The sequence below is a fragment of the Roseateles sp. genome, from assembly GCF_965262435.1.
GTDB lineage: Bacteria > Pseudomonadota > Gammaproteobacteria > Burkholderiales > Burkholderiaceae_C > Paucibacter_A.
Map to the genome: position 1 here is coordinate 4,622,536 of NZ_OZ253537.1, position 56,897 is coordinate 4,679,432.

At 64.5% G+C, this 56,897-nt stretch carries 51 protein-coding genes and 6 tRNA genes (2 of these 57 only partly in view); 27 read left to right on the forward strand and 30 right to left on the reverse strand.

Annotation, left to right across the window (positions count from 1 at the left end; all coding sequences use genetic code 11):
- The 3 genes from ACQY39_RS19845 to ACQY39_RS19855 all read left to right on the forward strand — a co-directional run.
- Positions 1–201, forward strand: partial view of an EAL and HDOD domain-containing protein gene (locus ACQY39_RS19845; protein WP_428509177.1) — the end only. 984 nt of this gene lie to the left of the window's left edge; 201 of the gene's 1,185 nt are visible here — the last part of the coding sequence; its start codon lies off the left edge, out of view; the stop codon is at positions 199–201.
- A 38-nt stretch (positions 202–239) separates the two neighbouring features.
- Entirely contained in the window at positions 240–3,749 is a 3,510-nt protein-coding gene (locus tag ACQY39_RS19850) for a PAS domain S-box protein (protein WP_428509179.1), read from the forward strand.
- 101 nt (positions 3,750–3,850) lie between these two features.
- Positions 3,851–4,459 (forward strand): response regulator, encoded by a 609-nt coding sequence (locus ACQY39_RS19855; RefSeq protein WP_263568796.1) that lies wholly within the window; start codon positions 3,851–3,853, stop codon positions 4,457–4,459.
- On the opposite strand, the gene ACQY39_RS19860 is transcribed toward ACQY39_RS19855, so the two are convergent.
- Positions 4,438–6,030: a sensor histidine kinase gene (locus ACQY39_RS19860; RefSeq protein ID WP_428509181.1), complete on the reverse strand. Its 1,593-nt coding sequence runs from the start codon at positions 6,028–6,030 to the stop codon at positions 4,438–4,440. The two genes, ACQY39_RS19855 and ACQY39_RS19860, sit on opposite strands and share 22 nt — an antisense overlap.
- A gap of 384 nt (positions 6,031–6,414) precedes the next feature.
- Between ACQY39_RS19860 and ACQY39_RS19865 the strand changes: the two genes are divergently transcribed.
- Genes ACQY39_RS19865 through ACQY39_RS19875 form a run of 3 tightly spaced genes read left to right on the forward strand, consistent with a single transcriptional unit; the run spans position 6,415 to position 10,990 of the window.
- Entirely contained in the window at positions 6,415–6,822 is a 408-nt protein-coding gene (locus ACQY39_RS19865) for an Hpt domain-containing protein (RefSeq protein WP_428509183.1), read from the forward strand.
- Positions 6,819–9,092: a putative bifunctional diguanylate cyclase/phosphodiesterase gene (locus ACQY39_RS19870; protein WP_428509185.1), complete on the forward strand. Its 2,274-nt coding sequence runs from the start codon at positions 6,819–6,821 to the stop codon at positions 9,090–9,092. The genes ACQY39_RS19865 and ACQY39_RS19870 overlap by 4 nt, the downstream gene beginning before the upstream one ends.
- A complete protein-coding gene (locus tag ACQY39_RS19875) occupies positions 9,092–10,990 on the forward strand; it encodes a diguanylate cyclase domain-containing protein (RefSeq protein WP_428509187.1) in 1,899 nt (632 codons plus the stop codon). Before ACQY39_RS19870 ends, ACQY39_RS19875 begins: the two co-directional genes overlap by 1 nt.
- Positions 10,991–11,125: 135 nt before the next feature.
- Here ACQY39_RS19875 and ACQY39_RS19880 read toward each other — a convergent pair whose 3' ends face one another.
- From ACQY39_RS19880 to ACQY39_RS19965, 18 genes are all read right to left on the reverse strand, one after another.
- The gene (locus tag ACQY39_RS19880; RefSeq protein ID WP_428509189.1) at positions 11,126–12,472 is read right to left on the reverse strand and encodes a methyl-accepting chemotaxis protein; all 1,347 of its coding nucleotides are present in this window, start codon (positions 12,470–12,472) and stop codon (positions 11,126–11,128) included.
- A gap of 106 nt (positions 12,473–12,578) precedes the next feature.
- A complete protein-coding gene (locus tag ACQY39_RS19885) occupies positions 12,579–13,292 on the reverse strand; it encodes an RNA polymerase sigma factor FliA (protein ID WP_263520633.1) in 714 nt (237 codons plus the stop codon).
- Between the two features lie 18 nt (positions 13,293–13,310).
- Entirely contained in the window at positions 13,311–14,135 is an 825-nt protein-coding gene (locus ACQY39_RS19890; protein WP_428509192.1) for a MinD/ParA family ATP-binding protein, read from the reverse strand.
- Between the two features lie 35 nt (positions 14,136–14,170).
- Positions 14,171–15,868, reverse strand: coding sequence for a flagellar biosynthesis protein FlhF (gene flhF, locus ACQY39_RS19895; protein WP_428509194.1), 1,698 nt, complete (start codon positions 15,866–15,868; stop codon positions 14,171–14,173).
- Positions 15,869–15,971: 103 nt separating this feature from the next.
- Positions 15,972–18,071, reverse strand: a complete 2,100-nt coding sequence (flhA, locus tag ACQY39_RS19900; RefSeq protein WP_428509196.1) for a flagellar biosynthesis protein FlhA — start codon at positions 18,069–18,071, stop codon at positions 15,972–15,974.
- A complete protein-coding gene (gene flhB / locus ACQY39_RS19905; RefSeq protein ID WP_428509198.1) occupies positions 18,068–19,252 on the reverse strand; it encodes a flagellar biosynthesis protein FlhB in 1,185 nt (394 codons plus the stop codon). Before flhB ends, flhA begins: the two co-directional genes overlap by 4 nt.
- An 854-nt stretch (positions 19,253–20,106) precedes the next feature.
- A complete protein-coding gene (locus ACQY39_RS19910) occupies positions 20,107–20,742 on the reverse strand; it encodes a protein phosphatase CheZ (protein ID WP_263563342.1) in 636 nt (211 codons plus the stop codon).
- Between the two features lie 16 nt (positions 20,743–20,758).
- Entirely contained in the window at positions 20,759–21,151 is a 393-nt protein-coding gene (gene cheY, locus ACQY39_RS19915) for a chemotaxis response regulator CheY (RefSeq protein WP_102769803.1), read from the reverse strand.
- 27 nt (positions 21,152–21,178) lie between these two features.
- Entirely contained in the window at positions 21,179–22,138 is a 960-nt protein-coding gene (gene motB, locus ACQY39_RS19920) for a flagellar motor protein MotB (RefSeq protein WP_428509201.1), read from the reverse strand.
- A gap of 360 nt (positions 22,139–22,498) precedes the next feature.
- On the reverse strand, positions 22,499–23,356 hold the full coding sequence (gene motA / locus ACQY39_RS19925) for a flagellar motor stator protein MotA (protein ID WP_428509203.1): 858 nt from the start codon (positions 23,354–23,356) through the stop codon (positions 22,499–22,501).
- A gap of 123 nt (positions 23,357–23,479) precedes the next feature.
- Positions 23,480–24,217, reverse strand: a complete 738-nt coding sequence (locus ACQY39_RS19930) for a class I SAM-dependent methyltransferase (protein ID WP_428509205.1) — start codon at positions 24,215–24,217, stop codon at positions 23,480–23,482.
- A 47-nt stretch (positions 24,218–24,264) separates the two neighbouring features.
- Entirely contained in the window at positions 24,265–24,801 is a 537-nt protein-coding gene (flhC, locus tag ACQY39_RS19935) for a flagellar transcriptional regulator FlhC (protein WP_263520531.1), read from the reverse strand.
- Positions 24,802–24,957: 156 nt separating this feature from the next.
- Positions 24,958–25,281, reverse strand: a complete 324-nt coding sequence (flhD, locus tag ACQY39_RS19940) for a flagellar transcriptional regulator FlhD (protein ID WP_263520530.1) — start codon at positions 25,279–25,281, stop codon at positions 24,958–24,960.
- A gap of 232 nt (positions 25,282–25,513) precedes the next feature.
- Positions 25,514–26,839 (reverse strand): flagellin lysine-N-methylase, encoded by a 1,326-nt coding sequence (gene fliB / locus ACQY39_RS19945; protein ID WP_428509207.1) that lies wholly within the window; start codon positions 26,837–26,839, stop codon positions 25,514–25,516.
- Between the two features lie 132 nt (positions 26,840–26,971).
- Positions 26,972–28,009 (reverse strand): glycosyltransferase, encoded by a 1,038-nt coding sequence (locus ACQY39_RS19950; RefSeq protein ID WP_428509209.1) that lies wholly within the window; start codon positions 28,007–28,009, stop codon positions 26,972–26,974.
- Between the two features lie 17 nt (positions 28,010–28,026).
- A complete protein-coding gene (gene flhC, locus ACQY39_RS19955) occupies positions 28,027–28,563 on the reverse strand; it encodes a flagellar transcriptional regulator FlhC (protein WP_263520531.1) in 537 nt (178 codons plus the stop codon).
- 157 nt (positions 28,564–28,720) lie between these two features.
- Positions 28,721–29,044, reverse strand: a complete 324-nt coding sequence (gene flhD / locus ACQY39_RS19960; RefSeq protein ID WP_428509211.1) for a flagellar transcriptional regulator FlhD — start codon at positions 29,042–29,044, stop codon at positions 28,721–28,723.
- A gap of 261 nt (positions 29,045–29,305) precedes the next feature.
- Positions 29,306–29,797, reverse strand: coding sequence for a tetratricopeptide repeat protein (locus ACQY39_RS19965; RefSeq protein WP_428509213.1), 492 nt, complete (start codon positions 29,795–29,797; stop codon positions 29,306–29,308).
- A gap of 848 nt (positions 29,798–30,645) precedes the next feature.
- Here ACQY39_RS19965 and ACQY39_RS19970 point away from each other — a divergent pair.
- From ACQY39_RS19970 to ACQY39_RS20005, 8 genes are all read left to right on the forward strand, one after another.
- Positions 30,646–31,485, forward strand: a complete 840-nt coding sequence (locus ACQY39_RS19970; RefSeq protein WP_428509215.1) for a flagellin — start codon at positions 30,646–30,648, stop codon at positions 31,483–31,485.
- Positions 31,486–31,881: 396 nt separating this feature from the next.
- Positions 31,882–32,727 (forward strand): flagellin, encoded by an 846-nt coding sequence (locus ACQY39_RS19975; RefSeq protein WP_428509217.1) that lies wholly within the window; start codon positions 31,882–31,884, stop codon positions 32,725–32,727.
- A gap of 315 nt (positions 32,728–33,042) precedes the next feature.
- Complete coding sequence (locus ACQY39_RS19980; RefSeq protein WP_428509219.1) at positions 33,043–33,891, forward strand: flagellin; 849 nt, start codon at positions 33,043–33,045, stop codon at positions 33,889–33,891.
- 180 nt (positions 33,892–34,071) lie between these two features.
- Positions 34,072–35,502, forward strand: a complete 1,431-nt coding sequence (gene fliD / locus ACQY39_RS19985) for a flagellar filament capping protein FliD (protein WP_428509221.1) — start codon at positions 34,072–34,074, stop codon at positions 35,500–35,502.
- A 300-nt stretch (positions 35,503–35,802) separates the two neighbouring features.
- A complete protein-coding gene (gene fliS, locus ACQY39_RS19990; protein WP_428509223.1) occupies positions 35,803–36,183 on the forward strand; it encodes a flagellar export chaperone FliS in 381 nt (126 codons plus the stop codon).
- A gap of 53 nt (positions 36,184–36,236) precedes the next feature.
- Positions 36,237–36,536, forward strand: a complete 300-nt coding sequence (locus ACQY39_RS19995; RefSeq protein ID WP_263520523.1) for a flagellar protein FliT — start codon at positions 36,237–36,239, stop codon at positions 36,534–36,536.
- A 61-nt stretch (positions 36,537–36,597) separates the two neighbouring features.
- Positions 36,598–37,374, forward strand: coding sequence for a flagellar brake protein (locus tag ACQY39_RS20000; protein WP_428509225.1), 777 nt, complete (start codon positions 36,598–36,600; stop codon positions 37,372–37,374).
- Positions 37,371–37,922: a pilus assembly FimT family protein gene (locus ACQY39_RS20005; RefSeq protein WP_428509227.1), complete on the forward strand. Its 552-nt coding sequence runs from the start codon at positions 37,371–37,373 to the stop codon at positions 37,920–37,922. Before ACQY39_RS20000 ends, ACQY39_RS20005 begins: the two co-directional genes overlap by 4 nt.
- Positions 37,923–38,000: 78 nt before the next feature.
- On the opposite strand, the gene fliE is transcribed toward ACQY39_RS20005, so the two are convergent.
- Positions 38,001–38,324: a flagellar hook-basal body complex protein FliE gene (fliE, locus tag ACQY39_RS20010; RefSeq protein WP_263565059.1), complete on the reverse strand. Its 324-nt coding sequence runs from the start codon at positions 38,322–38,324 to the stop codon at positions 38,001–38,003.
- Positions 38,325–38,591: 267 nt separating this feature from the next.
- Here fliE and fliF point away from each other — a divergent pair, with 267 nt between their 5' ends.
- From fliF to fliR, 13 genes are all read left to right on the forward strand, one after another.
- Positions 38,592–40,277, forward strand: a complete 1,686-nt coding sequence (fliF, locus tag ACQY39_RS20015) for a flagellar basal-body MS-ring/collar protein FliF (protein WP_428509230.1) — start codon at positions 38,592–38,594, stop codon at positions 40,275–40,277.
- Between the two features lie 54 nt (positions 40,278–40,331).
- On the forward strand, positions 40,332–41,327 hold the full coding sequence (gene fliG, locus ACQY39_RS20020; RefSeq protein ID WP_263520518.1) for a flagellar motor switch protein FliG: 996 nt from the start codon (positions 40,332–40,334) through the stop codon (positions 41,325–41,327).
- Between the two features lie 12 nt (positions 41,328–41,339).
- A complete protein-coding gene (locus tag ACQY39_RS20025) occupies positions 41,340–42,158 on the forward strand; it encodes a FliH/SctL family protein (protein WP_428509232.1) in 819 nt (272 codons plus the stop codon).
- The gene (fliI, locus tag ACQY39_RS20030; protein WP_428509234.1) at positions 42,158–43,630 is read left to right on the forward strand and encodes a flagellar protein export ATPase FliI; all 1,473 of its coding nucleotides are present in this window, start codon (positions 42,158–42,160) and stop codon (positions 43,628–43,630) included. The genes ACQY39_RS20025 and fliI overlap by 1 nt, the downstream gene beginning before the upstream one ends.
- A gap of 59 nt (positions 43,631–43,689) precedes the next feature.
- Positions 43,690–44,163, forward strand: coding sequence for a flagellar export protein FliJ (fliJ, locus tag ACQY39_RS20035; RefSeq protein ID WP_428509236.1), 474 nt, complete (start codon positions 43,690–43,692; stop codon positions 44,161–44,163).
- Between the two features lie 31 nt (positions 44,164–44,194).
- Positions 44,195–45,682, forward strand: coding sequence for a flagellar hook-length control protein FliK (locus ACQY39_RS20040; RefSeq protein WP_428509238.1), 1,488 nt, complete (start codon positions 44,195–44,197; stop codon positions 45,680–45,682).
- Positions 45,683–45,852: 170 nt separating this feature from the next.
- Entirely contained in the window at positions 45,853–46,452 is a 600-nt protein-coding gene (locus ACQY39_RS20045; RefSeq protein ID WP_428509240.1) for a flagellar basal body-associated FliL family protein, read from the forward strand.
- A 31-nt stretch (positions 46,453–46,483) separates the two neighbouring features.
- Positions 46,484–47,488: a flagellar motor switch protein FliM gene (gene fliM / locus ACQY39_RS20050; RefSeq protein ID WP_263520512.1), complete on the forward strand. Its 1,005-nt coding sequence runs from the start codon at positions 46,484–46,486 to the stop codon at positions 47,486–47,488.
- The gene (gene fliN, locus ACQY39_RS20055) at positions 47,478–47,915 is read left to right on the forward strand and encodes a flagellar motor switch protein FliN (RefSeq protein WP_428509243.1); all 438 of its coding nucleotides are present in this window, start codon (positions 47,478–47,480) and stop codon (positions 47,913–47,915) included. Before fliM ends, fliN begins: the two co-directional genes overlap by 11 nt.
- Before the next feature lie 66 nt (positions 47,916–47,981).
- Positions 47,982–48,374, forward strand: coding sequence for a FliO/MopB family protein (locus tag ACQY39_RS20060; RefSeq protein ID WP_428509245.1), 393 nt, complete (start codon positions 47,982–47,984; stop codon positions 48,372–48,374).
- Complete coding sequence (gene fliP, locus ACQY39_RS20065; RefSeq protein ID WP_428509247.1) at positions 48,364–49,128, forward strand: flagellar type III secretion system pore protein FliP; 765 nt, start codon at positions 48,364–48,366, stop codon at positions 49,126–49,128. Before ACQY39_RS20060 ends, fliP begins: the two co-directional genes overlap by 11 nt.
- 17 nt (positions 49,129–49,145) lie before the next feature.
- Positions 49,146–49,415, forward strand: a complete 270-nt coding sequence (gene fliQ / locus ACQY39_RS20070) for a flagellar biosynthesis protein FliQ (RefSeq protein ID WP_428509249.1) — start codon at positions 49,146–49,148, stop codon at positions 49,413–49,415.
- Positions 49,415–50,179 (forward strand): flagellar biosynthetic protein FliR, encoded by a 765-nt coding sequence (fliR, locus tag ACQY39_RS20075; RefSeq protein WP_428509251.1) that lies wholly within the window; start codon positions 49,415–49,417, stop codon positions 50,177–50,179. The genes fliQ and fliR overlap by 1 nt, the downstream gene beginning before the upstream one ends.
- A 16-nt stretch (positions 50,180–50,195) precedes the next feature.
- Here fliR and ACQY39_RS20080 read toward each other — a convergent pair.
- The 10 genes from ACQY39_RS20080 to tig form a co-directional block, all read right to left on the reverse strand.
- Positions 50,196–50,282 (reverse strand) — tRNA-Leu (locus ACQY39_RS20080).
- Positions 50,283–50,381: 99 nt separating this feature from the next.
- A tRNA-Gly gene (locus ACQY39_RS20085) sits at positions 50,382–50,457 on the reverse strand.
- A 58-nt stretch (positions 50,458–50,515) separates the two neighbouring features.
- Positions 50,516–50,591 (reverse strand) — tRNA-Gly (locus ACQY39_RS20090).
- Positions 50,592–50,978: 387 nt separating this feature from the next.
- A tRNA-Gly gene (locus tag ACQY39_RS20095) sits at positions 50,979–51,054 on the reverse strand.
- Positions 51,055–51,071: 17 nt separating this feature from the next.
- Positions 51,072–51,145, reverse strand: a tRNA-Cys gene (locus tag ACQY39_RS20100).
- A 114-nt stretch (positions 51,146–51,259) separates the two neighbouring features.
- Positions 51,260–51,335 (reverse strand) — tRNA-Gly (locus tag ACQY39_RS20105).
- A gap of 138 nt (positions 51,336–51,473) precedes the next feature.
- Positions 51,474–53,882 carry an endopeptidase La gene (lon, locus tag ACQY39_RS20110; protein ID WP_428509253.1) on the reverse strand — a complete coding sequence of 803 codons (2,409 nt, stop codon included), beginning with the start codon at positions 53,880–53,882 and terminating at the stop codon, positions 51,474–51,476.
- 110 nt (positions 53,883–53,992) lie between these two features.
- Positions 53,993–55,261 carry an ATP-dependent Clp protease ATP-binding subunit ClpX gene (clpX, locus tag ACQY39_RS20115; protein WP_428509255.1) on the reverse strand — a complete coding sequence of 423 codons (1,269 nt, stop codon included), beginning with the start codon at positions 55,259–55,261 and terminating at the stop codon, positions 53,993–53,995.
- A gap of 131 nt (positions 55,262–55,392) precedes the next feature.
- Positions 55,393–56,001: an ATP-dependent Clp endopeptidase proteolytic subunit ClpP gene (clpP, locus tag ACQY39_RS20120; RefSeq protein ID WP_318013899.1), complete on the reverse strand. Its 609-nt coding sequence runs from the start codon at positions 55,999–56,001 to the stop codon at positions 55,393–55,395.
- Positions 56,002–56,159: 158 nt separating this feature from the next.
- Positions 56,160–56,897, reverse strand: the 3' portion of a protein-coding gene (tig, locus tag ACQY39_RS20125; RefSeq protein WP_428509257.1) for a trigger factor. The gene runs 579 nt beyond the window's last position; 738 of the gene's 1,317 nt are visible here — the last part of the coding sequence; its start codon lies off the right edge, out of view; its stop codon occupies positions 56,160–56,162.

The following is a 56,897-nucleotide window of genomic DNA, read 5'->3' on the forward strand; positions in this document are numbered from 1 at the left end:
TCGATTCCGATGCCCGAGCGCGTGCGTCAGGCCCTGGTCGAAGGCAGCGGCCCTTACCAGCCCTATCTGGAGCTGGTGCACGCGATCGAGAATGAATCGGTCTATGACTTCCGCAGCGCCGCCGAGCAGCTGATGTTGAGTGCCGAGGAGATCAACCAATGCGTGCTGCGGGCCCTGAACAAGGCAGCCCAGCTCGAGTGAACCCGGCCTCCTCCGGGCGGCCCGTAAACTCGGCGCCAATGTCAGCCCAACTCTCTCTCCTGCCCCAAGATCTTGCCGCCCTGCGCGGCGTGTTCGGGCTCATCAGCGACCCCGTCCTGCTGCTCGGCGAGGCGCTGGAAGTGGTGGAAGCCAATCCGAGTGCGCAGAGCCTGTTGGAACAAGCCGCGGGGCTGAGTGGTGGCAAGGGCCTGCACGGCCTGCAGACCAGCCATGGCGGCCGTGTCGGCGACTGGTTGCGCCTGGCCAGCCGGGCCCTGCTAGATGGCCGTCAGGGCCCGCCGCCGACCGGCATCAAGCTGGTCAGCGGCCAAAAAGCGCTGCTGACCCTGGTGGCGCTGGAGCCGCGCGCCGATGATGCGGCGCGCTGGATGCTCCATGCCCGTCCGGAAGATAAACACCGCGGCAAGCCGGCGGCCGGCAAGGCCAGCTCGCCCGAGCCCGCCGCAGAGGGTCAAGTCTTGCCCGGCACACCAGTGCCCAGCCCTGCTGCTGTCCCGGCCCAGCCGGGTGAGGCCGGCGCGCGCGAGCAGCTGCTGCGTGAACAGACCGAACGCGCCCAGACCGAGCTGGCCCAGTGGCTCGACATGAGCCCCCTGCCCATGTGCAGCTTCGACGCGCAGGGCCTGCTGCTCAAAGCCAACAGCGCCTTCAGTGCCCTTTGCCTGCGCCCGCTGAGCACCTTGCACGAGGCCGATGCCGCCATCCAGCAATTGCTGGCTTGGGACCAGGGCCGCCTCAGCGAAGCCCTGACTGCGCAGGACGAAGGGCTGCTGACCCAGGCCACCCTGATCGACCCAGCCGGACGCACGCGCTGGCTGCTCGGCCGGCTGAAGCCCCTGGCCGGCAGCGGCGGCTCAGCACGCCGCTTCCTGGCTGTGCTGGAGGACCGCAGCTCGGAGCAGGAGCGGGATCTCGCCCACCAACAGCTGGACGCCCTGATGGACACCGCCGGCGTTGGCCTGGCGACTTTCCAGCAGGATGCCGGTTGGCTGCGCCCGCGCGCCCCACGCACACCGGCACCGGCGACAGGCAGCCTGGGCCAGACGACGTCCAGCCAGCGCAACTCGCTGGCCAGCCTGCAAGGTGTCGGCCGCGACATCGTCGAGCCGGCCTCGCTTCATGAATTCGAACGGCTGCAAAAAGCACTCAAAAAAGGCGATCGGATCGAAGTTCGCTATGCCGTGCGCCACCCCGAACTGGGCCGACGCTGGCTGCTGACCCGGGTCGAACCGGGCCAGCTCGCCTCGGGCAAGCGGACCACCTCGGTCGTCACCCTGGACGTGACAGCCCAGGCCCAGGCCGAAACCCGCAGCGAGCAACTGCTGCACGAGCTGACCACCATCATGGACAGCGCCAGCCTGGGCCTGGCCTATCTACGCGGTGACCAGCTGGTGCGCTGCAATGGCGGCTTTGAACAGATGCTGGGCCTGCCCGGTCTCCAGCATGCCGGCACGCCGGTGGCGCAGCTGTTTGCGGCCCTGCCCGAACTGGCGCAGCAGGTGCAGGACGCCCTGCCCAAGCTGCAAGCCCAGCAAACCTTCGAGGCCGAATTCCTGCAAGTGGGCAGCGAAGCGGCCCAGCCGCGTTGGCTGTCCCTGAGCCTGCGTCAGGTGCGCGCGGCCACCCCGGCCGGCGAGGCCGACAGCGGCCCGCCGCGCGACAGCGAAACCATTGTGGTCATCAGCGACATCTCGCGCCTCAAGGCGCAGCAGAGCGAGCTGGAGGCCCTGGTGCAGGACCGCGAGCTGATGTTCAGCCTGTCCGATGTCGGCATCGCCATCTTGCGCAAGGGTCGCATCGCCCGTGCCAATGACGCACTGGCCGCCCTGACCGGCTACCGCATCCACGAGCTCGGCGGCCTGGCCCATGAAGCCCTGTTCGAGAGCCCGCAGGATTTCGAGCACCTGAGTGCCGAAGTGCGTGAGGCCTTGCAGCGGCAGGGCCTGTGGCGCGGCGAGCGCCGCGTGCGCCGCCAGGACGGCAGCGTGCTCTGGATGCAAGTCAGCAAGCGCGTGATGCGACCCGGCGCGCCGGATGAGGGCATCATCGCCACCTACGTCAATGTGGACGACCGCTGGCGCGCCCAGCAGTCACTGATGCTGCAGACCGAGCGCGAACGCGCGGTGCTGGACTCGGTGCTGGTCGGCATCGTCACGGTCGGCCGCGGCGGCATCGAATGGATGAACCGGTCTGCGCGGCGCATGTTCGGCGGCGACCTGAGTGAGTTTGCAGGCCACTCCATGAGCATTGTGGCCACGCCGGCGTCTGACCACCCCTTCCGCCAGACCCATTACCTGGACGAAATGACCGAGGGCCAGACCGAGGCCTTCGAGTGCCGCCTGAAAGCACGCGACGGGCGCGAATTCTGGGTGGTCGGCAATGTGGTGGTCACCGGCGCGCGCGGCACCGGCCGCCAGCTGACCTTCGCCCTGCTCGACATCGACCGCCGCCGCCAGGCCGAGGCCCAGACCCTGCAGGCGCAGGCCTCGCTGAGCCGCATCATCGAAGCCGCGCCGCTGGCCATCAGCCTGCATGACGCCAAGACCTTGCGGGTCGAACAGATCAACCAGGCCGCCGCCGCGCTGGCCGGGCGCAGCGAAGAGGAACTGATGGGCGCCAGCCCCGAGGACCTGTTCGGCCCCATGCAGGGCGAGCTGATCCGGCGCGATATGTTGAGCGCCCTGTCCGCCAGCGCCAGCACCGTGCTGCAACGCGAGTACCGGCTCGGCGAGGGCGAGCATGAGCGCGTCTGGGACGCGCGCATCCTGCACCTGGCCGGCACCGGCGACAGCCCGGACGCAATCGACGAAGGCACACCCGAGCAGCTGCTGCTGGTGGCCAGCGATGTGACCGAGCACCGCGCCGCCGAAGAAGCGCGCTTGCAAGCCGCCATCTCGCAGCGCGAGTTGCTGGTGCGCGAGGTGCACCACCGCATCAAGAACAATCTACAAGGCGTGGCCGGCCTGCTGCAGCAGATCGCGGCGCGCCGACCCGAGGTGGCCGGCGTCATCAACGAGGCGGTCGGCCAGGTGCAAGCGATTGCCCAGGTCTACGGCCTTCAAGTCGGCAGCTCCGGGCCGCTGCGCCTGCGCCGGGTGGTGGACGCCATCATCGGCTCGGTGCAGCGCATGAGCGGGCGCCAGATCGCCAGTCACATCGAGGGCGCCACGGCCGAACGCGTCAATGACTGGACCCTGCCCGAAGCGGAATCGATCCCGATCGCCCTGACCCTCAACGAGCTGCTCAGCAATGCGCTCAAGCACAGCCCGGCCGGCGCCGTCAGCTGCACCCTGCACTGCGGGGCTGACAGCGTCAGTGTGGCCATCACCAACCCAGGCCGTCTGCCGCTGGACTTCAGCTTGGCGCAAGTGCCCGGCGGTGTCTCGGGTCTGGGCCTGGTGCGCGCCCTGCTGCCGCGTCGCACCGCACGCCTGAACCTGGAGCAGGAGGGTGAGCTGGTGGTCTGCCGGGTTGAACTGCTGCAGCCGAGCGTCAGCCTGCTGCCGCCCCCGCCCGCAGCCCCGTAGTCACCCCAGGAAGCCCCGTTCGCCGGTTTGGGCGACAATGCCGCCAAACACAAGGTCGGCAGCAGCCGGCCGTATTCCAGCACAGCGGGGGGCCTCCAACGGTGAGCAGCAAGGGCAAGATTCTCGTAGTCGACGATGACCGTCTGGTTCTGGCGACCCTGACCTATGGGCTGGCGCAGGCCGGCTTCGAAGTCATTGACGCAGACAACGGCGACGACGCCATCCTGCTGGCGCGCGAGCACCGCCCCGAGTTGGCCTTGCTCGACATCCGCATGGAAGGCTTGAGCGGCTTCGATGTCGCCGCCTACTTGCGCGAGTACCTGCAGATCCCCTTCATGTTCCTGTCGGCCTTTGCCGACGAGGAAACCGTGGCCAAGGTCAAAGAACTCGGCGCCGTCGCCTACCTGGTCAAGCCCTTGGACATCCACCAGATCGTGCCCGCCGTTGAGGCTGCGTTTGCCCAGCGGCGCCAGAACACGAGCCTGGAAGTCGCACCCAGCGCCCATGCCCGGAGAGATCCTCACCCGGTGCTCGACGATCTGCAGGCCCTGGCCGTGGGCGTGCTGATGCACCGCTACTCGCTGGCGCGCGGCGACGCCCTGGCGCGGCTGCAAAAGCTGAGTGCCAGTGAAGGCAGGTCGGATGTCGAGCAGGCGCGCCTGCTCGTCGAAGCCGTAGAGATGCTGGCTCAGCCGGCCAATGTGAAGTAAAAGCGGGCGCCCTCGCCCACGGCCGACTCGGCCCAGATGTCGCCGCCATGGCGACGCACGATGCGGCGCACCGAGGCCAGGCCAACGCCCGTGCCTTGGAAGTCACTGGCGCTGTGCAGGCGCTGAAAAACGCCGAACAGGCGGTCGGCGAAGCGCATGTCAAAACCGGCGCCGTTGTCGCTGATCCGGTAAGTCCATTGCCCCTCTTCCAGCTGCGCTTCGAAGCGGATCTGGGCCTGCGCGCATTTGCCGCTGTATTTCCAGGCGTTGCCGAGCAGGTTCTCCAGCACCATGCGCAAGAGGGTCGGGTCGCCTTGCGCCACCATACGGGGCTGGATGTGCACGGTCACCGAGCGCTCGGGCGCACTGCGGCGCAGCTCTTCCACCACGAATCCGGCCAGCTGAGACAGGTCGACCGGCTGGCGCGCCAGCGGCTGGGCCGAAAGCTGGGACAGCGACAGCAAGGAATCGATCATGCTGTTCATGCGCGCGGCCGCGCCCATGACCCGGTCCAGGTGGTCATTGCCGATGCGATCCAGCAAGCGACCGTAGTCCTCTTTCAAGATGCGGGCAAAGCCCTCGACCACGCGCAGCGGCGCGCGCAAATCATGGGAGACGGTGTAGCTGAAGGACTCGTGCTCGCCAGCATCACTGGGCGGCGGCAGGGCCGGCGCTGTGACCGGCGGCAAGAGCGCCAGAGCGTAACTGCCGGATGCATCGGTGTAAGCGCGCGGCAAATGTCCACTCAAGCGCTCACAGAGGCCGGCGCTGAACTGGCCCTGGCAGTCTTGCCAGCGCTCGCCAACGCGCGCGCCGGCCGCTGCGGCCTGCGCATTCTGAGCCAGCAGCAGCACCGGTGGCACGACGCTGAGCAACCAGGCCGGGCCAGGCAAGGCCTCCAGCCAGGCCGTGCTCGGCACCGGCGTCGGCAGACCGAGCGGCGCGGCCGGCTCCTGCATGGGCCGGGCGCTGCCGCAATAGCCTTCAAAACAACCCTGGGCATCCCAGCGCGCAAGTCCGTGCAAGAGCCACAAACCGGGCTGCGGCGCGCCGTCCACCGTCTGCACCTGCAGCTCGAACTCCGGAGCCTGCTGGCCAAGCAGCTCGCGCAAGCTGCTGGGTGCAGCGCCCTCGGCGCCATCAAGGGCGCGAAAACGCTCCCAGAGCGCCTGGCAAGTGCTCTGGCCGACCCATTGCGAGCTCAGCGCCTCATGCGGCCCCTGCCAGCGCACGAGATGGTGTTCGGCGTCGGTGGCCCACAGCCAGTCGGTTTGCAGCTGCGCCATCAAGCGGCTGTGCTGCCGCGCCTCGCGCAGGCTGTCGTGCAGGCGCTGGCGCGTCAGTCGCACGCCCACATGCCAACCGAGCCCTGCCACCAGCAAAAACAGCAGACCGGTGCACAACACCGTCAGCAAGCTGATCGTCAAGCTCAGTGAAACAAGCTCCTGAAGCGCCACAAACCAGGCCAGACTCAGCAAGGAGATGCCTGCCAGCACCAGCGCCAGAGTGGCAGCGGCGGCCCGGCGGGGCAGGCGGCGTGTGCTGACACGGGCATCGCTGGAGCTGTTCATGCGAGGCATTGTACGGAGCACGATCGGGCGCTCAGCGCACTCATCAGAAACGAACCGTCAGCTGGCCTCAGACGCTTGGATCAAGACCTTGACGGTGCGGCTACATTCCGACAGTGACTGCCTCAACCACCCTCATTCCAGCCCAACGAACCGCGACGCCGGCCTTGCCGGCGGCGGACCTTGCTGCAGGCAAAATGAAGCCTGTCAGCTCAGCGTCCGGCCGGGCAAGGAAAAACCGCGCCAAGCGCCACAAGAACATTCAAGCTTTGCTCACGCAGCCCCGATATCCTGATCAGGCCCCGCATGCCCGCCCGCTCACACAGGCGTCGGGCGGGCAGCATCCCGTGCTTGCGCATCAAGTCCTGCCGCCATTTGCTTTCTGACATGTCCACGCCGCCCCTTGCCCCCACCGACGCGCAGCCTGCCGCTGCGAGCAACTGCCTGGACCCGCTCGCCCTGGAGCGGCTGCGCGAGCTGGACCCGAGCGGCCAGAACAAGCTGATCGAACGGGTGCTGGCGGCCTATATGAAGTCGCTCGACCGCATGCTGCCCGAGCTCAGCCAGGCGCGCGGCGAGAACCTGGACCTGCAGGTGATTCGCCATATCAGCCATACGCTCAAGTCCTCTTCGGCCAGCCTGGGCGCCATGGCGCTGGCCGAGCGCTGTGCCGAAATCGAGACCCGGGCCAGAAATCAACAGACTGAAGGCATGGAGACCTTGTTGGACGCTATGCTTGACGACATCCAACAAGTGCGCATGGCACTCACCGCCCTCGCCCCGACGACGCCATGAATTCAGCCGGATCGACCATCCACGACGAACTGCCGGAACGCGCCAAGGTGCTGCTCGTCGATGACGACGAGGTCAACCTGCTGATGACGGCAGCAGCCCTGCGCGAGCGGGGCTTCGAGGTCACCGAGTCATCCAGTGGCGAAGCGGCCCTGGAACTGATCGCCCACATGTCACCGGACCTGATCGTGCTCGACGCGATGATGCCCGAGCTGGACGGTTTCGAGACCTGCACCCGCCTGCGCGAATTTCCCGGCTTCGAATCGACCCCGGTGCTGATGCTGACCGGCCTCGACGACGACGCCTCCATCAACCGCGCCTACCAGGTCGGCGCCACCGATTTCTTCGTCAAATCCACCCAGTGGAGCCTGCTGGCCGGCCGCCTGCGCTATCTGCTGCGCAGCTCGCGCACCCGCATCGAACTGGAGCGCAGCAAGGCCCGCTTGGCTCGCGCGCAGGATTTGGCCCGCATGGGCAGCTTCGAATGGCATCTGGGTGGCGGCTTTACCCTGGCTGCGGAAGCCTTGCGGGTGTTCGGCCGCGGGCCGCAGGAGGGGCTCGATTTCATCGGTGTGATGCGCATGATCCCGCATGAGGAGCGGGCCTTGTTCCTGCGCCTGCTGCGCGACGTGATCGCCCACAACTCGGTGCTGGTGACCGACCTGCCAGTGACCCTGCTCGACGGCCGCCAGCGCGTGGTCCACATCGAGGCCGAGCCCGAATTCAACGAGCACGGCAATACCAACGGCTACACCGGCGTGATGCAGGACGTGACCGACCGCCGCCAGGCCGAGGACCGCATCCGCCAGCTCGCTCACTTCGATGCCCTGACCGGCCTGCCCAACCGGCGCCAGCTGATCTGGCGCGTCGAACGCGCCATCGAGCAAGCACGCCGCGGCGGCCATGAAGTCGGCCTGCTGCTGATCGACCTCGACCGTTTCAAGATCATCAACGACACCCTGGGCCATGCCGCCGGCGACGAGTTGCTGATCGAGGTGGGCCGGCGCCTGCGCGCCTGCGTGCGCCACTCGGACCAGGTCATGGAAGGCATGCTGGAGACCATAGGCGGGCGCTCGCACCGCACGCTGGAGGCCGTGGGCCGACTCGGCGGCGACGAGTTCGTCGCCCTGCTGCCCGAGATCACGGACGAACGCGATGCCGAGCGTGTCGCCGAGCGCGTGCTCGAGGCCATGCGTGAGCCCATCTTCATCTCGGGCCAGGAGTGCTTTGTCACCGCCAGCGTGGGCATTGCCATCTACCCGCGCGACGGCCTGACCATGGCCGATCTGCTGCGCAATTCAGACGTGGCCATGTACGCCGTCAAATCGCAGGGCCGCAATGCCGCAGCCCTCTATACGCCGCAACTGGCCGGCCAGGGCCGCGAGAAGCTGGAGCTGGAAAGCGCCCTGCACAAGGCCCTGGAGCGCGGCGAGATCGTGCTGCACTACCAGCCCAAGATCGATGTGCGCGCCGCCCGCATGGTCGGCGCCGAAGCGCTGATGCGCTGGAAGCGCGGCGACAAGCTGGTGCCGCCCAGCGAGTTCATTCCCCTGGCCGAAGAGACCGGCCTGATCGTGCCGCTGTCCGAATGGGCGCTCAAGGAAGCGGCGCGTCAGGCCAAGGTCTGGCAGCTCAATTTCGGATTCTCGGATTCGATTGCCGTCAACCTGCCCAGCCGCATGTTCGAGCGCTCCGATCTGGTCGAGCACATCCATCAATGCGTGAGCGCCTATGGCGTCCCGCACCGGGCGATCCAGCTGGAGATCACCGAAAACAACCTGATGAAGGATCTGCAGAACGTCATCCCGGCCCTGCACCGGCTGAACGAAGTGGGCGTGGAGATCTCCATCGACGACTTCGGCACCGGCTATTCCTCGCTGGCCTACTTGACGACGCTGCCGATCTCCGAAGTCAAGATCGACCGCACCTTTGTGCGCGACCTCGGCATCACGCCGCAGAGCTCGGCCGTGGTCACCGCCATCATCGCCCTGGCCCGAGCCATGGGCCTGCGCGTGATCGCTGAGGGCGTGGAGACCCTGCGCCAGATGGACGTGTTGCATCGCCTGGGTTGCAGCCTGATGCAAGGCTTTTTGTTCAGCAAGCCGCTGCCGCCGGAAGAAATCGAACAGTGGCTGGCACAGACCGTGCTGCCGCGCAAAGCGCCCTGGATCGCCCAGGCCCACAACGAGCTCGACGGCGACTCGGGCGCGGCCGGCAACGGCCTGCCCAATGAAGCCCTGCGACCCCACGGCGGCAAGCTGCCCTTGAAATAATGGACGACTCACGCCGCCCCGCGCCTCTGCCCGCCAACTCGGCTCGCAAGCCCGGCGCCACGCCGCCGGCCCAGATCGCCAAGGCGGCCCTGCTGCGTCTGGCTCAGGCCCAGCTGGAGCCGACGCCCGAGAACTATGCGCGCGCCTTTGCCATGGAGTCTGGGGTCGAGGCAGCCGCGGCGGCTCTGCCTGAGCGGGCCCAGGCCGTGCTTGCCAAGCTGCTGAGCATGGGCGTCAGCAATGCCCAGGTGCGGCTGGAGCTGCAGGTCTGCGTGCGCGAAGGACGCTGGGACGAAGCCCTGCGCGAGCTGGAGCGCTTGCAGCGCAGCGAAGGCCCGGGAGCCCAGGCCGAGGCCATGGCCCAGACCCTGGAACGCCTGGTGCGCGGCCTGGAACGCGGCGGCCGTCAATGGACGGTGGCACGCAAAAAAGACGGCCTGCAGCGGGTGCTGGAAGGCAACCGCAGCGATGGTCAACGCCTGCTCAAGCGCCTGGGTCAGCTGGTCAGCAGCTGGGACAGCGATGTCGCCGACGCCAGCATCGCCACCTCGGAGGAGCCCGGCGGGACACCCAGCCAGTTCTTCGCCGAAGACGATTTCCTGCCCAGCACCCTGGAGACGACCGAGCCTGAAATCAGCGGCAACAAAAGGGACAGCGAAGTCCTGAGTTTCCGCGCCGCAGGTGTTGGCTTGCCCAGCCCATGGCCCGGCATCGAAACCAGCTTGCACAGCACGGTCCAACATGCCCTTAAAAGCCCGGAGCGCTATGCCGACGAGCTGATGGCCGAGCTCGACGTGGCCCACCTCGATTTGCAGGCCGGCGGCCCCACACCCGAGAAAGCGGCACTGATCGAAACCCTGTGCCAGCGCGCGCGCCATCTGCTCGACCACCGCCAGCATCTGTTCGGCGAACTCGGCGAGCTCTGCCGTGAGCTGAGCGCCAGCCTGGTCGACCTGGCCGAGGATGATTCTTGGGCCAAGGGCCAGTGCGAGGCCATGAATGACACCCTGGAGCAGGGCCTGAGCGGCCGCGGCGTGCGCTCGGTGACCGAGATGCTGGGCGGCACACGCGAGCGCCAGCGTGCCCTGCGCGAGGAACGCAGCCGTGCTCGCGATTCGCTCAAGTCCCTGATCCATCAAATGCTGGCCGAGCTCGGTGAGCTGGGCCAGCACACCGACCGCTTCCAGAACAGCGTCGGCCGCTATGCCGAGGTGATCGAAAAGGCCGACTCGCTGGAGAGCCTGACCGGCGTGGTGCGCGAGATGGTGGAGGAAAGCCGCAGCGTGCAGTCTCTGGTCAAGCAGACGCAGGATCGCCTGACCCTGGAGCATGACAAGGCCAGCAGCCTGAGCCGCAAGGTGGCCGAGCTGGAAGGCGAGCTGCAGCGTCTTTCCAATGAAGTGCAGACCGACCAGCTGACCCAAATCGCCAACCGGCGCGGCCTCTTGGCGGCCTTCGCCACCGAGCAGGCCAAGGCCGAGCGCGAAACCGGCGACAACGCCCTGATCGCCTTGGCCCTGCTGGACATCGATAATTTCAAGAAGCTCAACGACACCCTGGGCCATGGTGCCGGTGATGTGGCGCTCAAGTCCCTGGCCGAACGGGTGTCACAGCATCTGCGGCCGGGCGATCTGGTGGCCCGCTACGGCGGCGAGGAATTCGTGCTCATGCTGCCCAGCACACCGGTGGCGGAAGCGCAGGCCGTGCTGCAACGCCTGCAGCGCGCCTTGTCGGCCAGCCTGTTCATGCATGAGGGCAAGGACGTGTTCGTCACCTTCTCGGCCGGCGTGACCCTGTACCGCCCAGGCGAGACCCTGGAAGTGGCCCTGGACCGCGCCGACGTGGCGCTCTACGAGGCCAAGCACACGGGCAAGAACCGCGCCTGCGTCGCACCCTGAGAGTCGCCACAAAATCCTTCTGGCGTCCTTGGCCCAGCTTGCCGTACTGAGCGTGCTGTCTGCACCGGTCCTCCTAGCCAGAACCGCTTCGCTGGCTTTTGCTGGCGACTCTAATGCTCGGAGCGCGCCAAGGGCTCAGAAGCCAAAGGCCAGGCGCAAGCCGCCCCAGTGGCGGCCCTGCACGGTGATCGGCGCCGAGGCCTCCTTCAGCAGCACGAAACGGCCGCCGCCCATGTCGCGGCGATAGGTCTGCAGCAGGAAGGGCCGCTGATTGCGGGCCGAGGCCAGGCCGGTACGGTCGTTGAAGATGCGCCGGTAGCGGCTGTTGGCCGTGTTCCAGACCACATCGCCGGGCCGCTGCGGTTGGCAGTACTTCTTGTTGTGAGTGGCCACATAACCATTGCGATCCACGGCAATGCAGTACACCACCTTGTCGCTGAGCTGCAGCATCGCTTCCTGCACGGCCGGAAAGAGGCGGTCGGCGAGTTCGACAAAGTCACTCAGATGCTGGGCGGGCTCGCTGCCGGCGATCGGGCGATAGCGCTCATCGAAAAGTTGCTGCATAGAGATCTTGCGGCTCTGCAAGGCCTGCTCCAGCAAGTCGGCAATCTGTCCAGCGCCGCGCTGCGCCGCCTCGATGTACAGCGCGTCCTCGACCTTGATGCCCGAGGCCGCGATCTGCTCGATCAGCTCCTCTGACAGCTTCAGGAAACGATTGCTGCACTGCGCGGCACTGTCCAGGCTGATCATGGCCTGCTGGATCTCTTGCTCCAGTTCGAGCGCACGGTCGCCGAGCGATGCGGTGATGCGCTCGCTCTGCTGGGCCGAACTGGCGATGCGGTCGACATCGTGCTCGACATCGGCGAAGGCCTGGTGGATGGCGCTTTTGTGTGCCTGACCGGCATCACTGCGCAGCTCGCGGCTGAACACCTCGATGCGCGCATCAAGTGCCGACAAGGTGCCCATGATGGCCTTGGAGGACGCGTCCACCTTGCCGGCCAGGTCCTTGACCGCATCGGCGACGACGCCAAATCCGCGCCCGGCCTCGCCAGCGCGCTTGGCCTCCACCGAGGCATTGAAGGCGACCAGCCGGGTTTGCAGGGCGATTTTGCTGATGTCTGAGGCCGCGTCGGACACCTCCCGCAAGGTCTGCACAATGCCGCCCACCTCGTTGCCAATGCCGGCCAGCGACTGCCGGGCCCGCAGCACCGCATGGCGGCTTTGCTCGGTGGCTTGGTTGATGCCTTGCTGGGCTTGCTGCACCTGGACCAGTTCGCCGGACAGGGCGCCCATGGCCTCGGCCTGGGTGTTCACCACCTTCTGAGCGTCTTCCAGCACGCCGCGCACTTCGGCGGCATCACGGCCGACATTGGACACCGAGCGCGACAGGCTCTGCACCAGCTGCGTCAGGGCCTGCTCGCCGCCGGCTGCGGTCTGGGGCGATCGCGGCTTGGGGTCTTCACCCGCTTGCGCGCCTGACATGCTTCGCTTCCGTCCGAAAAACATAGGCTCGTTCCCTTTGGCAGTGTTTGCCCGGCTGCCTCGTAGGCTAGCAGCAAAGACCGACGGGCGCCGCTGAAGCAGAGAATTACCAGTCGCGCAGCTTGACGCGCAGGCGGGCGATGGCCTGGCTGTGCAGTTGGCAGACGCGCGATTCGGTCACCTTGAGCACGACCGCGATCTCTTTCAAGTTCATATCGTGCTCGTAGTACATGCTCATCATGTGCTGCTCGCGCTCGGGCAGGTTCTTGATGGCCGCCACCAGGGCCTCGCGCATGCGGTGGTCCTGCAGGCGCAACATGGGGTTGTTGCTGTGGTCGGCGACATGGCGGTCGAGGAAGTCCTCGTCACCCTCGTCGCCCGACATGTCTTCAAGGTAGACCAGCTGGGTGCCGCGCACCTTGCCGAGCAAATCTTGGTATTCGTCCAGCGGGATCTTCATCTCGGCGGCGATCTCGCTCTCGACCGGCGCCCGGCCCAGCTGTTGCTCGAGCTTGCGCACCGCGCCTTCGATCTCGCGCTGCTGACGGCGGGTGCCGCGACTCATCCAGTCACCGCCGCGCAGCTCGTCGAGCATGGCGCCGCGGATGCGCTGGGTGGCAAAGGTTTCGAACTGCACGCCCTGGCCAATGTCGAAGCGCGAGAGCGCATCGGTCAGGCCGATCAGACCGACCTGGATCAGGTCGTCGATTTCGATATTGGCGGGCAGCTTGGCAATCATCTGATGCGCCAGTCGTCGCACCAAGGGGCTGTACTGCTTGATCAGCGAGGAGTTATCGAGGCGGCCTTTGGCGGTATACATCATCAGCTCCTGCGGCAATCAGTAGGTGGCAGCCATGGCCGGGCGGGCAGCGGCCGTCATGCGCACGGGCGGGCGCAGCGGGCTGGCGTTGACCGAGGCTTCCAGTGCGGCTCCTGGCGGGGCGGCCAGCAGCAGCTCACGGGCCAGATGGCGAATCTCGGGCGAGACCGGCGCCGTCGGCGGTGTCTTGGGGTCCAGGCAGGCCCAGTCGCGCAGCACGGCACCGAGAAAACCATCGGCGCAAGAGCTGATCTGCTGGGCAATGCGGTCGGACAGGCGCAGCTGGGGCGAACTGGCCAGCAGCAGGCTGTAAACCATCAGGCCAGCTCGGCTGGCCAACCACTTCATGCCAGCGTAGGCATGGGTGACGCTCATGCTGTCGGTGTCGGCCAGCAGCACCGGGCGCACCTCGCGCAGGGCCACCACGCGGGCCAGCTCAGCGGCGCTGGCGTGCAGCAACACGACATCGGCAAAGGGAGCGGCATCGGTCACCGCTTCCAGGAACTGCGCGGCCGAGCCGTTGGCATTGATGTAGCGCATCGGCAGGCCGCGGGCCGCCAGATAGGACACATCCTTGGACAGGCTTTCCACGCAGGACGCCAGGTCCACGCTGGCCAGCTCGGAGGGCTTGGGCGAGCTCTCGCCGGCATCGACCACCAGGGTGTGCAGGCCCAGCTCTGCAAAGGCCTCGCACAGGCCTTCCAGCAGCACGCCGCCGCCCACCACATGGGGGTTGCTGACGACTGGGATGAAGCGCACCCGCGAGCTGGCGAACAGGCGGCGCAGGCCATGGGCCTGGTCCTGCGGGGCGTGGGATGAAGAGGTGCTGTGAGCGTCGCGCATGATGGGTGAGTCTCGGTTGGCTGCTGCGTCAGGGCTCAGAACATGCCCATGGCGGCCGTGTGCGAAGAGCCAAGCGCGGGCCCTCCGGCGAAAATCAGGTTCACATCGGCGCTGTCCATGCGCCAGGCGCCGGCGGCCGTGCTGCGCAGCGCGCGCTGCACCAGGGCCTGGGCCGACAGACGGTGCCAGTCTTCGGGCACACGCTGACCGTTGGTGACACCTAGCACGGTCAGCTTGTGACGGATCAGGGTGTCCAGGGCCGGGGCCAGCTTGACGGCCTCATCGATCTTGGACAGCACCAGGCCGTGGCAATCTTTGGCACGCCAGGCCGTGGTCACGTCCTCGATGGTCTCGCCTTGCTGGGCGGCATTGACGACCAGGATCTTGCGCACACTGGGATGAGCCAGCATGTCCAGCAGCTCCTGGGTGCGGCTGTCGCGCTGGGCCATGCCTGCGGTGTCGATCAGGACCATCTTCTTGGCCGAGAGCAGCTCCAGCAGATCTTCGAGCGAGGCCCGGTCATGGGCGGTGTGCACCGGCACGCCGAGGATGCGGCCGTAGGCGCGCAGCTGCTCGTGAGCGCCGACCCGGTAGGCGTCCAGCGTGATCAGGCCCAGGTGGGCGGCGCCGTAACGGGTGGCAAAGGCGGCGGCAATCTTGGCCGTGGTCGTGGTCTTGCCGACGCCGGTGGAGCCGATCAAGGCAAACACGCCACCCTGCTCTTCCAGGGCAGGACCGGTTTCGTCGGTGTGCAGATTGCGGGACAGCACATTGGCCGCCCACTGGGTTTCATCGGCCGGCTCGCCCTTGGCGGCTTGCGCACCCTTGAACTCATTGGGGCAGCCTTCGACCAGCTTGCGCACCAGGGCGGGCGAGAAGCCCAGCTCCAGCAGCTTTTGCGTCAGGCGGGCCTGGATGGGCTGGCGCTGCAGCTTTTCCATGAAGGCCAGGGCGCCGAAACGCTCTTCGATCAGGCCCTTGACTTGGCGCAGTTCGTTCATCATGTCCTGCTGGTCGCGGCGGCCGCGGCCAGGCAGATCGGGCAGTTCTGCGGCCAGACCGGCGGCCGACAGGTCACGGCCTGCATGAGGCATGCGGATCTCGTCGCGCAGCACCGGCGGCGAAGGCGGCACGGGCACCGGGCGGCGCGCGGCCGTCTGAGCCGGCTCCGGGCGGCGCGGTTGCATGGCTTGCAGGGCGGCCTGAGCACGCTGCTGACGCGCGGCATTGAGCGAGCTGACGCCGGGCTGGTCCTGGGGCGCGGGCGCCTCGGCCTGCTGCTGGGCATAGACCGGATCGGGGGCACCGTCGAGCTCGGCCTGGCGGCGCTTGAGCACACGTTCACGCACATAGTCCTGGAAGGACAAGGTGCTCATGGCCAGGGTCTGCACATCGTCGGCGACCTCGTTGCCGAAGCCGCTGACCGGATCGTTGTGGCCGAAGCTCGGTTCGCTGCGTTGACCTGTGCGGGCGGCAAAGCTCTTGGCGGACGGATTGACGACCGGCGAAGACGGTGCAGCGGGGCGTGCCGCCAGACGGCCGGGCGAGGCCACGCGCGGTGCCGTGGCGGCCACGCGCTCGATCTGGGACATGCCCTCCGGTGCCATGGCCAGCACTTCCACACCTTCGGCGCAGGGCTTGTTGGACAGCACGACCGCATCGTCGCCAAAGGCCTTGCGGACCAGGGCCATGGCTTCGCGTGATGTGCGGGCGGTGAAGCGTTTCACGTTCATGGGGCCTCCTGCCGAGTTGCCTCAAAGGAGGCCAAGGCCCCCAGAGACCTGAAAGGGCTCTTCACGTGCCCTTGGGGCAGCGAACAAATGTGAGCGTAGGGGTTCATGCCGCCCCTCCAATGATCGAGCCAATGCGGATGGAATGAGTCTCAGGAATTTCGCTGTGGCCCAGCACCTTGAGGCGCGGCGCAGCGCGGCGCAGCAGGCGAGCCATGGGGGCGCGAATCAGGTCTGGCACCAGCAGGCAGGCGGGCACGCCGCGGTCTTCCTGGGCTTGCGAGGTTTCGGCGGCGCTGCGGGCCAGGGTGTCGGCGACACCGGGGTCCAGGGCTGCGCCGTTGGGGGAATTCAGGGCTTGCGTGACCAGGCGCTCCAGCTCGGGCTCGAGGGCGATCACGTCCAGCTCCTTCACCGGGCCGTAGATCTGCTGAACGATGGCCGGGGCGATGTGGGTGCGGATGCGACGGGCCAGTTCGGCCGGATCGCTGATCTGGGCGGCGTTCTCGGCGATGGACTCGACGATGGAGCGCATGTCGCGGATGTGCACGCCCTCTTCCAGCAGCAGCTGGAGAACACGTTGCAAATTGGCGATGCCTAGCATTTTGGGAATCACATCTTCGATCAGTTGCGGCGCCTGCTTGGTCAGGTGTTCAACCAGGGCCTGGGTCTCGACTCGGCCCAGCAGCTTGGCCGCGTGAACCTGCATCAAGTGTGAAAGATGGGTGGCCACCACGGTCGAGCAATCAACCACGGTAAATCCGGCCATTTGCGCCATATCTTTCTGGCGCTCTTCGATCCAGACGGCGGGCAGGCCGAAGGCGGGATCGGTGGTCTGGGTGCCAAGAAGCTTCTGGGTGGCCTGGCCCGGGTTGATGGCCAGCCACATGCCCGGGAAGGCCTCGGCCTCGCCCACCACGGCGCCGCGCAGGCTCAGGCGGTACTGGCTGGGGCGCAGCTCCAGGTTGTCGCGGATGTGCACAGCCGGCGGCAGGAAGCCGACCTCTTGCGCGAATTTGCGCCGCACGCCCTTGATGCGGCTGAGCAGATCGCCCTCGCGGCTCTTGTCGACCAGACTGATCAGGCGGTAACCGACCTCCAGGCCCAGGGTGTCGACCGGGATCAGGTCGTCCCAGCTGGCCTCGGCATTGGGCTCGGCGGCCGCCGCGACAGGCGTCTTGGGCGCGGCTTGCGCCGCTTTCTGGGCCGCCTGGTCGCGGGTGCGCAGCCACCAGGCCAGATAGCCCAGGGCGCTGGCGATCAGCAGAAAGACCACATGGGGCATGCCTGGGATCAAGCCCAGCAAGCCGATCACGCCGGCGGTGATGGCCATAGACTTGGCCGAACCGAAGACCTGGCGGCCGATCTGGCTGCCGATGTCCTTCTCGGTGCCGACGCGCGACACCACCATGGCCGCGGCCACCGAGATCAGCAAAGCCGGCACCTGGGCCACCAACGCGTCGCCGACCGCAAGCAAAACATAGGTGTCGGCCGCCTGGCCGGCACTCAGACCATGCTGGGCCACGCCGATGATGAAACCGCCAACGATGTTGATGGCCAGGATCAGCATGCCGGCGACTGCATCGCCGCGCACGAACTTGCTGGCACCGTCCATGGAGCCGAAGAAGTCGGCCTCATCGCCCAGCTCGGCGCGGCGGCGCTTGGCCTCGGCCTCGTTGATCAGACCGGCGTTCAGGTCGGCATCCACCGCCATCTGCTTGCCCGGCATCGCGTCCAGGGAGAAGCGCGCGCCGACCTCGGCGATCCGCTCGGCACCCTTGGTGACGACGATGAAGTTGATCACCACCAGGATGGCAAAGACGATCAGGCCGACGGCGAAGTTGCCGCCGATCAGGAAGTGGCCGAAGGCCTCGATCACCTTGCCGGCGGCGCCGGTGCCGGTGTGGCCTTCCATGAGCACCACGCGGGTGGAGGCCACGTTCAGCGACAGGCGCAGCAAGGTGGTCAGCAGCAGCACAGTCGGGAAGGCCGCGAAGTCCAGCGGCTTGACCATGTTCGCCGCCACCATCATCACCATCACCGCCAGGGCGATGTTGAAAGTGAACATCAGGTCCAGGGCAAAGGGCGGCAGCGGCAGCACCATCATGGCCAGCACCAGGATCACCGCCACCGGCGCGCCCAGCGCGCTCAGCAGCGCGGCGCGTGGACCGAACAGGGCCTGCATCTGAGCAATCAGCGCATTCATTCTTGGTCGTCCTCAAGCAGGTCCAGATCGGCAGCCGAGCGGGCATGGGGTTTGTTGTGTGGGTCCAGTTCAGGCGGTACTTGCGGCGTTGGCTGCTCGGGCTTCTGGCCACGCCCGGCCATGGCGGCGCGCAGCTGGTAGATGTAGGCCAGCACCTGGGCGACGGCGCCGAACAGGGCGGCGGGGATCTCGCGGTCCACCTCGGCGTGGGCATAGAGCGCACGGGCCAGCACCGGCGACTGCAGCACGGGGACCTTGGAGTCCTTGGCCAGATCACGGATCTTCATGGCCAGCAGGTCGGCACCCTTGGCGACCACCTTGGGTGCGGCCATGCTGGCGTCGTCGTACTTGAGTGCGACCGCATAGTGGGTCGGGTTCATCACCACCAGATCGGCCGTGGGCACGGCGGCGAGCATGCGGCGCTTGGCCATCTCGCGCATCTTGGCCCGCATGCGGGCCTTGATCTCCATATTGCCCTCGACCTCTTTCATTTCCTGCTTGGCCTCTTCGCGGGTCATGCGAATGCGGCGCAGGTAGAGCTGGCGCTGCAGCGGCACGTCGATGGCGGCAAACAAGGCCAAGGCCACACCGAGCAGGATCAGGCCGCTCATCAGCTGCTGGCCGGCATACGCCAAGGCCGCTGGCAGGGGCACGCTCATGATGCTGATGTAGGCCGCCATGCGGTCCTTGAGCACCAGGGCGCCGACCACGCCCAGCACCACGGCCAGCAAGACCGCCTTCATAGCCTGACCCAGGCCTTGCCCGCTGAGCAGACGGCCGAAGCCGCTGATCGGATTGAGATGGGAGAACTTGGGCTGCAGCGGCTTCATGGTCCAGTTCCAGCCACCCAGGGCCAGATTGCTGGCGATCGCCACCACCAACAAGCCGACGCTGATGGGCAGCATCAGGATCATGAAGTGCAGGGTCAGCTCGGTCAGGCGAATGGCCATGAAATCGGAGCGCGCGAGCAGGCTGGCATCGAAATGCAAAGCGCCTTCGAGCATGCGTTGCAAGGAGCTGGCGATGCTCGGGCCGCCAACCGCCAGGATCACCCCGCCTGCGGCCATCATGGCGAAATGAGCCAGATCCCGTGAACGCGGCAGCTGGCCCTCTTCCCGTGATCGTTGGATCTTGCGGGCTGAGGCCGGTAAATTTCTGTCCTGTGCGTCTTGGTCGGCCATGGCGAATGCGGTTAGACGGGCAGACTCACTGCCCGTGTCGCCATTGTTCGCGGCAGGCCGGAAAACTTAAGCCAGAAAAGGCCTGAGAAAGCGCGCCTTCACTGCGCCCGTCACCCGGAAGAGCATCGTCAGTGCTCCGCAAGGATTGGGTCGGCTTGCGGCACATAGCAGCCGTCGGGCTCTTCCTCGTGAGGCCCTGCAGTCCGGGCCGCCGCCGAGCTCATGGTTCCGGGGTCGGCCCTGTCGGGCCGACTGCCTTGCGCTGCTCACGCCTCGGGGCTGGCGCATAACTCACTTCGCTCCCTGCGTTCGCTTCGTTCAGACAGACGCGCCAAGTCAGAGCTTGAAGCGCGCGGGTACGCGCGCGCCCCAAGGGCACTGCGCTGCTCAGCCCTTCACAAATCGCCCGGCAGCGGCCCGAACTGCAGGGCGCTTGCATCGCGATCGATGTGCCCTTCGACGGTGGAACACGCCAAACTCGGAGGTGGCTCGGCCCGACGACGGGCGATTTGTGCGCGGCCGAGAGCGCAGTGGAGCGTCTCAGGCGCGCGCCGAAGCTTGCTTCAAGCGCGCTTCAAGCACTGACTCGGCGCCACTGTTTGACCACAGTGAGCGCAGCGAACGGAGGGAGTTTGGCGCCGCTGAGCCGCGCAGTGAGCAGCGAGGGCAGTCGGCTCGCAGAGCCGACCCGGGCACCATGAGCCCGGCGGCGGGCCGAGCTACCGCAGCGAGGAAACCAGACCGTCGAATTTCCGCTTTGTGCCGTTAGCCGCCGACCGATCCTCGACGAGGAGCAGACAAGAAAAAACCCGCCGTAGCGGGTTTTTTCCATGAATCGCTTTGGATGGCCGGCTTCAGAAGCCCAGGCTGGCCAGCAGGTCGTCGACTTCGCCCTGGTCGGCGACGATGTCGGTGCGGCCTTCGGGGTTGACCACCGGGCCCTGCAGGATGTTGGGGTCGACCTTTTCGCGTTGCTCGGGCGGCACGATGGACACCAGCAACTTGACCAGGCTGTCTTCGAGATCATTGGCCAGGGTCACCACCTTGGCCACCACCTGGCCGGTCAGGTCATGGAAGTCCTGCGCCATCATGATGTCGGTCAGATGGCCGTCGATCCGGGCCGTCCGGTCCTCGACTTCCTTGACGAAATTCATCACCGCGCCACTGGCCACCGCCTTGACCGGGTCAGCCACGATGGCTGCAGCCATGGCATTGGTCGCCGAAGTGATGAAAGCGTGGTCTTCCTTGGCCTGGTCGACCGAGTTCAGCACCTTGTTGGCGGCCGCAGCCGTCTTGGTGGCGATATAGCTCAGCCGGCTGCGCGCGTCAGGCAGGCCGTCGGTCGCCACCTGCAGCTTGGGCATCACGCCCAGCTGCTGCATGGTGTCGTGCAACACCCGCGTGATGGTGCCGATCTGCTGAAAGACTTCAGGAGAGACAGACAGCGGATCGGTGCCGCTGGTGAGTTTGCTCAGATCGTCCAGATGCATGGTCGTCTCCTGGGGCTCAGGCCGAAGCGGCCAGTTTCTGCATGATCTTGACGACCTTTTCCTCCAGCGTGGCCTTGGTGAAAGGCTTGACGATGTAGCCGGCTGCGCCGCTCTGGGCGGCCAGCACGATGTCTTCCTTGCGGGCCTCGGCGGTCACCATCAGCACGGGCAGGTGCTTGAGGTTGGGGTCTTCCTTGATCGCCTTGAGCAACTCAAAGCCGGTCATGTTCGGCATGTTGATGTCGCTGACGACAAAGTCATACTTGGCCAGCTTGAGCTTGCTCAGGGCGTCCACCCCGTCTTCTGCTTCTTCGCAGTTGTTGTAGCCAATCTCCTTCAGCAGGCCGCGCACGATGCGGCGCATGGTGGAGAAATCGTCAACAACCAAAAATTTCATGTCAGTGCTCATGGCTTTCCTCGCAGGGGCTAGAGAGACTTATCGGGGTTTGGGGTTGGAACTTGAGGGGATTTTCGCTGCCGCCGGAGCTTCAGCAACGCCCGCCTCATCGCTTTCTTCTTCCGGGGGAACATTCTTCAGTACGGCGTCCTCGGCATCGCGGTTCATGACAATGATGCTGATGCGGCGGTTGATCGGACTTTCAGGTTGTTTGGGCTCTAGCAGCTTGCTGGACGCCAGGCCCTGCACTCGGAGCGTACGCGACTCGGGCAGCCCGCCGGCAATCAACTCGCGCCGGGAGGAGTTGGCACGGTCGGCCGACAGCTCCCAGTTGCTGTAGCCACGCTCGCCGCCGGCGAATCCCAAGGCATCCGTGTGTCCCTCCAAGGTGAGGCGGTTGGGTACTTCGCTGAGCACCGAGCCCAACTCCCGCAACAAAGCCCGCATATAGGGTTTCACAACTGCGCTGCCGCTGTCAAACATCGGCCGGTTGTTTTCATCGACGATCTGGATGCGCAAGCCTTCCTTGGTCATGTCCAGGCGGATCTGCCCGCCGAGCGAGGCAAGCTGCGGGTTGTTCGCCAGCACCTCCTCGACCTTGTCCTTGAGTTCCTCCAGCCGAGCCTTCTCCGCCTTGCGCTGCTCTTCCTTGAGCGCGCGCAAGCTGAAGGTGCGCTGGCGGGCCTCGACATCACCGGCCTTGACCTGGCCGGACTCGCGCGTCAGGTCCTTGCCACCGCCCTTGACCACGTGCGAGGAATCACCCGAACCCGAGCCGCCCTGCATGGCCACCTTGAGCGGTGAGCCGAAATAGTCGGCAATGCCCTTCTTGTCACCCTCGGTGGTCGAGCCGAGCAGCCACATCAGCAGAAAGAAGGCCATCATGGCCGTGACGAAGTCGGCGTAAGCAATCTTCCAGGCACCGCCATGGGCGGCATGGCCGCCCTTCTTGACGCGCTTGATGATGATGGGCTGGAGTTTTTTGGCGTCACCAGCCATAACATGCCCCCACGTCGCCGATTACGGCTCCTGCCCCCCGAGGGGGCGCGGCCCGCCTTGGGAGCGGCCCGGCGGCGTGCCCTGCCCCCACGTCGCCGATTACGGCTCCTGCCCCCCGAGGGGGCGCGGCCCGCCTTGGGAGCGGCCCGGCGGCGAGCCAGGCCCCCACGTCGCCGATTACGGCTCCTGCCCCCCGAGGGGGCGCGGCCCGCCTTGGGAGCGGCCCGGCGGCGGGCCATGCCCCCACCTCACCGATTACGGCTCCAGCCTCCCGAGGGGGCGCGGCCCGCCTTGGGAGCGGCCCGGCGGCGGGCCAGGCCACTTCGAACCATCGATTGGGCTTGCTGCTGCTCATTGGGCTTACTTCTTCTTCACATGAGCTTCGAGCTCAGAGAAGCTGGGGCGGTCGCCGGAGTACAGCACCTTGCGACCGAATTCGATAGCCACCTGCGGCGCATAGCCCTGCATGCTGGCCAGCAAGGTGGTCTTGATGCACTGCAATTCCTTGCCCGCATCTTCCACCTTCTGCTCCAGCAGGCCGGCCAGCGGCTCGGCAAAACCATAGGCCATCAAAATACCCAGAAAGGTACCGACCAGGGCCGAGCCGATCATGCCGCCCAGCACGGCCGGGGGCTGGCCCACTGAGCCCATGGTGTTGACCACACCGAGCACGGCCGCCACGATGCCGAACGCCGGCAAGCCACCGGCAATCCGTTGCAAGGCGGCCACGGCCGCATGCTCTTCGGCATGGTGGGTGTCGATCTCGGCGTCCATCAGCGACTCGATCTCGTGTGCATTGAGATTGCCCGAGACCATCATGCGCAGGTAATCGGTAATGAACTCGGTCACATGGTGATCGTTGCCCACCACCGGGTACTTCTGAAACAGCGGCGAGCTGTGTGGATCTTCGACGTCTTTTTCAATCGACATCAGCCCTTCTTTGCGGGCCTTTTGCAAGATGTCGTACATCAAAGCCAGCAGCTCCATATAGCGGGCCTTGCTGAACTTGCTGCCCTTGAAGCATCGGCCCAAGCCGGCCACGGCGGCCTTGACCACCTTCATCTGGTTGTTGGCCAGGAAGGCGCCGATGGCGGCCCCCAGAATGGTGGTCACTTCAAATGGCAAGGCTTTCAAAATCACGCCCATATTGCCGCCGTGGGCAATGTAGACGCCGAAGATGCAAGCCATGGAAACGGCCCAACCAATGATGACGAACATGGTGTTTTCTTAGGAAGCTCTTCAGCCCTTATCGGCCGGAGCGGGTTGCGCTTGAGTGTGCCCGGCCCGGGTCCCAGCCGCTCGCTTCAACTGGCCGGCTTTGACCAGCCAAAACCGGCCCCATCAGCGCGCAGGCCCTGGCAAGCGGTAGACCCAGACCCGGTGCCGGCCGCCGAGCTCTAAACAGGCCTCGGCAAGTTGCCCCTCTATCTCGAAGTCCAGGCTGACCAAGGAAGTTCCAGGGCGCATCTCGGCCCGGGCTTTGGCCCAGACCTGCGCCATGGACTCGGGCCGCTGGAACACATAAACAAGACCGAAGGGCTGCCAGCTCTGCGCCCACATATCTCCTCGCTCGATCTGCGCCCAGGGACACAGCCAACCGGCAAGGCGTGCCAACAAAGGGCTCCACTCGATGCCCTGCAGCTGCGCCTGCGGGTAGCTGCGGCGCAGCTCACGCAAACCATGGCCCAGGCCGCAGCCGGCATCGAGCACGCGTTCGCCGGCCGTGAGGGGCAGCAGTTGGCTCAGCTCCTGCAAGGCATGGCGAGGGGTGGGGAACAAGGGCGCATCGCCCCAGCTGCGCCGCGGGTAGGCCAGCAGCAACAGCGCCAAAGGCAGCAGCCAAGCCCAGGCCGGCCACGCGGCTGCGCCGCCGGTCAACAGCATGGAAAGCGGGAAGCCCAGTGCCACCATGAGCCGGCGCCAGCGGGCGCTGTGAAAAAACGCCAGGGCGGCGCCCAGGAACGCTGCGGCCAGCAAGGCCGACATGGACGAAACCCCGAGCCGCTGCAGCTGCATGAACAGCAGCCAGGCGGCCCCCCAGCTCAGCAAGGCAGGCAGGGGCCAGCGCGTCAGAGGCATGGGTGAGCGGCAGCGGTCGAGCTGAAACAAGGAGGGCGCGACGGCCTTCAGTGCATCTGGATGGCGCCTTGGGCGCGGCCCTTGCCGGCGCGCGCCGGCGGGTTGCACATGCCGCAGACATAGTGGCGGGCGATCTCATGCGGGTGGGTCACAAAATGACCACCGCAGCTCGAGCACTTGGTCATGGTCAGCATGCCGTTGTCGATGAACTTCACCAGGCGCCAGGCGCGGGTGACGGACAACATCGCTTCCAGGCCTTGCGCCTGGGTCTGTTCCTGATAGAGCTGGTAGGCCTTGATCACCGCATCGATCTCGTCCAGCTCCGACACCTTGTTCAGGTACTCGTGCACATTCAAGAACAGCGAGGCGTGGATGTTGGGCTGCCACGTCATGAACCAGTCGGTCGAGAACGGCAGCTGGCCCTTGCTGGGGCTCTTGCCCGAGACTTCCTTGTACAAGCGCAGCAGGCGCTCATAGGACAGATCGGTCTCCGACTCCAGCACTTGCAGGCGCGCACCCAGATTGATCAGGGTCACCGCACGTTCGATTTGGCGGGCTTCGGTCAGGATGCTCTTGTTGCGCATGATGGAGTCTCGTTCGGTAGGTGTTTGTGTTTGCGGGGCAGCGCCGGGCCGCTCCCAAGCGCCCCGCAGAGCGAATCAGGTGCGGGCCCTGCCCGCGCTTGATTCGAACCCCCTCGGGGGGTGGCTGCGCGTACCCGCGCAGCCGGGGGTCTACATTCAGGCGGCTTCTTGGTGACGGCCAGCCATCAGGATGCTGGCGTGCAGGCGGCCGACGCCGTCGTTGGCGGCCGACTTGCTGTGGCTGGTCAACAAACCCCAGACCAGGTCGTCGTCCATGCGGAAGCGGCACAGCAAGGTGTTGCCCGAGGCAATCTTCATCAGCTGCGCCGGGCTCAGCGTGCCAATCAGGGTGGCCGTGTCTTCCGAGATGCCCAGGCGGTACAGCGCCTGCTCGCGGTCCGTGCGGATCAGGTTCTGCGCCAACATCAGGTAGGACAGATTGGCTTCACGGATCTCGGCGAGGATTTGGTCTGCGTTCATGTCTGGGCTCCGCTTCGGTTTGTCTTCAATCAGGTTTCGTCTCAACGTGAAACGAATTGTGAAGATCCAAACAAAGCCGCAACATCAGCCCAAATCCAGCTCTTGAGTCCCGGTTCTTCCCAGAACCTTGTCAGGCAAACTCTTACAAGCGCGCTGCAGACCGTGAAATATCTGGCTTTTCTCACCCATGGGCGAGCTGGGTTTGCCCCTGTCAGGGGCGCCGCGGCGCCGCTCAGAGCAGCAAGGTCGCCAGCACTTCCAAACGCAAAGCGCCATGCGCTTCCAAGGCCTGCATCACCCCGGGCAGAAAGCGCCGGTTGTGCTCGATATTGCGTGCCACACCGTACACGGTGCGCACCACGTCAGCGACCGAAAATCTGGATCCGCGGTGAGCAGCCAAGCCGACCAGATAGAAGCGGGTCAGTGCCAGGCGCACCGCCAGCTCCATGAACTCCTGCTGCAACTCGGCCATGCCCTGACGCGGGAACAACGAGGCCTGCAAGCCATTGAGCACATAGTTCTTGAGCAGATGGGGGTGCTGCGCCAGGAAAGGCTGCAGCACCTGCTCATCGGCCTCCCGGTAGCGCGACTGGCAGTGCTCCAGGGTATGACCCAAGTGCAGGCCCTGACTGACTTCATCCATCAAGGCCCGAAAGGAGGCCCGCCCCCCGACTTCGCGCATGAAGCGCTGGCCGGCCGCCAGCAACAGGCCGAACTGCGCCTCTTTGGGGACAGGCAGACCCTGCACCAGCTCTGCGGCACGCAGCAAGGACTCAGGACGCAAAAAATGATCGAGCAATTGCTCCAGAGCCGGCTCGGACTGCGCGATCGGCTGGTCGCCGAGCGCAGCCACACGGCGCCAGATCAGCCCGCCATAGACCATCGCCTGCTCGGCGGACAAGCCGTCCAGGCGCAGCAAGGCCTCCATCACCGAGGCCAGCACCGGGGCATGGCGCCGCACCAGATCGGGCTCCTGGGCGGAAAGCAAGGCATCACGCTGACGGTGCAAGGCCGGTGCCTGCAAGGCGTTGAATTCCAGGGACAGCTCGACCATGTCGAGCGCCGAGGGCTCGGACAGGGCCAAGCGCGCGGCTTCCGGGCAGCTCAAGCTGGCGCACAGGCCCAGACGCTTGCCATCATGAACAAAGACGCGCGGGTAATCATTGCAAGTGCCGGACAAGGCCTCGGCACCCAAGCTCTTTTGGATGCTGCACAGGCGCTCGGCATCCAGCATGGGACAGCTTTCGTCCGTCTTCAGCGCAATGCTGGCAAACGCGCCATGCGCGGCCGCCGGGTCCTCGTGGCGGCGGACATGCTGACGCAGCATGCCGGCCAGGGGCTCGATGCGAATCGTCTGATAGCGGCGAAAGGTGGCCTCGTCGACGGCAATATGCCAGCTGCTGCAGCAGCTCTCCACACAGGCCGAACCGACGCAACGAAACTCCTGCATATAGCGCGGCGCCAACGCCTGGACGCTGCGTTTCTCGACGGTCGACGCTGTGGGCTGTCGGCCACTCGAAGCCTTGCGCTGCGCGGCCTGTCTGCCTGATCTCTTCATGCCCTGTACCTCCCTGTCATGCAAGCTGGCTTGCTCTCGGCAGATTGGAACGCAGCAGCCGGCTCCCGCATCGCCGAAATAGATGCCGCCCTGCCCTGCTGATCAGGGGGCGGCGAGCAGGGATGCGACGACTCAGGTCGACAAGGCGAAACGCTGACGCAAGGCGCGCGCCTCCTCAGGCCGGTCGGTACCGTCCAGCACCAGGGCCAGGTTGTGAGCCGCCAGATGGCTGCCACGGCCAGCCACAGCGCCGCTGAGGTCCGGGCGCTCGCCGATCTCCAGGCAGCGCAACCAGGCGTCTTCGATCAGGGGCAGCAGGCCCGGCGCCTGATCGGGCAGATCAGCGGCACAATCGAGCAGCAGATCGCCGAGGGCAAAGAAGAAATCCGGTGACTGGGCGCAGCGCTCCAGCTGGGTCTGCGCGAAGTCCATGCCCTGGTCGTGGCGCTTGAGTTGTTTGAGCCCGAACATGCGGCGCGCCACCAGATCAGGCCACCAAGACACATCTCCAGGGCACAGCGCCGCGGCGCGAGCAAAGCTGGCCTCGGCCGCCGCATAGTCCTCGTAGACCGAACAGTCCTTGCCGAGCTGGTAGTGCAGATAGGCATCCTCGGGCTGCAGCTGCAGGGCTTTCTGCAGCAAGGCCTGGTTGCGCCCGCGCTTGGCTTGCAGGCGCTCGGGCAGATAGCCGTCGTGGCCGATCTGTACCTGCAGAGGTCGACAGGGCAGCCGGTGCTGGGGCTGCTCATGAATGCGGCCGGCATAACGCAGATGGCCAGGCAGCACCCGGCTGAGACGGGCATGGGCCAGCCTGTCTTGTCCGTCAGAAAACTGGTCCAGCAGTTCGATGCTGCCGACGAAATCGGGGCGCTGCTGCTTGAGCTCCAGCAGCGTCTGGCCGCCATCGATCAGCCATTCGTCGGCATCCAGCACCAGATGCCAATCGGCCGCGGCCAGATCCAGGGCCGCATTGCGCGCCTCAGAAAAGTCGTCGCACCAAACGAAGTGGGCGACACGGGCACCGGCCGACCGAGCCAGCGCCGGCGTGGCATCGCTGGAGCCCGTGTCCAGCACCAGCATCTCGTCAACCCAGGGCCTGACGCTGTCGAGCAAGCGGCTGATCCGCGCCGCTTCATTGCGGGCGATCACGACCAGGCAGGTTCGGTACATCGCGGCGCCCCGGACCTTCAGTGCATCTGGATGGCGCCTTGGGCGCGGCCCTTGCCGGCGCGCGCCGGCGGGTTGCACATGCCGCAGACATAGTGGCGGGCGATCTCATGCGGGTGGGTCACAAAATGACCACCGCAGCTCGAGCACTTGGTCATGGTCAGCATGCCGTTGTCGATGAACTTCACCAGGCGCCAGGCGCGGGTGACGGACAACATCGCTTCCAGGCCTTGCGCCTGGGTCTGTTCCTGATAGAGCTGGTAGGCCTTGATCACCGCATCGATCTCGTCCAGCTCCGACACCTTGTTCAGGTACTCGTGCACATTCAGGAACAGCGAGGCGTGGATGTTCGGCTGCCAGGTCATGAACCAGTCGGTCGAGAACGGCAGCTGGCCCTTGCTGGGGCTCTTGCCCGAGACTTCCTTGTACAAGCGCAGCAGGCGCTCATAGGACAGGTCGGTCTCCGACTCCAGCACTTGCAGGCGCGCACCCAGATTGATCAGGGTCACCGCACGTTCAATTTGGCGGGCTTCGGTCAGGATGCTCTTGTTGCGCATGATGGAGTCTCGTTCGGTAGGTGTTTGTGTTTGCGGGGGCAGCGCCGGGCCGCTCCCAAGCGCCCCGCGGAGCGAATCAGCGACGGGCCCAGCCCGGCGATGATTCGAACCCCCTCGGGGGGTGGCTGCGCGCACCCGCGCAGCCGGGGGTCTACATTCAGGCGGCTTCTTGGTGCCGGCCAGCCATCAGGATGCTGGCGTGCAGGCGGCCGACGCCGTCGTTGGCGGCCGACTTGCTGTGGCTGGTCAACAAGCCCCAGACCAGGTCGTCGTCCATGCGGAAGCGGCACAGCAAGGTGTTGCCCGAGGCAATCTTCATCAGCTGCGCCGGGCTCAGCGTGCCAATCAGGGTGGCCGTGTCTTCCGAGATGCCCAGGCGGTACAGCGCCTGCTCGCGGTCCGAGCGGATCAGGTTCTGCGCCAACATCAGGTAGGACAGATTGGCTTCACGGATCTCGGCGAGGATTTGGTCTGCGTTCATGTCTGGGCTCCGCTTCGGTTGCTTTTCAATTCAGGATTCGTCTCAACGTGAAACGAATTGTGAAGATCCAAACAAAGCCGCAACATCAGCCCAAATCCAGCTCTTGAGTCCCGGTTCTTCCCAGAACCTTGTCAGGCAAACTCTTACAAAGCTGTCCCCTTCGCGGGGAACGGGCCCGGGGAAAACGCCTGTCCCCTCAGGCCGGGCCGGGCAGCGCGTGAACGATGTCACGCCTGCCGGGCCTGACACGGCAGCGCCCGCTCAGGCGCCGCCCAACAAGGCGTCCAGGCGCGCCAACTCGGTGCGTGCCACCGGCAGCAGATCGGGGGCTTCGTCGAGCAGGCTGTCGATGGCGCGCGGCTCGTCCTGCAGCAGATGGCGCAGTGTCTTTTGCGCCTGGACCGATTTGCCCAAGCCCGAGCAGGCAAAAGCCAGCGTGTAGAGGCTGGGGCCGTGATGGGGGTGCAGTTCCAGCGCATGCCGGGCATGTACAGCAGCCTGGGCCAGTTCGCCGGCGCTGAGCAGCAGAGCCGCCAGATCGCTCATCAGGTCATGCGAGAGTGGCTCGTGTTGCAAGGCGTCCTTGAGCATGGACATGCCGCGACCGAGTCGACCTTGCGCCGCTTCGGCAAACGCAGCATTGCGAGCCTGCGCCAGCAGCAGAGCCGCCTCTGTGCTCAGCTCAGCAGGCCGCGCCGGCGGCTGCGCCTCTTGCTGACCTTGCGTCACGGCCTTCTTTGTTCCTTGCGTCATTGCGTGCATTTCAATCTCCAATAGGTTGATGCCAAACAGTGCCAGCGCCCGCTTCCCGTGCGCCATCGTTCTCGCTGCCAAAAACGTCGGGTCAGCCACCCACCCTAGATCCGGCTTGAGGCCAGAGGGCGGGCTGTGCGTGCTGCGGCCTCAGCGGGTGCTGGCTTGAAACTGCGCGGGGCGCGCATTTCGACCGCAATGCTGAGGACTTTAGGCACAGCACCGGCCGCCGTTCGCGAGAAAAGCACAGGCTTGCCGCCTTTTCTCAAAGGCTGTGCCGAGCGCGAGGCGCCGAAAACAAGTCAGAGCGAGGCACCAGGGATGCTCCTCCCGACCGGCAGCAGGCCGACCCGCTCTTGTTTCAGCACACAGCTTTTCTACGACGCTCTCTACGAAGGATTCGCGCCAGCACAGACAGCTCCGCACTCAGCCAGCCGATTCATGATCGCAAGCGCTGGGGCCACAGGGACACGATGGACCGCAGGGCAGCCTACAAGTTGCCGCCCTTCCCCGCCCGCCAAGGACGGGGCCGGAACGGGATCCATCAAACAAGCCCAGGCACCCACCGCTTATCCGGCGATCAAGCCTATTGACAAACAGCGCTCAAGTTCGCTTGGGCGTTGTCCGATACCACTCTCAACGGGTCTGGAAACAGGCGCGTGGTCCGGTAACAAGGCCGCTGGTTGAGCAATCTCGCAAGGGAATGCAGGGCTTCACAGGCTGACTGGCGCCGGGCGGTGTGGATTGAAAGGCGCCAAGGCTTTCATCCACGTCACAAATGTCGCAAGGCATTTGCCATCACGTCGGCGCTGAGCCGGGAATCTTCGTAGCTGAAACAGGAGCGCATCATGCCCGCAATCATCAATAGCAATATTGCTTCTCTGAACGCGCAACGCAACGTTGCCACTTCACAAAACTCGCTGTCCATTTCCATGCAACGCCTGTCCTCAGGCATGCGTGTGAACTCCGCCAAGGACGACGCCGCCGGCCTGGCCATCGCTGAGCGCATGAGCGCCCAGGTGCGTGGCATGAACGTGGCTGTGCGCAATGCCAACGATGGCATCTCGCTGGCGCAAACCGCTGAAGGCGCACTCGGCAAGGTCGCTGATTCGCTGCAGCGCATGCGTGAGTTGGGTGTGCAGGCCCGCAATGCCACCAACACCACGGCCGACTTGGACTCCATCGGCAAGGAATTCAAGGAACTGGGCTCGGAAATCCAGCGGGTTCTGGGCGGCACCACCTTCAACGGCACCGCCATTCTCGGCGGCGGCGCGGGCGCCAAGGACTTCCAGATCGGCGCCAACACCACGGCCAATGACGTGGTCACGGTGACCACCACCGACCTGACCGGCGACGCCGACATCTCGGCGGTGACCAATGACGCGATCGACAACACCAAGACCTCGGCAGATCTGAAGACCACCATCGATCAGATCGACACGGCCATCAACACGGTCAGCTCCAACCGAGCCACGCTGGGTGCTTCGCAAAATCGCTTCGAAGCCGTGATCTCCAACTTGATGGTCTCGGTGGAAAACCAAAGCGCCTCGCGCAGCCGCATCCTGGATGCCGACTATGCGACGGAAACCGCCAATCTGAGCCGCTCGCAGATCTTGCAGCAAGCGGGCACGGCCATGATTGCGCAAGCCAATCAGATGCCGCAGCAAGTCCTGTCGCTGCTTCGATGACCCCGGGCCAGCCGCGCTGGCCCTGAGTACACCCGTCGTTGCAGGAACGGAAAATCTCACCCCTCCAGCACAAGCCCCTTGACGCTGCCCCTCGACCGGGCAGCGTCATTTTTAAGGGCTCTTTTTGAAAAGAAGGCAAGAAAAATTCTTCAAGTGATGCAAGGCAACGATCGATAACAAAACCAACGGGCCCGAGGAAACAAGGGACACCGTGGTCCGGTCAGCCGGCCGCACGCCCCAGGACTATCAGCCGGGGTTTGATGGCAGGACGCGGACGGTGCAGACCAGGCGGCGCGAGCAGCCTGACTGCTGGCAAGGCGGCCTCTTTGTGGCGGCCTGGTTATCGACCGTATAGACCGGGTTTCCGGAATGTCTTGAACACCGAAAGGATTGAAAATGCCCTCCATCATCAATACCAACGTTGCCTCCCTGAACGCGCAACGTAACGCCTCAAACACACAGCTCTCGCTGGCCACCTCGATGCAACGCCTGTCGTCCGGCATGCGCGTCAACTCGTCCAAGGACGACGCAGCAGGCCTGGCGATTGCCGAGCGCATGCAAGCCCAAGTGCGCGGCATGAATGTCGCCGTGCGCAATGCCAACGACGGCATCTCCTTGGCGCAGACCGCTGAAGGCGCCTTGTCCAAAGTGGGCGATTCGCTGCAGCGCATGCGTGAGCTGGGCGTGCAGGCCCGTAACGCCACCAACACCACCACCGACCTGGACTCGATCGGCAAGGAGTTCAAGGAACTGGGCAGCGAAATCCAGCGCGTGCTGGCCGGCACCACCTTCAATGGCACAGCCATCCTGGGCGGTGGCGCAGGCGCCAAGGATTTCCAGATCGGCGCCAACACCACCGTCAATGACATCGTCACGGTGACCACCACCGACCTGACCGCCGACGCCGACATCACGGCTGTGACCAATGACGCGATTGACAACACGAAGACGGTGGCCGACCTGAAGACCACGATCGACCAGATCGACACCGCCATCAACACCGTCAGCTCGACTCGCGCCACCCTGGGTGCAGCCCAGAATCGCTTCGAGGCCGTGATCTCCAATCTGATGGTGTCGGTGGAAAACCAGAGCGCCTCGCGCAGCCGCATCATGGATGCCGACTACGCCTCGGAGACCGCCAATCTGAGCCGAGCCCAGATCCTGCAGCAAGCGGGCAATGCCATGGTGTCGCAGGCCAACCAGATGCCGCAGCAAGTGCTGTCCCTGCTGCGCGGCGGCTGAATCCCCAGACCCTACCAGCCCGTTCTGAACTTCGCTCCGCCCCGGGTTGACCCCGGGCGCGGAGCTTTTTTATGGGCGTGGTTTAGCCCCCTATTCCTGCTTTCAGGAGGCCAGAGACTGCTCAAGAATTTGCACATCGGGATGAGACATTTTTTGCATCACCCGACGTCCGGACCCAAGCTGATTCAAACCGCATGACGGTCAGCTTGATCAGACCGGGCGAGTTGCCGGGAAAGGCTCAGGTTTCGACCTGATTCGAGCCCGCATGACACGCCGGCCTGGCCGGGATTTGCCGGATTCTGTAGGAGTGCTCAAATGCCGCAAACCATCAACACGAACATTGCCTCGCTGAATGCGCAGCGCAATCTGAATATGTCGCAGGGCTCCTTGGCCGTGTCCATGCAGCGACTGTCCTCGGGTATGCGAGTCAACTCCGCCAAGGACGACGCCGCGGGCCTGGCCATCGCCGAGCGCATGCATGCCCAGGTCCGGGGTATGAATGTTGCGATACGAAATGCCAATGACGGCATCTCGCTGGCGCAGACGGCTGAAGGCGCCTTGTCCAAAGTCGGGGACACCTTGCAACGCATGCGAGAACTGTCCGTGCAGTCCCGCAACGCCACCAACACCACCACCGACCTCGATTCCATCGGCAAGGAGTTCGGTGAACTGGCCTTGGAAATCGGGCGCGTGCTGGCCGGCACCACCTTCAACGGCAAAAAGATTCTCGGCGCCGACGCGGTCACGCCGCAGGAGTTCCAGGTCGGCCCCAACACCGGCGCGGAGGACACCATCACGGTGACCACCTCCGACATGACCACGGACCCGACCATCACGGCCGTGACGGGCTCGATCATCGGCAACGCATCGACCACCGCCGACCTCAAGGTCATCATCGACAACATTGACATCGCGCTGAACACGGTCAGCAGCCAGCGCGCCACCTTGGGTGCATCGCAGAATCGTTTCGAGGCGGTGATCTCAAACCTGCAGGTCTCGGTGGAAAACCAAAGCGCCGCTCGCAGCCGCATCATGGATGCCGACTACGCCTCGGAAACCTCCAACCTCAGCCGCACGCAGATCCTGCAGCAGGCCGGCAATGCCATGGTGGCCCAGGCCAACCAGTTGCCGCAGCAGGTGCTGAGTTTGCTGCGCGGCGGTTGATCCCGTCCGCGACTGGCCCTGAGGCCAGCACCGCGGGCGCCAGTTCTGCACTCAAGTCCAAGAACAATCGGCCGATACCGCCTTTGCGTATCGGCCTTTTTGTCTAGCACCCGCGAACCTTCGCCGCTTTGAGAACAAGACGCGGTCGCGCAACTTTCGCAAGCCACAGGGAGCACCATCATGGCAGCCATCACCTCCGCCGGCATTGGCAGCGGCCTCGACATCGAGTCCTTGATCACCAAGTTGGTTGCGGTTGAACGCCAACCGATCAGCACACTCAAGACCGCCACCGATGGGCTGAAGACCCAACTCTCGGCCTATGGCAAGGTGCAAAGCAGCTTGTCGGCCTTGCGCGACGCGGCCGCCAAGCTGACCAACCCCGCAACCTGGGGCGCCGGTCTGGGCACCTCCAGTGACAACAACAGCATCACGGTGACACCGGGCAGCGGTGCTGCGGCCGGCAATGTCTCGGTGTCGGTCAGCCGCCTGGCCACGGCCCAGTCCGTGTCCACCAGCTACCAGCCCAGCACCGGTCCGATTGGTCAAGGCACCTTGACCATCGAGCTCGGCACCTGGAATGCCGACCAAACCGGCTTCGACCCCAAGGCCGGCGCCAGCGCCATCAGCATCGACATCAATGACGGAAGCAATTCGCTTGCCCAGATCCGCGACAAGATCAATGCGGCCAAGGCCGGCGTCCAGGCCTCCATCGTCACCGACCAGGGCGGCTCGCGCCTGGTGATGCGCTCGACCGAGACCGGGGTCAGCAATGGCTTTCGCATTGGCGTGGTCGACGGCGATGGTCTGCTCGACGGTCAGGGTCTGGACGCGCTGTCCTTCGACCCGCGCAGCCCCGAGCTGTCCAAGACACTGCAGAACCAGGCGGCCGGCAATGCCCTGGCCAAACTCAATGGCCTGGACATCGAATCCGAGACCAACACGCTCAAAGAATCCATCGACGGCTTGACCATCAACCTGCTCAAGACCACCACGAGCGATGTCACGCTGACCATTGCGTCGGACAAAGAGGCCATCAAGAAGGCCATCAATGACTTCAGTACCGCCTACAACTCGGTGGCTTCCTTGCTGCGCGACCAGACCAAGTACGACCAGGCCAACAAGACCGCCGGAACCTTGCAGGGCGAGGGCTCGGTGCTGAGCGTGCAGTCCGGGCTGCGCGGCGTCAGCGGCGGCTCCACCACTCTGGGCGGCAAGTTCAGCCGCCTGTCTGACCTGGGCCTGGACCCCAGCGCCGACGGCACGATCAAGGTCAACACGGCCAAGCTGGAAACAGCCATGGCCGATCTGGACAGCGTCAAGCAGATGTTCATGGGCGTGGACAGCAGCAATGCCGAGAACAACGGCTTGGCGCAGCGCATGCGCAAGTTCGCCGACCTGGCCCTGGGCATCGACAGCAGCCTGAGCACCCGTCAAAAAGGCTTGCAGGACCGCATCACCGGCAATGGGCTGCAGAGCTCCAAGCTGGAGGACAAGGCCACCCTGACCGAAACCCGTTTGCGCGCCCGCTACACCGCGCTCGATGTGCAGATGGGCAAGCTGAACAATCTGTCCAGCTATGTGAGCCAGCAGATGGCCATGCTGAACCGGTAGCGATTCAGGCCCGGCAGCGCAGCCGCGCCGCGCCAACCCGACCCGCTATCACGGCGGCGGCTTCGCAAGAAGCCGCCGCCGTTTGTCTTTGCGGGCCCCAGCGCACGTCGCCATTTGCGCCTGCAGCTGCGTCATATTTCGCGCTTTTGGCAAGGCCGCGTCTGCAGGGGCTCAGACCCACGCACAGCACTCAAGTTCGCCGCCCCGGGGTCGAAAACAAATCAACAAGACCCCTCGAGAAAGCTCCCCATGTACGGTAACGCCTCTTCCCCGTTCGCATCCAGGACCCAGAGCGCCTCGATGTACCGCAAGGTGGGCCTGGAAACCGACGTCCACAGCGCCAGCCCGCATCGCCTGGTGAGCATGCTGTTCGACGGCATCTTCGACGCCATGAATCAGGCCCTCGTGGCCATTGCCAACAACAACACGACGCAGAAGAACAACTCGTTGTGCCGTGCGGTGCGCATCCTGGATGAAGGCCTGAAGTCCACCTTGAACCTGGAGGCCGGTCCGCTGGCCCAGGACCTCGGTGACCTCTACGCCTATCTTTGCATGCGCCTGACCCAGGCCAATCTGCATGGCGACAGCGCCCGCATCGAAGAGTGCCAGCGCCTGCTGACGCCGGTGCGCGATGCCTGGAACGCGATCGCGCAGTCGCCCGAAGTCCAGCGGGCTGCTTGACCGACACAGCGGTCCGCCCTCCCCCATTACCCCTGCATCTTCCGGAACTTGTGATGAACACCCAACTTCTGAGCTACTACGAAGCCATCGAGCAAGCCAGTGCCGACATGCTCTCGGCTGCCCGCACCGGCAACTGGGACGAAGTCGTCAAGCTCGAAGGCGCTTGCGTCCTGTTGATCTCCCAGCTCAAGCATGCGGCCGGCAACGAAAAATTGGCGCCCGAAGAGAGCCGGCTGAAGACGCGCATCATGCAGCGCATCCTGCTCAACGACGCCGAGATCCGCCACCTGGCCGAGCCTTGGTTGGACGATCTGGACCAGGTTCTGACCGGCAAGAGCAAGACCCTGCACTGAATCCGCCGGCCTAAACACAGCCTGGGGCCGATTTGAATGCCCCGGGCAGCATGAATCTCGCATGAGCCCTTCAACGCCCTCCACCGCGCCCGACCCGGCCTCCGCTGCCGACTCGGGCGATTTTCGTATTCAGGCACCAGGAGAAATCCTGACCCTGCTGCGCAGCCTGCAGAGCGAGCGCGGCCACCTGATCCTCAGCAATGCCGCCGGTCTGAGCGTGCAGAGCAGCCTGTGCAATGTTGACGCGGCCTCAAGCCGGCTGCTGCTCGACCTGCCCGCAGCCGGCAGCCCCCTGCCCGCCTTGCTGGGCGCCGAGGAACTGACCGCGGTCGCCTACCTGGACCAGATCCGCCTGCAGTTTGAAGTCGAAGGCTTGCTGTTGGTGCAGCCCGATGCCGCGGCAGAGTTCAGCGGCCAGGCCGTGCTGCAGGCCAGCCTGCCCCTGGTGCTCTACCGCTTCCAGCGGCGCCAGGCCTTCCGAGTGCGCCCGAACGGGCGCACGCCACAAGCCCGATTCAGCCTGCCGACCGGCTCCGGTGAATTCCTGAGCCTTCGCGTGCTCGACCTCAGCTTGGGCGGCCTGGCCCTGCAGCTGCCGGCCGGGCAGGACGCGCCGGAGGCCGGCACCTTGCTGACCGGCGTTCTGGTGGAGTTGGACCGCCACACCCGACTGACGGCCGATTTGCGCCTGCAACACGCGCGCCCTCAGGACGACGGCAGCCAGCAACTGGGCTTGCTGTTCGAAAAGCTCGACCCCATGGCCGCACGCGACTTGCAGTACTACATCGAGCAGGTGCAGAAAACCGCCCGCCTGCTGCGCAAGCCGGCCGCCGCATGAGCCGGAGCTTGCAGCACCAGCGCCAGCAAGCGGGCTTCACCTTGCTGGAAGCGGCCGTGGTGATGGCCGTGCTGGCCGTCATCATGACGGTGGCCGTGCCGAATTACCGCAGCCACCTGCAGCGCCAGCAGCTGCGCGAAGCGGCCAACAGCCTGCTGGTGGACCTGCGCAATGCGCGCGAAATGAGTGTCAGCCAGCGCACACCCATGTTCGTCAGTTTCCACCGTGGGCCGAACTGGTGCTGGGGCGTCAGCCAGGGCATGCCCTGCGACTGCGGCCCGACCGTGGCCGGCAGCGCCAAGGCCGTGGACCCGGCGACCGGGCGGCCCAAGGCCTGTAGCCTGACGCGGCACAAGGGCAGCGAGTTTCCGGACGTGAGCATGGACGGCGCCACGGACGCCAAGTTCGAGCCCACCTTGGGACAGGCGCCGCAGCACGGCAGCACCACCTTCAGCAGCGGCCGGGGCCAGAAGCTGCAGGTCAACCTCAATGCCATGGGCCGAGCCCAGGTCTGCGGGCCCGCAAGCAGTTCGGCCACGCCGTGCTGAGACTCCTGGCGCTTCGCTGACGACGACGGGGCGAGCGCTTCGCAGCGTCGCCCCGCACCAGCAAGTCGAGCAGTTCGCTCAGACCTGCATATTCATGATTTCAGAGTAGGCAGAGACCAGACGGTTGCGCACCTGCAAGGTGGCTTGAAAACCGATCTGGGCTTTTTGCATGGCCACCATGGTTTCCTCCAGGCTGACCGTGGGGTTGTCCAGCTGAACCTCGCGCTGCAAGCGCGATGCTTCGTTCTGCGACTGGCTGACCCCCTTCATCGCCTGCGCCATGGCATCGCCAAAACTGGCGCCGCCGGTCGCCTTGGCCTTGGACAGCGGCTCGCCATTGATGTTCAGGCCAGCGCGCGCGGTGGCCTGGGCGAAATCAAACGGTCTGAGCTTCAGTTCCATGGGGGACTCCATCCACGCTCGCGACCAAAGGCGGTGCCTCAGCCGGAGCGATAGACCGAACTGTAGGCAAAGACTGGGGCACTGAAGGAGGGAACTGCGCTCGGTTCTTCGGCCTGTTCCTGGCTTTCTTTAGGGGGCAAATCCGAATAATTCACTCCATCGGCAACGCCTGTAGGACGCCGTGAAAAACCTCACGGCAGCGAAGCACACCCGCCTTCTACCCAGCATTCATCTACAGAACCGCAGCCCACCAGCCCGCCCCGCCCCATGGACAACGCCCTCAGCCCCGCCGCCAACACCTTGCCCATGGTGACGCCCGAGCCTGCCAGCTTCGGCGCCCGCCTGGCAGCCCTGCCGGCACGCAACAAGCTGATGATGGGCGGAGGTTTGGCGATGCTGGCGGCGGCCGTGTTGGCCATCACGATGTGGTCCAACCAAGGCGACTACCGGCCAGTCTTCACCGGCCTGTCGGACAAGGACGGCGGCGCCGTCATCGCCCAATTGGCCACGCTCAATGTGCCTTACCGCCACGAGCCCGGCGGCATCATCCTGGTGCCCGCCGCACAGGTTTACGACGTGCGCATGAAGCTGGCCTCGGCCGGCTTGCCCAAGGGCAGCAGCGTCGGCTTCGAGCTGATGGACAAGAGCTCGATCGGCCAAACCCAATTCAATGAACGCCTGAATTTTCAACGCGGCCTGGAAGGCGAGCTGACGCGCACCATCACTGCCCTGGCCGACGTGGCCGATGCGCGAGTCCATCTCGCCATGCCCGAGCAGAACGGCTTTTTCCGCGAACAGCAAAAGCCCAGCGCCTCGGTCATGCTGACCTTGCGCGGTGGCCGCTCGCTGGACCGGGCCCAGATCGCAGGCATCGTGCACCTGGTTTCTGCCAGCGTGCCGGGCCTGTCGGCCAAGGCCGTCAGCGTGCTGGACCAGACCGGTGCCCTGCTGTCGAACAGCCCTGAGGTCAGCAACGGCCTGGACAGCCAGCAGCTGCAATACAAGCAGCAGATCGAATCCAACTTCAACAAGCGCATCTACGAACTGCTGGAGCCCGTGGTGGGCCGCGGCAATCTGCGTGCGGCCGTCACGGCCGACCTGGACTTCAACCAGGTCGAAAGCACCGCCGAAGAGTACAAGCCCAACCGCGGCCAGGGCACCACGGCCGCCATCCGCAGCGCCCAGACCAACGAATCGACCAATGGTGCGGCCCAGCCCCCGACCGGTGTGCCCGGTGCCGCCGCCAACCAGCCGCAAGCCCCGGCCACGGCCCCCATCGAAGGCGAGGCCGCGCCCCTGCAGGCCACCGGCGGCGCTGGTAACAACAACAGCAGCAAGCGGGACTCGGTCACCAACTACGAGCTGGACAAGACGGTGCGCGTGGTGCGCAACGCCACCGGCAATGTGCGCCGCTTGAACGCGGCCGTGGTCATCAACCACCGCCCGAACACCGACCCCAAATCCAAGGTCGCCAACATCCCGGTGCCTCAGGAAGAGCTGGACAAGCTCACGGCGCTGGTCAAGGAGACCATGGGCTTCAACCAGGAACGCGGTGACTCGCTCAAGATCATCAGCGCCCCCTTCTTGCAAGAGAAGCATGAAGAGCTGGACCTGCCCCTGTGGAAGCAGCCCTTTGTGCTGGACCTGCTTCGCACCGCCGCCGTGCCCCTGGCCCTGGTGCTGGTGGCCTTGATCGCGGTCTTCGGCATGGTGCGCCCGGCCATCAAGGCGGCCAACCCGCCGCCGCCGGAAGCGGCCGATACCGCCTCGCAGCTGGATGCCGTGGTGGACGACGACAACGAACTGCCCGCCCTGGGCGCCGACGGCGCACTGCCGGCCCTGAGCGGCCCGGTGGCCAACGAGAAGCTGGAACGCGCCCGCCTGCTGGCCCGCGAGAACCCGATTGCCGTGGCCAACATCATGCGCAACTGGATCAATGGCGAGGTCGATTGAATCGCCCCGCCCGCTCAGCCGCCCTCCCCCACCGATTGACCACCGAGCCCGACCATGGATGACAAAGGAGTAGAGGACGCCGCCATCTTGCTGATGTCCCTCGGCGAGGAGGAAGCGTCCGAAGTCTTCAAGCATCTGGCCCCGAAAGAGGTGCAGAAGCTGGGAGAGACCATTGCCAAGCTCAAGGTCGTGGGCCGCGAAAAGGTCGAGCAGGTGCTGACCCGCTTCGACAAGGTGGCCGAGACCCAGAGCACGCTGGTGTCCGACACCGACGAGTATGTGCGCCAGGTGCTGCGCAAGGCCCTGGGCGAGGACAAGGCCAATCTGCTGTTGGACCGCATCCTGCAAGGCAGCGATGTGTCCTCGATCGAAAGCCTGAAGTGGATGGACGCCGCCTCGGTGGCCGAACTGCTGCGCAACGAACACCCACAGATCATTGCCGCCATCTTGGCCCACCTGGACTTTGATCAGACCAGCTCGGTGCTGCGCGTCTTCACCGAGCGCCAGCGCAACGAAGTGCTGGTGCGCATCGCCACGCTGGACGGCATCCAGCCGATGGCGCTGAAGGACCTGAACGAGGTCATGAGCCAGGTGCTGGCCGGCGGCGAGCGCATGCGCAAGTCCTCGCTGGGCGGCGTCAAGACGGCGGCCGAGATCATCAATATGTTGGGCTCCAGCGTGGAAGCCTCGGTGCTGGACTACATCCGCGAAGCCGACGCCGACCTGGCCCAGAAGATCATGGACAACATGTTCACCTTCGACGATCTGGACAAGATCGACGACAAGGGCATCCAGGCCGTGCTCAAGGAAGTGCAGAGCGAATCCCTGGTCGTGGCCCTCAAGGGTGCCAGCGCCGAACTGCGCGAAAAGATCCTGCGCAATATGTCGAGCCGCGCAGCCGAGACCCTGCGTGAGGACCTGGATTCGCGCGGCCCGGTGCGCCTCTCGGAAGTCGAGAGCGAGCAGAAGGAAATGCTCAAGATCGTGCGCCGTCTGGTGGACGAAGGCACCATCGTGCTGGCCGGTGGCGGCGACGACCAATTCGTTTGAGGCGATTGAGTCATGACCCCTCGCCCACCCCGTCAAGTGCCGCCGCCGCCGCGCGACCCCTCGCAGCCGGCGCGCACCAGCAGCTACAGCCGCTTCATCCCGCGCGAGGAAGTGCAGAGCTTCGCAGCCTGGAACCCCGACGCCTTCCAAGGCGCGATGAACGCGCAGCGTGCGCCCATCAGCGCGCCCGCCCCGGCGCCCAGCCAGCAGGCGTCGCCCGAGCCAGCACCACCCCCGCAGCCTGATTTGCAAGAGCAGCTGCATGCCGCCCGCCAGTCCGGCTACCAGGACGGCTACCGCGACGGCATGGCCGCGCTCGATGCCTTCAAGAAAAGCTTCGCCCAGCAGATGAGCGCCCAGCTGGGCCAGCTGGTGCAGAACTTCGACGCCGACTTCCGAGCCCTCGAAGACGAGATGGCGGCCACCCTGGCCCGTTGCGCCGTCGAACTGGCCCGCCAGGTGGTGCGCAGCGAGATCACCCAGCGCCCCGAACATATCGCCAAGGTCGCGCATGACGCGGTCGAGGCCCTGCAGCTGTCGGCTCGCCATGTGCGGGTGCGCGTCAACCCGAGCGACTACCCGCTGGTGCAAGAAGGTGCTGGCGAGGAGCTGCGCGCCCGCGAAGCCCAGCTCCTGCCCGACCCGGATGTGCCGCGTGGCGGCTGCCGGGTGGATTCCGACATCAGCAGCGTCGACGCCAGCCTGGCCTCTCGCTGGCAACAGGCCGCTGCCGCCATGGGCCAAGCCTCGCTGTGGGAAGACCGCCGCACCGGCCGCGGCGACGGCGATACCGGCAGCAGCAGCAACAGCAGCTCGCAGGAGGCCTTGTGATGGCCGACTTCGACACCGAGCAGGACGAACTAAACGCCGAAGCCGCGGCTGGCAGCCGCCAAGGCCGCTGGCTGCAGTACCTGAGCAATCTGCAGGAATTCGCCGGCAATAGCCTGCCGCTGGAGTCGCAAGGCAAGCTGGTACGCGTGGCCGGCCTGGTGCTGGAAGCGACCGGGGTCAAGGTGCCGGTCGGTTCGGTCTGCGAAATCCACATGCCCAGCTCGTCAATGAATCCGCAGCGCGGCCAGCGCCCGGTCAACGCCGAGGTGGTGGGTTTCTCGGGCGACCGTGCCTACCTGATGCCAACCGACGAGATCCAGGGTCTGTCCAGCGGTGCCATGGTTGTGCCGCGCGCCCTGCCTTTGATGGGCCCGAAGCTCGGCCATCCCCTGCACCCCTGGCGCCGCAATGAAGACCGCGGCTTGCACCTGCCCATGGGCCAAGGCCTGCTGGGCCGCGTGGTCGATTCACACGGCCACCCGCTGGACCGCCGTGGCCCCTTGCAGATGACCCATGCCGAGCCCATGGTGCGCCGCCCCATCAACGCCATGGACCGCGACCCGGTGCGCAGCGCCCTGGACACCGGTGTGCGCGCCATCAACACCATGCTGACCGTGGGCCGAGGCCAGCGCCTGGGCCTGTTCGCTGGCACCGGCGTCGGCAAATCGGTGCTGCTGGGCATGATGGCCCGCTACACGCAGGCCGATGTCATCGTCGTCGGCCTGATCGGCGAACGCGGCCGGGAAGTGAAGGAATTCATCGAGGACATCCTCGGCGAGGACGGCCTGCAGCGTTCGGTCGTCGTGGCCGCGCCGGCCGACGCCCCGCCTCTGGTGCGCATGCAAGGCGCCCACTACGCCACGGCCATCGCCGAGAACTTCCGCGACCAAGGCCTGCATGTGCTGCTGCTGATGGACTCGCTGACCCGCTACGCCATGGCCCAGCGCGAGATCGCTTTGGCCATCGGCGAGCCGCCGGCCACCAAGGGCTACCCGCCAAGCTGCTTCGCCAAGCTGCCCCAGTTGGTTGAGCGCAGCGGCAATGGGCTACCAGGCGAAGGCTCGATCACGGCTTTCTACACCGTGCTCAGCGAAGGCGACGACCAGCAAGACCCGATCGCCGACGCGGCGCGCGGGATTCTGGACGGCCACATCGTGCTGAGCCGCGAACTGGCCGAGGCCGGCCATTACCCGGCCATCGACATCGAGCGCTCGATCTCTCGGGTGATGACCAATGTGGCGCCGCAGAGCCATATCGACGCCGCACGCCGCTGCCGCCAGCTGCTCGCCAAATACAACAAGGCCCGCGACCTGATCCAGTTGGGTGCATATGCCCCCGGGCATGACCACGAACTGGACTTGGCCGTGCGCCTGCACCCCGACATCGCCCGCCTGCTACAGCAGGACATGCACAGCCCGGCCTTGCTGGCCGACAGCGTTCGCCAGCTGTCGGCCGTCATCAAGGACGCCTGAATTCCGCCGATACACCAGGGGTCCGCGCCGGACCACTTTGACTTACCGAGGATCGCTTCATGAGCAGTTCAAGCAATCTCCAAGTGTTGAGCATCCTGCTCGAACGCGCCGAAGCCGAGCGTGACGAAGGCTTGCGCCAGTTCCAGGAAGCCCAGGCCCGCGCCGACAAGGCGCGCGCTCAGCATGGCGATCTGGCCCAGTACCGCAGCGACTACCAGCTGCGCTGGAGCCAGCAGTTCGCCCGCCAGGGCACCATGGACATCGTCGCCTGCTACCAGAATTTCGGCGGGCGACTCAACGAAGCGATCACCAGCCAGAGCAATTTGGCACAGTTCGCCGACCAGCGCGTGGCCACGGCCCGCGAGCGCCTGCAAGGCCTGGAAATGCGCGTCGCTTCGGTGCGCAAGCTGCTGGAGCGCCGCCGCCTGGAGATCAGCCGCTCGGCCCAGCGCCAGGAGCAAAAAGCCACCGATGAGCAAGCCTCTCGCAGTGCCTATGCCGGCGGCAACCCCTTCATGCGCCTGAGTGCCTGAGAACTCCGCGCGAGATGACAGGAGATCCTCCATGCCCCCCAGTTTGAATTCCCCCATGCTGGCCGCCAGCGAAGGCGTTCGTGCAGCGTCCTCGCGCATGGGCAGCGCCAGCGCGCGCTCCGCCATCAGCGCCAGCAGCGAAGAAACCGCTCTGCAGTTCAAACAAATGCTGAACCGGCTGGACGTGGCTGCGTCCGAGCGCAGCGCTTCAGCGAAGCCGCCGGCGTCTGCCCCGGCGCCTGACGCCAAAGCCAGCATCCGCAACACGGCGTCGCCGTCGTCCGCCCCTGAGCGAACGGCAGAACGCCTGGCTGAACGCCGCAGCGAGTCCCAAAGCCAGGAACAAAAGCTCATCGCCCGCAGAATCAACGCCCAAGTCAACGCCAAGCCTGCCGGGGCCAGCAACAGCCCGGTCGCCGGGCAAGCTGCTCTGGGCAGCGAAAAAAGCGTCCAACGCGTACAAGGCGAGCCAAATACCGAGACTGCCGACGAACAGCGGGCCGAAGACCTCAACGAAACGGCAGAAAGCATCGCCAGCGCACCGCAGGTCAAGGTCAGGACGGCCGAATCCAGCGGCGATCGCAGCAGCGAAGCTGCCGCATACGACCACGATCAAGGCCATGCATCTGAACACCCAGCAGGCCGCGCATTGAATGGGCTCAACGCGGACGATGCCTCGCGCGGTGTGGGGCTGCCGTTCGCGGCCACGTCTCTGGACGGCAAACCGCTGGAGCCCGGGCGCCCGGCGAGACGAGACAGCAGCGCGGAGGCAGGCAGCCGGCGGCTTCAAGCCACAGACCCTGCGCAGGGCCAAGCGCGCGTGGATGACCCGCGCAAGGCGGGAGCCGCAAGCCCATCCGCTGACGGCGCCACAGGCGCCAGCAACTTCGCGGCTTTGCTGCTGAGTTCAGATGCGGCTTCCGCCACGCAAGCCCTGTCCAACTCGAATGGGCAAACGGCCAGCAGCAGCGCGACGGCCACCCAAGCGGCATCGGGCCTGGAGGCCATGAGCAAAGGCCCCGCTGCCGACCCACTCGCAAGGTCGTTTGGCAACAGCGGCGGCGACACGGCGCAGATCGACATGAGGACGCCCCTTCATGCCCCGTCGTTTGCACCCGAACTCAGCGCACGGCTGAGCCTGCTGGCCGCCGACGGAGTTCAAGAGGCGCAACTGCATCTGAACCCGGCCGAACTCGGCCCGGTGGCCATTCAGATCGTGCTGGAAGGCCAGCAGGCCCAGATTTCCTTCCATGCAGAACATGCAGAGACTCGCCAGGTCCTGGAACAAGGCTTGCCTGACTTGGCCGCAGCCCTGCGAGACGCCGGACTGACGCTGAGCGGCGGCGGCGTGTTTGAGCAAGCGCGTGACCGATCGGGCCAAGAGCCGGCCAGCGACAAGGACGAGGCCGGTCGCTCCAAGCCGGCTCGATCCATCACGCTGGACGGCGCTTCGGCCGGCCTTGCTGCAGTCGCGACGTCAGCGCGGCGCAGCCAGGGCGTGCTGGATTTGTACGCATGAAACATGACGGCCAGCCACTGGCGAATTGACAAGCGGCAGTCCGCCTTTTCTCCCCTTGAGGCCGCGCTTGTGGCATCAATAATCAGCTTCAACTCGCCCCCGATCCCGAACCTTGTCGCCGCATCCGCGAGCAAGCGAAAAAAGGGGCGCTGAAGAACACAGGAGTCCGTATGGCTACACCAGCCGCAGCACCCGCCGAGGCCCCGAAAGGGGGCGGCAACAAGAAGTTGATCATCATCATCGCGGCCGTGCTCGTGCTGGTTCTGGGCGGCGGCGGCGCAGCCCTGCTCTTGATGAAAAAGAAGCCCGCGGCCGATGACGAGGAAGGCGGCGAAGCCGCGGCCTCACACCAGGAAGCACCGGCCCACGCGGCACCCAAACCGGGCACGCCGCCCGTGTTCGTGCCACTCGATCCCTTCACCGTCAATCTATCGGACAAAGATGTCGATCGCTTTGCCCAAGTGGGCATCACCCTGGAGGTGATCGACGCCAAGACGGCTGACCAAATCAAGGCCTTCCTGCCCGCCATCCGCAGCAATGTGCTGATGGTGCTGTCGCACAAGACCTCGGTGGAATTGCTGACCCGTGAGGGCAAGGAAAAACTGGCCAGGGAAGTGCTGCGCGAATCGGTGCGACCGATGGGCATCGAACTGGAAGACGAGGACGAGGCCGAGGACGAAGCCGCACCAAAGAAGAAAAAGAAGAAAAAGAAACCGGCCGTCGTCAGCCCGATCACTCAGGTCTTGTTCTCCACCTTCATCGTCCAGTGAGCCCGCTGTTGAAGCACATCGGTGATTCGCCATGAATCAGCAAATCCTCTCCCAAGACGAAGTTGATGCGCTACTGCAGGGCATCACCGGCGAGAGCCAGAAGCTCGACGCCGAGGAGGAGCAGGTTGGTGGCATACGCGACTACAACCTGGCCAGCCAGGAACGGATCGTCCGTGGGCGCATGCCCACGATGGAAATCATCAACGAACGCTTCGCGCGCAACATCCGCGTCGGCCTGTTCAACTTCATCCGCAAGAGCCCGGAAGTGGCCATCGGCGGCATCAAGGTGCAGAAGTACAGCGCCTTCCTGCGCGAGATCGTGGTGCCGACCAATTTCAACATCGTCTCGGTCAAGCCGCTGCGCGGCTCCGGGCTGATCGTCTGTGACCCGACCCTGGTGTTTGCGGTCATCGACTCGCTGTTCGGCGGCATCGGTAAGTTCCATGCCCGCATCGAAGGCCGCGATTTCTCGGCCACCGAGCAGCGCGTGATCCTGCGCCTGGTTGAGGTCATCACGGCCGAATACCACAAGGCATGGAAAGGCATCTATCCGCTCGAGTTGGAATACCAGCGCTCGGAGATGCAGCCCCAGTTCGCCAATATCGCCACGCCCAGCGAGATCGTGGTCTCCACCTCGTTCACGCTAGAAATCGGCGAGACCAGCGGCACGGTCTACTTCTGCATCCCCTACGCGACGCTGGAGCCGATTCGCGACGTGCTGTACTCGACCACGGTGGGCGACTCGACCGAGCCTGACCGCCGCTGGGTCAATCTGCTCAAGCACCAGATCCAGGCTGCGCAGGTGGAACTGGTGGCCGAGCTGGGCACGGCGCCGGCCACGGTGGAGCAGCTGCTCGCCTTCAAACCCGGCGACTTCATTGAGCTGGACCTGGAAACCATGATCAAGGCCAAGATCGACGGCGTGCCCATCTACGACTGCCACTACGGCACTTCGAACGGCAAGTACGCGATCAAAGTGGAAGAAATGCTGACCAGCCCTGACCAGGGTTGGCTGGGAGCACGCAATGTCACCTGATACCCCATCGAACGACGAGCAAGACGCCATGGCCGCTGAATGGGCGGCCGCCCTGGCGGAGTCCAAACCGGCTGAAGTCGCCGAAGAGGTGTCTGCACCCAGCGAGCAGGTCGCGCCGGCCAGCTTCGCCAATTTCTCGCCCACGCCGAGCAATCTGCCCAGCGGCGACATCAACATGATCCTGGACATCCCCGTCCAGCTGACCGTGGAACTGGGCCGCACCCGCATTCCGATCAAGAACATCTTGCAACTGGCACAGGGCTCGGTGGTGGAGCTCGACGCTCTGGCCGGTGAGCCGATGGACGTGCTGGTGAACGGTTACTTGATTGCACAGGGCGAGGTGGTGGTGGTGAATGACAAGTTCGGTATTCGCCTGACCGACATCGTCACGCCATCCGAGCGCATGCGCCGCCTCTCGAAAGCCTGAGTTCCCGGGGCAAGACCCGGCACTTCGGGTCGCATCTTCGCCCTGCCTTGGCCCACAATCAGGGCCATGAACTCTTCACCTCTGCTGCCCTTGCTCTGGTTTCTGGCCATTCTGTGCCTGATTCCCTTGGCCCTGTGGCTGCTCAAGCGCACGCCACTGGGCGGCGCCGGCAGCCAGACCCATGGCGTGATGCGCCTGGTCGCACACCTGCCCATCGCGCCGAACCAGCGTCTTCTGACCGTGGAAGTCGGTCAAGGTGAAGACCGGCGTTGGCTGGTCCTGGGCGTGACCGGGCAACAGATCAGCACCTTGCATGTGATGCCGCCACAGGCCGAAGCCCCCAGCGCTGCCGGCCTGCATTCACTTGCTAACGGCAGTTTTGCGCAGCAACTGGGCGCGCGTCTGCGCGGACAGGCGCCAAGCCAAGCCAGCAGCGCGGGAGGCCGCGATGCGAGTTGAAGCCCGGCTCGCCCGTGCCGCATGTCTGACAGGCAGCCTGCTCTGGCTTGGCACCGCCTGGGCACAGTCGAGCACACCGCCGGCCACCATCCCGCTGCTGCTGGGCCAAGGCACCAGCGGCGGTAGTTTCTCGGTACCCATCCAAACCCTGCTTTTCTTCACGGCGCTAGGCTTCCTGCCGGCGGTGCTGCTGATGATGACGGGCTTCACCCGCATCGTCATCGTCCTGTCCTTGATGCGCCAGGCTCTGGGCACCCAGGCGGCGCCACCCAACCAGGTGATCGTCGGCTTGTCCTTGTTCCTGACCTTCTTTGTGATGAGCCCGACCTTGGACAAGGTCTATGCCGAAGCCTGGCAGCCCTACAGCACCGGTCAGATGCCTTTTGAAGAAGCCCTGAAAAAGGCTGAGCCCCCCATGCGCAGCTTCATGTTGAAGCAGACGCGCCAGGCCGATGTGTCGCTGTTTGCGCGTCTTGCCAAACTCGATGAAAGCGTCAAAGCCGAGGACGTGCCCTTCAAAGTGCTGGTGCCGGCCTTCGTCACCAGTGAACTGAAGAGTGCATTTCAAATTGCCTTCCTGATCTTCATCCCCTTTCTGGTCATCGACATGATCGTCAGCAGCGTGCTGATGAGTCTGGGCATGATGATGCTGTCCCCGGTGCTGGTCGCCCTGCCCTTCAAGCTCATGCTCTTTGTGCTCGCGGACGGCTGGAACTTGTTGCTGGGCTCACTGGCGGCCTCCTTTGTCACCTGAAGGAATCGGAACACCTCATGGACGCACAACAAGTCTTCACCTTCGGCCAGCAAGGCCTCTACATCCTGATGCTGGTGGCCGCACCGGTTCTGCTGACCGTGCTGGCCGTGGGCGTGCTGGTCAGCGTGTTTCAAGCCGCGACGCAGATCAATGAGTCGACCTTGAGCTTTGTGCCCAAAGTGGTCGCGGCCGTGTTGGTGCTCTCCATCACCGGCCCGTGGATGGTGACCACCCTGGTCGAATACATCCAGCGCACGCTGAAGACCATCCCGCAAGTGGTCAGCTGATGTTCTCCGTCACGGAGGCACAGCTGCTGGAGTGGTTGAATCCGCTGCTGTGGCCATTCATACGGACCCTGGCCCTGTTCGCCGGCATGCCCATCTTCAGCCAGCGCAATGTGCCGGCTCGAGTCAAGGTGGGCTTGGCCTTGTTCATCTCACTGGCCGCCCAGCCTTCCCTGCCGACGATGCCGCTGGCACCGCTGGACTCCCTGCCCATGCTGCTGCTTTTGTTGGCGCAGCAAATGCTGATCGGGCTGTCCATGGGCTTTGCCGTGCGCCTGGTGTTTGCATCGCTGGAATTCGCGGGCGAGTTGATCGGTTTGCAGATGGGCCTCAATTACGCCGGCTTCTTTGACCCCGCGACCGGCAGCCAGGGCACCGCCAGTGCCCGTTTCTTTGGCAGCATGGTGGCGTTCCTGTTCATCGCCATCAACGGTCACCTGCTGCTGATCAATGCCTTGATTCAGAGCTTCCATGCTTTCCCCGTTGGCGACGAGCCCTTCCACTTCCTGCGCGTGGCGACACCTCAGATATGGGGCGCGGAGATCTTCCGCATCGGCCTTTGGATTGCCCTGCCATTGATCACGATGTTGATGTTCGTGAACCTGGTGCTGGGTGTGATCTCGCGCGTCGCGCCGCAGATCGGCGTCTTCTCGGTCGGCTTCCCGCTGACGGTGAGCATTGGGCTGATCGGCATGGTCGCCACCCTGCCGCTGATGCAAACGCCATTCACGGTGGCACTGGAGCGCTTGTTGGCGGCCTTCACCTAAAACGCATGTGCGCTGCTGGTGCCCAGGACGGGACTTGAACCCGTACGACCGTGAGGTCGGCGGATTTTAAGTCCGCTGCGTCTACCAATTTCACCACCCGGGCGGCGGTCAGGTCGCGCATTATCGCTGCGTCTGCTAGCGAGAATGCGCGATGCCTGCGGAATGCAAAAAGGGAAGCCTGAGGGCTTCCCTTTTGCAGATCTGGAGCGGGTAACGAGGCTCGAACTCGTGACCTCAACCTTGGCAAGGTTGCGCTCTACCAACTGAGCTACACCCGCATTTTTCGAATCTGCGCCGAACAAGCCGCAAACCCGTTGGTAGGGTTGAAAACAATTCTGGAGCGGGTAACGAGGCTCGAACTCGTGACCTCAACCTTGGCAAGGTTGCGCTCTACCAACTGAGCTACACCCGCATCGCTTTCTTTCAACAGCACGCAAGCGCGCTATTTTCAGAACCGATGAAACTGCGTCCATCTTGTTTTCATCTCGCTGGCTTAAGCTCTTTATCAAGAGAACTGAAATCAGCGAAGTCTTGCATTCTATACTTGTTATTCAACTCTCGGCAAGCTTTGCTGAATATTTTTCAAACTTTTGGCGATGGAGCTCGACACCATTCTTCTTGCGATCGACTCAGGTCGAGCATGCTGTTTGCCTTCGCCCTCGCTCAGCCTGCAAGAATTCCGGTGCTCCGGCCAAAACAGAAAAGGGAAGCCATAAGGCTTCCCTTTTTCTGATTCCAAAGGCGCTTCGAGTTTTTCAAGCTTGACTGTCAAACTTGAAAAATCGGCCAATCGCCTGTTTGGAGCGGGTAACGAGGCTCGAACTCGTGACCTCAACCTTGGCAAGGTTGCGCTCTACCAACTGAGCTACACCCGCATATGCACATCAAATTTTGGAGGCGCGATCCAGAGTCGAACTGGACTAACCGGATTTGCAATCCGGGGCATAACCGCTTTGCTATCGCGCCAAACTCGTTCACTTCATCAATCGAAACCGAAATTCCGACTGATTAAAAAAGGGAAGCCGGGGCCTCCCTTTTTGCGAATCGCCTTATGCAAGCATGATTGGATTCTTGTATTTCTGGAGCGGGTAACGAGGCTCGAACTCGTGACCTCAACCTTGGCAAGGTTGCGCTCTACCAACTGAGCTACACCCGCATCTCGCCTCGACACTGTGTGCTTCAACTGTTTCCAGCTGATCCACCGTCGCGTCGAAGCTCAGATTCTAAACCATTTTTTGAGTCAACTGCAAGCCCTCGCACGAAAGTGATCCTTCCTGCGGGGCTTGAAATTCACTCAATGCGTGGCGGCCGGCGCTGCCACCACCGCTTCGGCCTTGGCCGCTGCGGCAGGTTCTTCATCCGGCAAAGGCACAGGCATGGACTCCAGCGCCACCTCCAGCACCCGATCGATCCAGCGCACTGGCACGATCTCCAGCTGGTTCTTGACGTTCTCAGGAATGTCCTGCAAGTCCTTGACGTTCTCTTCCGGGATCATCACGGTCTTGATGCCACCACGGTGGGCCGCCAGCAGCTTTTCCTTCAAACCGCCGATGGCCGTCACTTCACCGCGCAAGGTGATTTCGCCGGTCATCGCCACGTCGGCACGCACCGGAATGCCGGTCAGGGCCGAAACAAAGGCGGTGGTCATGGCCGCACCTGCGCTCGGGCCGTCCTTGGGCGTCGCGCCGTCGGGCACGTGGACGTGCACATCGCGCTTCTCGAACAACTCGTCCTTGATGCCCAGCAGGCGTGCGCGTGAACGCACGACCGTACGGGCGGCCTCGACGGATTCCTTCATCACATCGCCCAGCGAACCGGTGCGGATGATGTTGCCCTTGCCCGGCATGGCCGTGGCTTCGATGGTCAGCAGATCGCCGCCCACTTCCGTCCAGGCCAGACCGACCACTTGGCCGACCTGGTTCTTCTTCTCTGCGCGACCGAAGTCGTACTTGCGCACGCCCAGGAAGTCATTGAGGTTGTCCTCTGTGACCACAGCCTTGCCTTCGAAGGTCTTGAGCGCAATGCCCTTCACCACCTTGCGGCAGATCTTCGAGACTTCGCGTTCCAGCGAACGCACACCGGCTTCCCGGGTGTAGTAACGGATGATGCCGCGAATGGCGGATTCGGTGACTTCCATCTCCTCTTCCTTGACGCCATTGTTCTTGCACTGCTTGGGCAGCAGGTAGCGCTGAGCGATGTTGACCTTCTCGTCCTCGGTGTAACCCGACAGGCGGATCACTTCCATCCGGTCCAGCAAGGCCGGCGGAATATTCATCGAGTTGGAAGTGGCGATGAACATCACATCAGAGAGATCGAAATCGACCTCGACATAGTGGTCACCGAAGGTGTGGTTCTGCTCAGGATCCAGCACTTCGAGCAGTGCCGAGGACGGGTCGCCACGGAAATCCATGCCCAGCTTGTCGATCTCGTCGAGCAAGAAGAGAGGATTGCGCGTGCCCACCTTGGACAGGCTCTGCAGCACCTTGCCCGGCATGGAGCCGATGTAAGTGCGCCGGTGGCCACGGATCTCGGCCTCGTCACGCACACCGCCCAGGGCCATGCGCACGAACTTGCGGCCGGTGGCGCGCGCCACCGACTGACCCAGCGAAGTCTTGCCCACACCCGGAGGGCCGACCAGGCACAGAATTGGCGCCTTGACCTTGTCCACGCGCTGTTGCACAGCGAGGTACTCGACGATGCGGTCCTTGACCTTGTCCAGACCGTAATGGTCTTCGTTCAGCACGTCGACGGCATTGGACAGGTCGAACTTGATCTTGGTCTTCTTGCTCCAGGGCAGGTTGACCAGGGTCTCGATGTAGTTGCGCACCACGGTGGCTTCGGCCGACATGGGAGACATCAGCTTGAGCTTCTTCAGCTCGCCGTCGGCCTTCTTACGCGCTTCCTTGGGCATGCGAGCAGCCTGGATCTTCTTGTCCAGCTCCTCCAGATCAGCGCCCTCTTCGCCGTCGCCGAGTTCCTTCTGAATGGCCTTGACCTGCTCGTTCAGGTAGTACTCGCGCTGGCTCTTCTCCATCTGGCGCTTGACGCGGCCGCGAATGCGCTTTTCCACCTGCAGGATGTCAACTTCATGCTCAAGCAAATCGAGCAATGTTTCCAGACGCTTGCCCACCTCGGCCAGGTCCAACACCGACTGCTTGGCGTCGAGTTTGAGCGGCAGGTGAGCGGCAATCGTATCGGCCAGGCGACCGGCATCATCGATGCCGGCGATCGAGGTCAAGATCTCCGGCGGAATCTTCTTGTTCAGCTTGACGTACTGGTCGAACTGCTGAGTCACCGCGCGGCGCAGAGCCTCAACCTCGGGCTTGAGGTCGGTCTCGGGCGGAATGGGCAGAACCTCGGCGACGAAATGCTCTTCCCCGTCGGTGATGGACTGGGTGGTGGCGCGCTGCAGGCCTTCGACCAGCACCTTGACGGTGCCATCGGGCAGCTTGAGCATTTGCAGGATGCTGGAGACACAGCCCACTTCGAACATATCGTCCGACTTGGGCTCATCCTTGCCGGCGGCCTTTTGGGCCACCAACATGATCTGACGGCCGGCTTCCATCGCGGCTTCGAGGGCCTTGATGGACTTGGGGCGACCCACGAAGAGCGGGATCACCATATGCGGGAACACGACCACATCGCGCAAGGGCAACAGTGGCAGGGTGATGGGTTCCGCAGGCAAAACAGGATGACCGGACATGAAAACCTCTCTTTCTCAGACCCAGATGCGGTCCGAGATCAGTATTGCAAGATGCCTGGGGAATGGAACTGGCCCTTCAAAGCGGCCAGTTCTCTCGTGTCGATTCAACTTCAGGCGCTGGCCTTGGCCTGCTCGCGATACACCAGCAAGGGCTTGGCCCCTTCGTCAATGTTGTGCTCGTCCAGCACCACTTTGGCCACGCCGTCCAGGGCGGGCAGCTCGAACATCGTGTCGATCAGCGACAGCTCCATGATGGAGCGCAGACCACGCGCTCCGATCTTGCGGGCCAGTGCCTTGCGTGCAATTGCGGTCAAGGCCGATGGGCGCACTTCCAGCTCGACACCGTCCATGGCGAACAACTGCTGGTACTGCTTGAGCAAGGCATTCTTGGGCTCAGTCAGGATCTGCACCAGCGCGTCCTCAGTCAGCTCGCCCAGAGTGGCAACCACCGGCAGACGACCGACCAACTCAGGAATGATGCCGAACTTGATCAAATCTTCGGGCTCGACTTCGCGGAACAGTTCGGCCGCACGGCGGTCTGTCTTGCTCTGCACCGAAGCACCAAAGCCGATGCCGGACTTTTCTGAACGGTTTTGGATGACCTTCTCCAGGCCATCGAATGCGCCACCGCAGATGAACAGGATGTTGGTCGTGTCGATCTGCAGGAAGTCTTGATTAGGGTGCTTGCGGCCGCCCTGCGGAGGCACGGAAGCCATGGTGCCTTCAACCAGCTTCAGCAAGGCTTGCTGAACGCCTTCGCCCGACACATCGCGCGTGATCGACGGGTTGTCGGCCTTGCGGCTGATCTTATCGATTTCGTCGATGTAGACGATGCCGCGCTGGGCGCGCTCCACGTCGTAATTGCAGTTCTGCAGCAGCTTCTGGATGATGTTCTCAACGTCCTCACCCACATAGCCTGCTTCGGTCAGCGTGGTCGCGTCGGCGATGACGAAGGGCACATTCAGCAAGCGGGCCAGGGTCTGAGCCAGCAAGGTCTTGCCGGAGCCCGTGGGACCGATCAAGAGGATGTTGCTCTTGGACAGCTCGACCGTGTCCTTGGTCCCGGCCATATGGCGCAGGCGCTTGTAGTGGTTGTAAACCGCAACCGCCAAGGTGCGCTTGGCGACATCCTGGCCGATCACATACTGATCGAGGCTGGCCTTGATCTCGCTCGGCACCGGCAGATCGGACTTGCTGGCGCGCGCCTGCGGCGTGTCGGCCGGCACTTCGTCGCGGACGATGTCATTGCAGAGCTCGATGCACTCGTCGCAAATGAACACCGATGGGCCAGCGATCAGCTTCTTCACCTCATGCTGGCTTTTGCCGCAGAAGGAGCAGTACAGGACTTTTTCGCTGGAATTGCCTTTTTTCTCGGCCATGGATCTGCTTGTCTTTCAGGCGTAAATGCCTGCAGTGATGATAGTTCAAACGGACAAGGGGCCCTTTTCTGGATAAGGGCCCCCTACTGCCGTCAATTGGGCCCGGGTTCAGGCCACACGCGAGCGGATGCTCAGGCGCGCTTTTCCACCACCTGGTCGATCAGGCCATAGGCCTGCGCTTCGGCGGCGGACATGTAGTAGTCGCGCTCGGTGTCGTTCTGGATCTTTTCCAGGCTTTGGCCCGAACGCTCGGCCAGGATGCGATTGAGCTGCTCGCGGGTCTTGAGGATCTCGCGGGCGTGGATCTCGATGTCAGTCGCCTGACCTTGCGTGCCGCCCAGCGGCTGGTGAATCATGACCTTGGCATTCGGCAAGGCCATGCGCTTGCCCTTGGCGCCTGCGGCCAGCAGGAAGGCGCCCATGCTCGCTGCCATGCCCATGCACAGAGTCGACACCTGCGGCTTGATGAACTGCATGGTGTCGAAGATGGACATGCCGGCCGAGACGCTGCCGCCGGGCGAGTTGATGTAGAGGAAGATGTCCTTGTCCGGGTTCTCGCTCTCCAGGAACAGCATCTGGGCCACCACCAGATTGGCCACCGCATCATTCACCGGGCCGACCAGGAAGATGATGCGCTCGCGCAGCAGGCGGCTGTAGATGTCGTAGGCACGCTCACCGCGGCCCGATTGTTCGATGACGATGGGCACCATGCCCAGGTTGTTGATTTCCAGCGCGCTCATGGGTGTTCTTCCTCTGAAAAATGTCTCGATCGAACTTCTTGCGAACTACCAACTAGGTATGGGGCCTGATTATGTGGTCGCAAGGCAAAGCCCTGAAAAATGAAAAAAGGCGCCGGCCTTGCGGTACGGCGCCTTTCCGGCAGGTGCTGCGAACGGGATCAGTTGGCAGCCGTGGCCATCAGCTCGTCGAAAGGCAGGGACTTGTCGCTGACCTTGGCCTTGGCCAGCACAAAGTCGGTGACGTTGTTTTCAACGACCACGGCTTCCACTTCGGCCAGACGGTTGCGGTCGCTCAGGTACCAACGCACCACTTCAGCGGGCTTTTCGTAGCTTTGAGCCAACTCTTCGATGTGCGCTTGCAGCTGCTCGGGCTTGGCTTGCAGATTGTTGGCGCGCACCAGCTCGGCCACCACCAGGCCCAGGCGCACACGGCGCTCGGCTTGGGGCTTGAAGATTTCTTCGGGGATCGGGGCCTTGTCAGCATCCTTCACGCCGCGCTTCTTCAGGTCTTCGCGGGCTGCAGCCACCAGGCGCTCGGCTTCGCCGGACACCAAGGCGTTGGGCACGTCGAGTTCGGCGCTGGCCACCAGAGCATCCATGACGGCGCCCTTGTTGCGAGCCAGCACGCGGAACTTCACTTCGCGCTCGAGGTTCTTCTTGATGTCAGCGCGCAGGCCGTCCACCGAAGCTTCACCAATGCCCAGGGACTTGGCGAAGGCTTCGTTCACTTCCGGCAGGTGCTGGGTTTCGATCTTCTTGACCGTCACCAGGAAGTCGGCTTCCTTGCCGGCCACGTCCTTGCCGTGATAGTCCTCAGGGAAGGCCAGGGGGAAAGTCTTGGACTCGCCCACCTTCATGCCGCGCACGGCCTTCTCGAAGGCTTCCAGCATCTGGCC

Coding starts and splice junctions, on each gene's coding strand:
- flhB (WP_428509198.1), bottom strand. CDS start 19,252: ATGGCCGACCAAGACGCACAGGACAGAAATTTACCGGCCTCAGCCCGC.
- motB (WP_428509201.1), bottom strand. CDS start 22,138: ATGGCTGGTGACGCCAAAAAACTCCAGCCCATCATCATCAAGCGCGTC.
- fliN (WP_428509243.1), top strand. CDS start 47,478: ATGTCACCTGATACCCCATCGAACGACGAGCAAGACGCCATGGCCGCT.
- ACQY39_RS19885 (WP_263520633.1), bottom strand. CDS start 13,292: ATGTATACCGCCAAAGGCCGCCTCGATAACTCCTCGCTGATCAAGCAG.
- ACQY39_RS20040 (WP_428509238.1), top strand. CDS start 44,195: ATGCCCCCCAGTTTGAATTCCCCCATGCTGGCCGCCAGCGAAGGCGTT.
- fliG (WP_263520518.1), top strand. CDS start 40,332: ATGGATGACAAAGGAGTAGAGGACGCCGCCATCTTGCTGATGTCCCTC.
- ACQY39_RS19865 (WP_428509183.1), top strand. CDS start 6,415: ATGTCCACGCCGCCCCTTGCCCCCACCGACGCGCAGCCTGCCGCTGCG.
- ACQY39_RS19965 (WP_428509213.1), bottom strand. CDS start 29,797: ATGACGCAAGGAACAAAGAAGGCCGTGACGCAAGGTCAGCAAGAGGCG.
- ACQY39_RS20005 (WP_428509227.1), top strand. CDS start 37,371: ATGAGCCGGAGCTTGCAGCACCAGCGCCAGCAAGCGGGCTTCACCTTG.
- ACQY39_RS19850 (WP_428509179.1), top strand. CDS start 240: ATGTCAGCCCAACTCTCTCTCCTGCCCCAAGATCTTGCCGCCCTGCGC.
- motA (WP_428509203.1), bottom strand. CDS start 23,356: ATGTTCGTCATCATTGGTTGGGCCGTTTCCATGGCTTGCATCTTCGGC.
- fliE (WP_263565059.1), bottom strand. CDS start 38,324: ATGGAACTGAAGCTCAGACCGTTTGATTTCGCCCAGGCCACCGCGCGC.
- fliM (WP_263520512.1), top strand. CDS start 46,484: ATGAATCAGCAAATCCTCTCCCAAGACGAAGTTGATGCGCTACTGCAG.
- fliR (WP_428509251.1), top strand. CDS start 49,415: ATGTTCTCCGTCACGGAGGCACAGCTGCTGGAGTGGTTGAATCCGCTG.
- ACQY39_RS19890 (WP_428509192.1), bottom strand. CDS start 14,135: ATGCGCGACGCTCACAGCACCTCTTCATCCCACGCCCCGCAGGACCAG.
- ACQY39_RS19910 (WP_263563342.1), bottom strand. CDS start 20,742: ATGCATCTGGACGATCTGAGCAAACTCACCAGCGGCACCGATCCGCTG.
- fliJ (WP_428509236.1), top strand. CDS start 43,690: ATGAGCAGTTCAAGCAATCTCCAAGTGTTGAGCATCCTGCTCGAACGC.
- flhD (WP_263520530.1), bottom strand. CDS start 25,281: ATGAACGCAGACCAAATCCTCGCCGAGATCCGTGAAGCCAATCTGTCC.
- fliQ (WP_428509249.1), top strand. CDS start 49,146: ATGGACGCACAACAAGTCTTCACCTTCGGCCAGCAAGGCCTCTACATC.
- ACQY39_RS20060 (WP_428509245.1), top strand. CDS start 47,982: ATGAACTCTTCACCTCTGCTGCCCTTGCTCTGGTTTCTGGCCATTCTG.
- ACQY39_RS20045 (WP_428509240.1), top strand. CDS start 45,853: ATGGCTACACCAGCCGCAGCACCCGCCGAGGCCCCGAAAGGGGGCGGC.
- fliD (WP_428509221.1), top strand. CDS start 34,072: ATGGCAGCCATCACCTCCGCCGGCATTGGCAGCGGCCTCGACATCGAG.
- ACQY39_RS19995 (WP_263520523.1), top strand. CDS start 36,237: ATGAACACCCAACTTCTGAGCTACTACGAAGCCATCGAGCAAGCCAGT.
- ACQY39_RS19860 (WP_428509181.1), bottom strand. CDS start 6,030: ATGAACAGCTCCAGCGATGCCCGTGTCAGCACACGCCGCCTGCCCCGC.
- cheY (WP_102769803.1), bottom strand. CDS start 21,151: ATGAGCACTGACATGAAATTTTTGGTTGTTGACGATTTCTCCACCATG.
- flhC (WP_263520531.1), bottom strand. CDS start 24,801: ATGCGCAACAAGAGCATCCTGACCGAAGCCCGCCAAATCGAACGTGCG.
- ACQY39_RS19970 (WP_428509215.1), top strand. CDS start 30,646: ATGCCCGCAATCATCAATAGCAATATTGCTTCTCTGAACGCGCAACGC.
- ACQY39_RS19975 (WP_428509217.1), top strand. CDS start 31,882: ATGCCCTCCATCATCAATACCAACGTTGCCTCCCTGAACGCGCAACGT.
- ACQY39_RS20000 (WP_428509225.1), top strand. CDS start 36,598: ATGAGCCCTTCAACGCCCTCCACCGCGCCCGACCCGGCCTCCGCTGCC.
- ACQY39_RS19875 (WP_428509187.1), top strand. CDS start 9,092: ATGGACGACTCACGCCGCCCCGCGCCTCTGCCCGCCAACTCGGCTCGC.
- flhA (WP_428509196.1), bottom strand. CDS start 18,071: ATGAATGCGCTGATTGCTCAGATGCAGGCCCTGTTCGGTCCACGCGCC.
- fliI (WP_428509234.1), top strand. CDS start 42,158: ATGGCCGACTTCGACACCGAGCAGGACGAACTAAACGCCGAAGCCGCG.
- fliF (WP_428509230.1), top strand. CDS start 38,592: ATGGACAACGCCCTCAGCCCCGCCGCCAACACCTTGCCCATGGTGACG.
- clpX (WP_428509255.1), bottom strand. CDS start 55,261: ATGGCCGAGAAAAAAGGCAATTCCAGCGAAAAAGTCCTGTACTGCTCC.
- flhF (WP_428509194.1), bottom strand. CDS start 15,868: ATGAACGTGAAACGCTTCACCGCCCGCACATCACGCGAAGCCATGGCC.
- clpP (WP_318013899.1), bottom strand. CDS start 56,001: ATGAGCGCGCTGGAAATCAACAACCTGGGCATGGTGCCCATCGTCATC.
- flhC (WP_263520531.1), bottom strand. CDS start 28,563: ATGCGCAACAAGAGCATCCTGACCGAAGCCCGCCAAATTGAACGTGCG.
- fliB (WP_428509207.1), bottom strand. CDS start 26,839: ATGAAGAGATCAGGCAGACAGGCCGCGCAGCGCAAGGCTTCGAGTGGC.
- ACQY39_RS19930 (WP_428509205.1), bottom strand. CDS start 24,217: ATGCCTCTGACGCGCTGGCCCCTGCCTGCCTTGCTGAGCTGGGGGGCC.
- lon (WP_428509253.1), bottom strand. CDS start 53,882: ATGTCCGGTCATCCTGTTTTGCCTGCGGAACCCATCACCCTGCCACTG.
- ACQY39_RS19880 (WP_428509189.1), bottom strand. CDS start 12,472: ATGTCAGGCGCGCAAGCGGGTGAAGACCCCAAGCCGCGATCGCCCCAG.
- ACQY39_RS19950 (WP_428509209.1), bottom strand. CDS start 28,009: ATGTACCGAACCTGCCTGGTCGTGATCGCCCGCAATGAAGCGGCGCGG.
- ACQY39_RS19980 (WP_428509219.1), top strand. CDS start 33,043: ATGCCGCAAACCATCAACACGAACATTGCCTCGCTGAATGCGCAGCGC.
- fliS (WP_428509223.1), top strand. CDS start 35,803: ATGTACCGCAAGGTGGGCCTGGAAACCGACGTCCACAGCGCCAGCCCG.
- ACQY39_RS20025 (WP_428509232.1), top strand. CDS start 41,340: ATGACCCCTCGCCCACCCCGTCAAGTGCCGCCGCCGCCGCGCGACCCC.
- flhD (WP_428509211.1), bottom strand. CDS start 29,044: ATGAACGCAGACCAAATCCTCGCCGAGATCCGTGAAGCCAATCTGTCC.
- fliP (WP_428509247.1), top strand. CDS start 48,364: ATGCGAGTTGAAGCCCGGCTCGCCCGTGCCGCATGTCTGACAGGCAGC.
- ACQY39_RS19870 (WP_428509185.1), top strand. CDS start 6,819: ATGAATTCAGCCGGATCGACCATCCACGACGAACTGCCGGAACGCGCC.